A 57671-nucleotide genomic window follows, 5' to 3' on the forward strand; every position below is an offset into this window, starting at 1 on the left:
CTTATTCCAAATCAAATAATTACATTTCTTGCTTAAGTACATCGTTCAACGTATTTATACTATAATAAACCAAAACCTATAGCAAAATTTAAATACATCCTATGTATATATTTATATATAAAAAATAAAAGTAATTTATAAGATAAAACTGCTTAATTACTGCTTTTATAGGTATTTTAATATAGATAAAATACGTCAAACAAAAGAACCCTGTTTATTAAGGTTCTTTTTTGCATTATGAAGGATGTCTATAATTAACCTATTGGGAACCCGTTATATTTAATATTCTATAAATGTTAAAAAACCCCTTTAAATGATTAAAAATAAGCAGCCCGATTAAGAACTGCTTTAAAATTATTCATTTTATTTTATCTGTATCCATTGAGGATTTATTTTATTAACTAAGTACCAACCTTTATATTCTCCATAAACATTTAATTGTCTATTTTCTGGGATAACTCCATTTTTATTATTTTTATTTCCTGTTGGGAAGCTGTAACATATTGTTCCTTTCGGAGCAACACATTGTTTTATTGGATTGCTTGAAGCAGAAGGTAATTGTGGCATATAACTTATTCTAATATCATTTTTATTTACCCATTGGATGTTTTTTGATATATTAACTAAATAGTATCCACTATATTCATCATAAATTTCAACTTCTGCATCCATGCCCCTACTTCCTGTAGATTTTTCATTCATATATGGATTATCTAAAAACAATAATTTATTAGTAATAGATTTTCCTTTTGCTAGTATAGGTAATTGAGGCATAGATACTATACTATCTTTATGTATCCATTGATCATTTATTTTATTTACTAAATACCAGTCTCCACATTTACCATATATATTTACTTTATAGCCACTATAATTTATTGTTCCATTTTTATTTCCATCTGGTATATCATAAAAACTAGTGCCTGATTTTATTTCACAATTTTTTAAAAGTGGTAATGAAGAAGAATTAATTCGTTTTATAAAATCACTTTTAACAAATGAAGATATTATTCTTCTTCCTGCATAGAATTTATATACTGATGCTATTTTGACTACATCTCCTGGTTTTGGAGAATGTATCATTTGTCCATTTCCAACATATATACCTACATGACCGGTATGTGGGAAAACTAAATCTCCTGGCTGTAGATTACTTTGTGATACTGCAGTACCTACATTAATTTGATCATATGTTGTTCTTGGTAAGTTTATTCCTGCTGCACTTCTGTATACATATTGAACGAATCCTGAACAATCAAATCCTGATGAAGTAGTTCCACCAGAAACATATGGTGTTCCTATAAATTTTTTGGCATAGTTTACTATATCTTGTCCATTTGCTGCAGCTTTAACATTGCCTACATTTAGTGCTAAAGCCATAAAAACAGCTAAAAAGATACTTAATATAGTTGTTTTCTTTTTCATCTTTATTCCCCCTATTGATATTTTTATTTTGTTTTAATACCCTATAATTACAACATTCCTTACAATTAATTGAATTCCTTCTTTTTTTATCCTACATATTTTTACTTTTTTATAAATTCTCATACAGCCTTAAATTAAAATTAAATAATTATTTTAAATCTTTATTAATAAATTACAATTTTGTTTAAAGAATTTATCAAAAAATAAAAAATAATAGCTATAGCATAAGCTACAACTACTATTTTTAATAATACATCTCATGTTAATGTTCAACCATAGTAAAATAGCTATTCTTTATTTCTAAGAATAGCATATACAAGTAGTACATAACAAACACCCATATACTTATAGAATTTCAGTAAAAAATAAAAAACTAGATTGGATATAAATCCACTCTAGTTTTTTGAAAAGGTTCATTTAAATATTTTTAGCTACTTCATATGCACTCCAAATAGCATACATAATATTTTGAACTTTATTAGCATCTCCAATCAGCCTTGCATTTGGAATATCAAATCTAACTTCACTATATAAGTCTTTTTCAGATAAATATCCAATAGCTACAACGGCACTATCAGCATTAATAATTGATTCTTGTCCATCTGTATTTAAAACAAAACCTTTATCTGTCTTCTTGGTGATATAGGAACTTGTCTTAACATCAATCTTATTAAATTTAATTAAATCATTAAGCATATCATGGTTTGCATGGCATAAAGGTCCACCTACTTGCAGGATATCATTTTGCATCTCTACAATTGTAACCTCTTTACCTTGTTGTTTTAACCAAAGAGCTGTTTCACATCCAACAAGTCCTCCACCAATTACGATAACCTTTTCACCAACATTTTTTCTTTCCATTAATACATCTTCTGCTGAATAAACCTTATCAGCTCCTTCAATAGTCAATGTTCTTGGACTAGAACCTGTTGCTAAAAGCACTTCATCAGCTCCAAATTCTTTGATATTATCCTTTGATGCATCCACATTTAATTTTATTTCAACACCTAAATCTTTCAATATGCCTTCATACCACTTAACAAGTGCACGATCGTCATCTTTGAAATCTGGAACTCCTCCTGGTACAATATTTCCGCCAAGATAACCATTCTTTTCAATCAATGTTACTTTGTGTCCACGAACAGCTGCAACTCTTGCGGCTTCCATTCCTGCAACACCACCACCTACAACAAGAACTTTTTTAATCTGTTCTGCTTTTTTTAGTCCATACTCTTTTTCACGTCCACAGGCAGGGTTTACTGCACAGGATACTGTTGCAAAATTCTGTAATCTTCCCATACACCCTTCTTGACAAGATAAACAAGGTCTAACTTTATCATATTTATCTTCAAAGATTTTATTTGGAATTTCTGCATCTGCAAGAAGTGGTCTTCCTAAAGCAATCATATCTGTTTTTCCTGACAAAATTGCATCACTTGATAGTTCAGGATCTTCCATTCTTCCTGCGGTAATAATAGGTACATCTACTGCATTTTTAAGGATCTCATTGTATGGAAGGTATAATCCCTTCTTTTGATACATTGGTGGATGACTCCAATACCATGAATCATAAGATCCAACGTCTCCATTTAACGCATCATATCCTGCTGCAACAAGCATTTTTGCAGCTTCAATTCCTTCTGGAATATCTCTTCCTTTTTCTTCAAATTCTTCACCTGGTAAACCGCCTTTACACCAATCTTTAATGAAGCTTTTTATACTGTATCTAAGAGAAACTGGGAAGTCTTGTCCACAACGTTTCTTAATTTCTTGTACAACTTCACAGGCAAATCTTAAACGATTTTCTAATGATCCACCATATTCATCAGTACGATGGTTAAAGAAAGAAATAGCAAATTGATCTAATAAATATCCTTCATGTACTGCGTGAATTTCTACACCATCAAATCCGGCTTTTTTTGCAATTTCTGCTGACTCACCAAAGGCTTTTACATATTCTTTTACTTCTTCTGTAGTTAACTCACGACAGGTTACTCCTGGTAAAAATCTATGTGGAATTTTAGAAGGTGCTACTGCCACTTTTCCTACAATAGATGGTATACTTACTCGGCCAAAGCCTGCTGATAATTGTAAAAAGATTTTTGCTCCATATGCATGGACTCTTTCTGTCATTTCATTACCTGTTGTAATAAAGTTTAAAGGGTTAATTGTTGGACATGGCATGGATGGCAATGCACATTTTTCAATGCTATTTTCCACCATTGTTACGCCTGTCATAATTAATCCAGTTCCGCCTTTTGCACGTTCTACATAAAACTCAATTCCTCTTTCATTAAAACTACCATCGGCGTTACACATTCCTCCTGGTCCCATTGGAGCAAGAACATATCTATTTTTAATCTCCAATTTTCCAATTTTAATTGGGTCATAAAGTACCTTATACTTATCCTTCATTTTCTTTCTCCTTTCTGAATTCACATTTGTATTTTTTTATTTTCTTGTTACCTTCAGTATAGAGCATAAAGTAGCTTTACTTTCAAGAGGATATTGTTATATTTTTATCGAAATCCATAATTCTATATATGGATGCAATTTAGCTCCCTTTTCAACCTCAACTAATAATATCTTTCCCCAGGCTATTTCACCTATTTCAAGACCTTTTTTTATTGCAAATTCAGAAGCCTTTTTAAAAACTTTCTGAGGATGTTGTGTAAAATCCTCATCTGCCATTACAATTGTATGTATACAAGAGGTGCTTTTTAATTGTTTTGTGTGTAAACCTAATGGAAGCTCTAATTCTTCTAGCTTTTTGGTGTTTACCAAATATCCAAAGTTACTCATTCCCATTCTTGAATCAAATACCCCCAGCTGAACTGTTGGCATTGCTTTTACCCATTCATGAATTATCCTTTGGGAACTACGCTTTTTTGAAAGCCATCCACACTCATCATCACATATAATCGTTACTTCAGGTGACTTTGCAAATTCATATTTATTCAATAGTTCTTCAATTCTTCTTACGCTAACAAGATGTTCCCCAATAGCATCTGCTAAATTCATGTAATATTGGGCCCTTTTTAAGGCTTCTAATTGATACATTGCTTCTCTTTCTTCTATTAATTTATAATTATTTTCTTCCCCACCAAATTGTGCAATAATAGTTTTCATAGGTATTTCCATAGAACGATACTTTGTATAAGAAAGCAATCGAAATACATCTACAACATTATAGTAGCGATGACCATTTTTCCCTTTTTCCACTTTAATCAAATGTTCTTTTTCAAAATAGTGAATAGCACTTGTGGTGCATCCAAGAATTTCTGCTAAATCTGTAATACTATATCTCATAATTCTCTCCTTTCTGCCTAAAGTCACTTTAGGTATTTGTTAAAAGATTATCCTTCTGCTTTATTAAAATAATTTACTATTCCTTTAATTAGTAACAATAAATTTAAAACAGGGGTCATATATACTAAAAACATAAAGAAGTATCCTATTGATGGATTCGACATACTAGCATTTATTAATCCATTAACAAAGTTAGTTACCTTTTCATTGTCTATCTCTTCCAAATTCTCTTCTATATCATTGAAGGCTTCAAAGGGATCTATATCTTGAGACATGTTGTTTATCTTATTTATTATAAAAGCCATTGCTCCTATTAAAATATTTAAAGTAAAAAAACTCATATTTCCCACCTCTTTAAGTGTATCTTTTAGTATTTATTATATATCGAAATCCATCTAAATGATTATATATGATGTGTGTTTTACAACATATTGAATAAAAGCTTTAGATTCTTCTAAGACTTTTAATAATTGTGGTGTTTGAGTAAATTGTTCGTTTTTTCATATGCCATATTCTTATTCTCCTAAGAATTTATTAATGCTATTATTTATTGTTACCTCCGAAAATGCTATAATAGTTTCTGTTATTGCATATGAAGATATATCATTTATAAATTCTTCTATATCATTTAAAGATTTAACTAATAATTTAACTAAAAAGCATCCATCACCAGCAATTCTATAACACCATTCACTTCGTTTATACTCCTTAATGAATATCTTGAATTTTTCATACTGTCCATTTTTCATAGTTACCTTGACTATACAATCAATAGACAATCCAAGTTTCTTTTTATTTATTTTAATTGTATACCCTTCAATAACCCCATCATCTTCGAGTCTTCTTACTCTTTCAGTAACAGATGGTGGTGAAAGATTTATACGTTTAGATAATTCTCTTATAGATAGCCTACTATCTTTTTGTAACTCTTGTAAAATTAATACGTCTATTTCATCTAATTTCATTTGTAACTTCCTCTCTCAAATTATTATTTCAAATGATATATTTATTATTATATTATATATCAATTACAATACAATATTAACATTATAATTTGTATAATATTAATTGTTAATAAAATATATTTATAGAGGAGAGATACCATGGCAAGAATAACTTTTTCACAAGAAGGACTCACACCATTTCAACAATTATTAGGTCATAATAAATATATAATGGAAAAATGGACTTCTTTAGAAGAATGCTTTTTTAATAGTAATACATTTACACATGAATTAAAAGAAGAAGTAAGACGTACCCTTGCTTTTAATAACGGATGTCAATATTGTATGTCTAAAGGTAAGCCATCTAATGAAATAACTGATTCAAAAATTTTAATTGCTACTAAAATCGCAGATATTATTTCTAAAAATCAACTTATTGATAATGAATATTTTAATAGACTAAAAAATGAATTTAGTGATAATGAAGTTTCTGAACTTTTAGCCTTAATATGCTTTATAACAGCTTCTCAAAAATTCGGAGCATTACTTGATTTACAGCCAAGTTGCTCAATTTAACTTATCAACAATAACTTAATAACATCTAAAATTAATATTAATATCTATAAAATAGGAGATTATATGTCAGTAACCTCCTATTTTATCTGATTTTATAAGCAATATTGCCTATATCAAATCATTAACTAAAAAACCTATCAATATTAAGAAAATCTGATATACGATAAACTTTTGAATTGTGTAATTAACCTTCTTTAAATGTTATATAAAAATCTTTATCTTTTAATTTATTGAGTATTTCTATATCTTCTTCAGTCCAACCATTTTATTCTAATAATTCTGCGTTTAATAAATTTTCTACAACTTCTTTAATTAATTCTACTTCTTTTTTCACTAAACTCACTCCTCTACAATAATTTAAAATTGCTTATTATCTTTGTATTACGACGTAAAAAAACCGCATATCCATCTTTGAATGATACGGTATTTAGGACTGCTATTCGATTTTTATTGCTGGCTCATACAACTTTTTTATTATATATAGTTTCAATCAATTTTCTTAGTGGCTATCACTTTGCTCCAAACATTATACCATTATTTGTTTCTACAAAATCACTTATAGCATTTGCAATCCTATCTATTTGTTCATAATCTAAAGTGTCTGGAGTATCTGTAGGCTTATGAATCAATTCCTTTATATTTTCCTGTACAAAGAAAAAATTAGGAATTTTTTCATTTTCAAAACTCATGTGGTCACTTGCACCCCTTATAGTTGTATCTGCAAATTCAATATTATTCTTTTTTAAAGTAGTTTTCACAGAAGCATATAGTTTGTTAGATACTTTACTTTTATTCTTTAAAGCCAGCTTTCCTCCATTTTTAGAACCTATAGAATCTATATTAATATTATATAAGTTCTCATACAATGATTTAGATATAATCTCATCAACAAATGCTCGACTTCCTGCTAATCCCTCTTCTTCTCCATTAAAGGCACATATAACTATATCCATATCAAAAGGTTTTTCCTTTGACTTTTCCTTTAAATTATTAGCTACTTTTATTAAAGCTGACATACCAGAAGCATTATCTAATGCTCCTCTAATAATCTTTCCATCTTGATATCCTATATGATCAAAATGTGCTGATATTACCACTGCTTTTTTACTGTTTTTACCTTTTATAACACCTACAACATTATTAATTGTTCCCATTTTGCTGTCTTCACCACCTCCGTAAACTTTTATAATATCCTGAGAATACTTTTCATAATAACTGTTCCCGAACAAAGGAGCTAGTCCTATATCTTTAAAAATCTTATTAACATATTCTCCAGCCTTATCATTTCCTTTTGAACCAATTAATCTACCTTCAAATTCATCAGAACATAATGTATTTACGATTTCTTTAGTAGTTGGAATTTTTACATGAGTTTCAACCTGTGTTGATTTGGATGATTGTTCATCGGTAACTGTCTTACCATTACTTTCTGTAGATTTTATACTAGTTGTATTAGAACCACAAGCCGTAAGAGTTATAACTATAGTAAAAATAGCACATAATTTTCTTAAATTTTTAATAATAATTCCCTCCTAATAATTTATTTTAACAATTATCCCCATACATTGAATTTATATTTAATTTTTAATATGTTATTCATCTTAGTAATAGATTCATAATATCTTACCATCATGAAATAATGTGGTGTTCAAGTAAATTATTAAGTTGTTGCATTAAATAAAAAGAATATAACAGAACTTTGCTCTTAATTGCCAAAGATAATACTCTTCAATATCATTTTATATAAAAAAGTAAACTTGTATAATTTTCAAATCTGTTTTTATTAATGACTAAAATTTTCTGCAAATTGCTTCATAACTGTTTGTACTTCCTCAATCTTATCCTCTTCTACTCTTTCTAAAATAAAGCCTAAAAATTTTTCTTGCCCTTGGTTCATCACTGTACCTACTATAAATTATTTATGTTAAATATTATATCAAAATACACCGTGCAATAAACAAAATTATTTATATAATTTATGTCATGTGTTTTCACTATTTTGTATCAGTTAACATTAATTACATGATATACCGCATTATTCAATTTTTGAAGAACCTTATTAGCAATTTTATTTTCAAGGGCTACTTCGCTTTAATTTCAGATTATGTACAAATTTAAATACATCCTATGTTAATGTTCAACTTGTGGGGTATGGTACCTTTTAAAAATGAATTAGGATTTAAATACATCCTATGTTAATGTTCAACTTGGAAAAAGCTAGACAAAAGCAATATAAAAGTAGAGATTTAAATACATCCTATGTTAATGTTCAACCATAATAAAATAGCCATTCTTTAATTTCAAGGATATCATACAACCATTGATTTTACAAGATTTTACAGAAATTTTTCCAAGTAGTTTTGCTTTTTACAAATATAAAATAAAAACTTACCATAAACCTTATGTGTCAACGCTCTAAATAGGTTTTAAAATTTATTTTGGCTGGAAAAATTCAGTTAACTTTACAATATATTTGAATTGCGCAATAAAAAATCGCAAATTCAATTTCTTGAATAATGCGATTTTTTACGTTTATTATTATAGTAAAATAGTTCCCTTTGCCAAAATAGCTACCTCTCCAGACACTAATATTTCTTTTTCAGAAATGCTCATAGAAACCTTAATTTTACTAGGTCTGCCGACAAATCTTCCTTGATTTATTATAATCTCATGACCTACATTAAAAATATTATGCTTATATAAATATGCACCTAATGGTCCAGCTGCACTTCCTGTTGCAACATCCTCAACGTTTCCTTGATTATCCCAGGTCCGTCCTTCTATATAATTCACATCAAATATATAAGCAAATTTAGCACCTACTTCTTTTAACATTTCTTCAAATTTAGAACTAATTATTTTTGCATTCTCTATTCCTGAAGTTAATGGTACTAATAAGTATGGTAATCCTGTTGATACAACTTCCATAGGAAATTCTTCGCTTAAATTCTCTTCTGACAAGTTCAATGCATGTACATATTTATTTCTCTTCTCTTTTGAAACTTCACAGAGGAATTCCGCTTTTCCTTGATTCATTTGTACTTCATAATACTCCTCTATCTTTTTTGAATTAACTATAATTGTTTTTTGATTTAATTGAAATGCAATTGCTATATCTTCTTCATTTCTAAAAATATGACTATGAATAGTAGCAGCTGCTCCCAAAATAGGATGCCCCGCAAAATCCAATTCTTCATCTACTGTAAAAATTCTTGCATTAAATATACTATTATCTATTCTTCTCACAAAAATTGTTTCAAATTGCTTAAACTCTTGTGTTAATTTCAACATAAGATTATCCTCTAATTCCTCATTACAAAAAACAACAGTTAATCCATTGCCAGATAATATTTCATTGCTAAAAACATCAACATGAAAATATTCCATTTTAATTCCTCCTTATATAAAAAATATAATTAACATTTATTTTACCTAAAATCATAACATATAGTGTAAATACCGCATCATTTAATTTTCAAAGAAGATCTTTATCATTTACTACGCAAAAATTTCAAATTGTTCATCAACTAAGAAAGGTAGAAATGTCTTTCTTAGTTGATAAAAACAAACACTATATACCATATTATATCAATTTTCTACTATACATCAGCAGTCCTTTAGCTACTCCTAGTATTACCCGATAATGGAATTTATATTTTTTACATGCGAAGCCTGAGCTATAAAGTCGGTAGCTCGATCAACCCGGCTCCAAATTTCACACAGGTTCCACCGATCTTGATTTCAGAAAAATTATTATACGTTTTGCTAACAGTAATATTAATAAAGCTCGGTCTTCCCATTTCAATTCCCTGCTCATTTATAATCATATATTTACCGTCATACCCGTGTGCCACCAGACCGTGTTCAACCAAATATGCTCCCAGCGGACCGCTTGCCCCGCCTGTAGCCGGATCTTCTGCAATGCCCATCGCCGGAGCGAACATCCTGCTGTGTATGGTTGATCCGGCATAGAGGGTTTCCCTAGTAAAAGCGAATATATGTTTCGTATCCTCGCTTGGCGAAAAGAACTTCTCCCATGTATCAAGCCTTAGCTTTATCTTGCTGATCGCATCCAGGCTTTTTAGTGGGATATACAAAAAAGGCACGCCGGTAGACACTGTCTGGATAGGGCTGGTTGTGTCAATATCGGCGATATCAAGGGAGAGTAGTTCGGCAGCTGTCCTTATATCTCCAAAGACCTGCCCGAATACCGGCATAGGCTGTTCCATTTCAATCGACCTGATTCTCCCGCTTTCCACGTGAATAGAAACAGCTATTTCTCCGACGCCTTCTTCAAAAATAAGCTTGTTTATTCCCTCGCGGGTTTCGACAGCCCCTTCATCAGCAAGAACAAAAGCCGTACCGATGGTTGGGTGGCCTGCCATAGGCAGCTCAGTTTTTGGTGTAAATATTCTGAGCTTTTTATGATTTGGCCCAATATCTGTAACAAAGGTTGTTTCGGAAAAATTAAGCTCTCTCGCAATACTCTGCATTTCTTCACTTGACAGCTTTTCCCCATCTTTGAATACGGCCAGCTGATTTCCGCCAAACACCTGATTTGTAAAAACATCTACTAAGGTATACTCAAATTTTCTCATAATCGAATTCCTCCCATTCATTGCTTCCTAATATTTCTTTTTGATATTATAGCAAATGAAGTTTATTTTGGATTTTTCAAAAAAATAATTTTCCTAAGGTTAATAAATATTTTTTCATTAAATAGCCCTCCAATACTTAAACATAATTTACTCCATAATTATAAATCAATTACGTATATAACAGTCAAACACAAAGTATAACAGTTAAATTTTAAACGCAATTATGATTTTGATAGCTTTCAAGCTTGAATCACGATATAATACAGATATATAATTTAACAATAATTATTATAACTGTATATAACACTTTAGGAGAGTTTGTTTATGAATATTAAAATTGATAAGAATAGTCTAATTACTATAACTCAACAACTAGTTCATTACTTTTCGGATAGAATTATGTCTGGATTTATAAAAGCTGGTCAAAAGCTACCTTCTATCAGAAGTCTAGCCAAGGAATTAGGTATTAGCCCAATGACTATAATTAAAGCGTATAATAATTTAGAGCAAAATGGTTTGGTAACTACAATCCAAGGTAAAGGTACCTATGTTAATGAAAGAAACAGCACGGTGAAATCTAATAATATTACTGAAAAAGATAGTTTTCAGTGGCAAATGTCTGTGCCAGACTATTTATCTCGGTCTCAATTTAGATATAATCCTAATTTATCCTACTCCAATGATTACTATAATTTGTCCGTAGCCTCATTAAATCACAAACTGTTACCTACAAAAACTATATTAAAGGATTCTTTAGGCTTAATTCAAAATGATATAAAGCTTCTTTCTCAATATCCTCCTGCTCAAGGTGATTATGAGTTTAGAAATATCATGTCTCAATACTTGAGATCAAAAGAAATAGCTACTTCACCGGAAAATATTTTAGTAACTAGTGGTTCACAACAAGGAATAAGTCTTATAGCCAGCACCTTTATTGGACCTGGAGATATTGTAGTTATGGAAACTCCTACATATCCAGGGGCTATAGATTTATTTAAATGCAGAGGAGCAGTAATTTTAACTGTTCCTGTTGACAGCGAAGGTATGCGAACTGATATTTTAATGAAGCTATGTGATAAACACTCGCCAAAGCTTATCTATACTATTCCAAATTTTCACAATCCAACTGGATATAGTATGAGTTCAAAACGGAAAGCAGAGCTTTTAGATATAGCTAGATATAACGATATTCTTATAGTTGAAGATGATCCTTGGAATGAAATTTCATATAAAAGAGAAAAGATTAAAACAATAAAATCCATGGATACTGATGGACATGTAGTTTATATAAAAAGTCTTAGCAAGATCCTAGGTCCTTCCTACCGGCTAGCTGTCATTATATCAGAGAGTTCTATACTCTCACGACTTATAGCAGCTAAAGCTAATCATGATCTTGGAACATCTGTACTAATCCAAAAGACTATTATAAACTTTATCCAGTCCAATAAAATCACATATTATATTGAAAGTTTAAATAAACAGCTGGTAAAAAGACGTGATAAGGTAATTAGTTTATTGAAGAGCCATGCACCTTCTGGTATGAAGTGGGCGATACCTGAAGGTGGAATAAATATTTGGGTTACACTTCCTAAAAATTTTAATGTTGAAAAGCTATTATCTTACTCTATTACAACAAAGAATATTTCTTTTTTACCTGGAACCATATGTTATCCTAATGAAGTAGAATTTAATAATCTTAGAATATGCTTCACATATTTAGATGAAGAATTCATAGAAGATACTATAATTGAGCTTTGTAACCTCATAAAGCTTCTATATACAACTAAAAACATTACTGACTATAGGCCTATTATTTAATAAAAATCAGTACCTACTTTATCATTGTAAGTCATGATTTTTATTAAATTGTATCAATCATTTGTTAAGTTATAGTGAAAATTAATATTTTCCGTATAATCTCATGCAATAAAAAATCTAAGACTTCCCTATTAAGTTTATAATGAAATTTCTCACAATTAAATCTGAATGAATCATATTAATACAATAGTCTTAAAATAAATATAAACATATATTTTTATAATTTACTTAGGTTATGATACAACTTAGGACACTATTATATTTCTTAAATCCAGCCATATGAACAGTTTTAAATAAAAGCTTCGTTATTTGTAATACAATTCACCGTATCAATAGCAAGTGCTGTATCTATTACTTGTTCTTCCACATGTGTTTAATGAATCTTCTTATGGTGTAGCTTTAGACTACAAGTCAATAACCCCAAAATAATTGCATCTAAAAGGAACTTAAATGTAGTAAATTATAGATTATGTTATAACTATTCAAATTAACATACTGTAATATCTTATTCTTTATTTTTGGAAAATAATTTATCCTTATAGTAAGATTCAGCTTGATTAATTTCCTATACCTTTGGGTCAACTTTACTTTTTATACCGTATTATTCAATTTTCAAAGAACATTGTTTGTGCTTTAAATTTTAAGATTTACGTCGCTTTTATTTCAAATTGCTTATTATGTTTGTATTGCGACATAAAAACACCTCAAAATTCAATTCATGAATAATGCGGTGTTTGAGTAAACTGTTCGTTTTTTTATTTGTGACGTTAAATAAGAACATTACGAAATATCTTAACTACATGTTTTATTCATTTTGAGAATTTATATGATCATAACTTTCTTCTAAAATAAACATAACTATTTCTTCAATGCTCAAATTATTTGTATCAATTTTTATACCTCTAATGTCTTTTTCAAATGAAATTAAACATCTATCTATTTGCTGGGAAGCCCATGAATTATCTGCTTCACCTCTTTCTAACAATCTGCTTAATATAATAGATTTTGAACCTTCCAAGATATAATGATGAATAAGAATCCCATCAGTAATCAATCTATCAATAATTTGACTATAATACTCTTTATTTACCAATGTCATTGGAACTATGATTGTTCCAGAATAATTTTCATGTAAATATTTTAACATCTGATAGTTAAAATCACGCCACAATGGTATATCTTGAAAGTCTCCTTTTCTGCTAATACAATCGGGAGAATTATTCCAAATAAATTCTCCTGCCATTTCAGGGTCATATATAAAAGAATTTATTATTTTTTTATTTAACTCATTTGATATTGTTGTTTTTCCAATTCCAAAAGAGCCATTTATCCATATTATCATCATTTTCGCTCCTAAAAAATAAATAATTTTGTTCAGAATAATTTACAACTATGACTTAGCTCATAAGAAAAGTTTATCATATTTGCCACTTTTTTGTACTAATTTTCAATATACTTGAGATAACTTTTATTTTTTAATACCGTATTATTCAGTTTTCAAAGAACATTGTTCGTAGTCTGAAATTAAAACTTACGTCGCATTTATTTCATAATGTAAATTAACTTCACTTAACTTTTCCTTTATACTCATTTTTATTATCTCAATCTAACTTTTGACTGCATTTCCTGCAATTTCCCACGTCATAAAGAAACATTTTGCAACTTGAACAAAAGTATGCAATCACAAGTTCTTTATCATACTTCCAAAGAACACTTTCCGCCATTCTTTCTTACTCCTTGTTACCCCTAATATTTGAAACGTGTCTAATAGTTTTTAGTGAAGAATTCAATTCTATTATTTGTGTCAAATGTATGGTAAAATTAAACATGCGCGATATTTAATTCAAATATCTCTGGAGCCGTGAAAATCGTATATTGCACACTACAATTAACTAGTTAAATGCAATTACTATGATTGGGAGGATGATTGTTAGATGACGAGAATATCGAATCAACAAATTATAATTGACATAGAGCCGCTAAGAGCAGCTGACCGTAACCGTTGGAACATTTTGGCTCGAAGTTACAAAACCTTTTACGATACTGAGCTCTCCGACTCCGAATACGATGAAGTTTGGAACCACTTGCTGAACTCCGATGAAATCTTCGGTTTTGGCGCATATCTTCAAGGAAACTTGATTGGTATCACTCACTACCTGTTCCATCGCACTATCTGGATGGGAAAAGTCTGTTACCTACAAGACCTCTTTGTCGATGAAGTTGCCCGTGGGCGTGGGGTAGCTCGCGCACTCATTGAGCAAGTAGCTCAAGCTGCACGCGAACATAATGCCTCTAAACTCTATTGGCAAACTCACCAAGACAATGCCAACGCTCGTGTTCTCTATGACAAGATTGCGCATCACAAAGGCTTCATTCGCTATGACTATTCGCTTGAATAAAGTAAGCATGACCGTCATATCATCACATCCGGCTTCCAAGGAAGCCGGATTAGGCATGTACTCCAACGTAAATACAACCCCTACATGCTCCACTCTTTCCCTTGTGTTCTAAAACTATATATTGTTCCATATTTATTTTTGATTGCGACTACTCTCATAGTTATTTTTCATATAAAAATTTATTTCTTTCTTAGCTTTTTCAGCATATTTCTTGGAAACATCATCACCAAACTTTACAAAATCACCCTGTTCATTAAATATCATTTCAACCACAGTTCCATCATTACATTTCCAAAGTCCAATATGATTTCCTCCTTAAATTCAGACCTATCTATGTCGTATTTTAATCAGATTGTGCACAAATTTAAATACATCTCATGTTATTGTTCAACTTTACAATATAATTGTATTACGACGTAAAAACACTGTAAAATTCAAATTTGAATAATACAGTGTTTTGATAACTCGTTCGTTTTTTCAATCATTTCATTAAACAAGAAGAATGTGAATCTATTGATTTCTTTTCTTCCTATACTTTGTACTTCATTAGTGACTTTTAGATTAGATGTTATATTTCAACCTCTATTTCAGACAAATTTAATGCTTTTCCACCAACCTTAACTTCAATAACTTCTTTGCCTTCAGTTATCAAGGAAACAATTATTTCTGAAGGCTTTTCCATTGAATAACCTTGCTCTATAACTATATGATTAGTATTGTCAGATTTAATTTTACCATATTTAAATAGATAACATGCAAGGGCACCATTGGATGTACCAGTTGCAGATTCTTCAGGAATTCCATAGAGGGGTGCCAAATTCCTACAGTAGGCATTTGAGCCGTTAAGTGATTCAAGTGTGAAAATATGATAACCAATTGTATTATATTTACTGCTAATTCTTGATACCTTTTCAAAATTTGGTTTTATAGCATTTACCATATCTATATTTTTAATAGGTATAAGTATATCCCTAAGGCCTGTAGATACGATTTGTATTGGTAGCTCCTCACTCATTTCAGCTGTAGTAATGTTCAGCGAATCTGCAATTTCTTGTTTACATATTGTTTCATAGTAGCTTGGAGTATTTTGATTCATCATAATTGATAAATCTTCCTTTAATTCCACACTTAAAACTCCGGCCTTGGTTTCTTGAAAGTATTTACCTGGTTCAATGCGTCCTTGGCTTAAGAGTGTACTGAAGGTTGCTATCGTGGCATGACCACAAATATCAACTTCTTCATTAGGTGTAAAAAATCTCACCTTGAAGTCTGCCAAGTCTGAATTCATGACAAAAGCAGTCTCACTAAAACCAATTATACCTGCAACCTTTTTCATGTTATCTTCTGATAGATCGTCTGCATTAATCACAACTCCAGCAGGATTTCCTCCCTCTATGCATTTTGCAAATGAATTTAATGTATAAGCTTTTACCTTCATAAAACATTTCTCCTTAAAATTTCTGCATGGATTTTTTATTTGTACTAAATTACTAATGTATCACATTTAGTTACTATTTTAAATTAATTAATAGTAATTATATCATATTTGCATAGTTTTATATGGTTAATTTTACAATAACTATAGAACATCTTTGATTTTTTAACGCTGTATTATTCAAGTTTCAAAGAACATCGTTCGCATTTTTACTTTCAATGCTTGTGTCGCAAATTAATCAGATTGTGTACAAATTTAAATGCATCCCTTGTTATTGTTCAACCAAGTATGGGTGAATTTAAGCAAGGTTAAAAAAAGATTTAAATACATCTCATGTTAATGTTCAACATCTAAATATTAGTAATGTTTGCTAATGTTTTCTATATTTAAATACATCTCATGTTAATGTTCAACCATAGTAAAATAGCCATTCCTTAATTTGAAGAATATCATAGAACCATTGATTTTACAAGGTTATAAATAAAATTTTCCAACCGATTAGGATATTTTCAAATTTACATAAAAAACCTAACCTAAGCCCTTATATATCAATGGCTTCGATAAATTTTCAACTTGAAGTCGGTTGGAAAAATTTTTGTTCTTTTCTTTTATTTATTTCAATATTCTCGCTAATGATATTATAATAGATTTTATAGATACCTAAATGACAACTTCCTTAACCTAATCATATAATAATCCTATGAGAAATATTGTACGGGAAGGGATTAAATGAGCAAATTGAACCCTGAAAAACTTTCAGTGGAATTTAAAGATGGAGTAACTAGCACAGAACCTATTCTAGGAAGACGCTACACCCTTACTCATTCTGACATAACCGCAGAACTTTTTTTAACTATTGGATTAACCTATGCCTATGATAAAATTGATGCCATGCGGGATGAGGTTCTTGGTGAATGGATTGAAAAAGAAAAAAACTACTTATTTCATGTGTATCTACATGTAGATGGAAATAATCCAATTGTTACAGGTGTACGAAATCATATCTTTAGGCGTGAATTACCTCTTGCTTTAGAGGCTATTAGATATGGTGATAGAAAATTTTTTAGTTTTCACCCCAAACTAGATAATTCTCCAATAATAGTGCACTTTATCTCATCTTATCCTAGCTTTAATAGAATAGAAAAATGGGGTACTTTTTCAGATTATTTTTTGAAAAAGTGATAAAACATAATATGATCATAAAAAGCATTTATAAAAAGCCCTCACAATGTGAGAGCTTTTCTCTATAAAGTATGCTCATTTTATTTGGTTTTCTTTTTTTCCATTTTATATTTTTGGTATAAAATATCTTTTAAAACCAAAACAGTATCTGTATCGTTAAATCCGAAATCATTTTTAAAACTATCATAAAGCTCAGATATCTTTTCACTATAAGTATTTATTCCTTTTATACCTGTATATGAAGCTAAAATGGGGTACTTTTTACTCCATGCACCTGTCCAGTCAATTTCATCAACTATCATTTCAATACCAGTAACATCGCCACTAATATAATTTTCACTAATAAGGTAGTCATAACTTACATTGTAAAGTTCACTTAGTAATTTTGCTTTATTAAGTTCAGGAACCGTTTGATCTGTTTCCCATTTACTTACTGTTTGCCTGGATACACTTAATTTTTCAGCAACATCTTCCTGTGATAAACCTGCCTTTTTACGCAAATATAATAATTTTTCTCCTAATGACATAATTCTCACCAGCCTTTACTCTATTTCAAGTTAACTTTTAACTATAGTATACTAGACATTAAAAATCTTTTCTATCAAGTAAAGATGGCAATTTGTCAACTAAACTTAACTTTTATCTCTGCAACATCCTTTATAATAAACTTTGTAATAAAATAATTATATTAAGTTTATTTTTGAAACTCTTTTTGTATATATAAAGAAATTTGATTTAATGCTTCGTCTGCTTTATTTGTAATCTTATCCATTGTAATAAATCCATGAGTAATACCTTTATATCTAGTAACCTCTGCTTTAACCCCAGATTCTTTTAGTTTATTAGCATAAGCTTCCCCTTCATCTCTAAGGGGATCAATTTCTGCTGTCACTACGAGTGTATCAGGTAATTTTCTAAGATCCTTAGATAAAAGTGGGGATGCATAAGGGTTTTTTCTATCTTCTTTTTTTAGTGCATAAATTGAAATATACTTTTCCATATCCTCTGTTGAAACATTAAAGCTATTAGAAAAATAAGACCAAGATTTACTGTTCAGTTCAGATATATTTGTAGATGGATATATTAATACCTGACATGTTATAGGAGGTCCATTTTTATCCCGTGACATTGATGAAACTGCAGCAGAAAGATTTCCACCTGCACTGTCTCCTACAACTGCTATATGTTTTTCATCTCCATTTATGCTTTTTCCATTTTTATAAGTCCACTGAAGCACATTATATACATCATTAAGACCAGCGGGGAAAGGATTTTCTGGAGCAAGCCTATAGTTTACAGATATTACAATTGCTTTTGTATTCTGTGAAAGCTTTCTACAAACTCCATCAATAGTATCAACATTTCCTCCAATCCAGAAACCACCATGTGAATAAATGATTATAGGGAAATTACTACCCTTTTCAGGTGTATATATTCGTACTGGTATTTTTTCATTGTTCATTTTTATATGAAGGTTTTTAATATTGGAAAATGGTATAGGTTTATTTGACCACCTAGTTGATTGCTTATTTAAAGCTCCTCTAGTTTCTTCAATTGATTTACTATTGAGTGATTTAGGATTAAGAATTTTATATAACTGCAAGTTTGCAGCAACATACATATTAAGCTTACCATCCTTGGTCTCAGTTAAATTCTTAATAATAAAAAATCCTGCTATTACAAGTATAACTAGAATAACTGATACTACTTTAATTACTTTTTTCACTTCATTTACCTCCATCCACTATAAAAATTCTGCAATAAAAATAACTAAATTTACTTATATATTTTTTCCCTTACGTATCTTAATATACTTAAAATCTTTGAACATTAATTTCTAGTTTAGAATATGGAACTTTAGGTTCCTTATATAAAAAACATTTACAAAAAGAATAAACTATACCTATGTTAATCAATATATAAATTTTATCAAAAAATATTAGAATCATCCTTAAACTATAATTATCTGCTTAAAGATGATTCTTTCTATTTTTAAAAACGTTTTAGTAAGACAATACCTGCTTTTTTAACTAAAGCTGTTGCTTTTTCCTGTGCTTCTCTAATAATATCCTCTTCATCTATAGTTAATAATACTTTATTCTTCATTAACCACTTACCATTACACATAGAAGATTCTACATCACTAGAGTGCATTGAATATACTATATTTCCAATTGGATCATGCATCGGAAGGCTGCCAATGGATTTAGGGTTAATGATTATTAAATCTGCTTTTTTTCCTACCTCCAAAGAACCTATTTCATCCTCCCAAAGGGCACATTTAGCACCATTCATTGTAGCCATTTCTAATACTTCATCAGCAGGAACAACCTTTGGATTCAATCTTCTACCTTTATGTATTAATGAGGTTAAATGCATTTCATCAAACATATCCATTCTATTATTAGAAGGAGCGCCATCAGTTCCGATTGAAACATTGATTCCCTTTTCAAGCATTTCTGGAATATGTGCAAAACCTAAAACAACTTTCATTGCAGCACCAGGATTATGGGATACTTTTACATTATGAAGCTTAAATAAATCAATTTCTTGTTCTGTAAGCCATACTGTATGTACAGCTAAAAAGTTTTTATCTAATACCCCTAATTTAGCTAAATGCTGAACAGTGGTTTCACCACGAGTTGCTTCTGCATATCTAACTTCCTCTTCTATTTCAGCAACATGCATATGAATACCTACTTTATATTTATCTGCTAGTTCTTTAGTTTTAGTTATTAATTTATCTGTAGTATTAAAAATAGTTCTTAAGCCAAACCAATACTTAATGCGTCCATCTCCTTTACCATTCCACCTTTCAAGTAACTCTACTTGTTTTTCTAAAGATTCCTCTGTGGTTTCTTGCCATTTTAATGGTAAACCATCACCACAATCCATAGTAGAGCGACAAAGAATACCTCTAAGTCCTGCTTCTTCTACGGCTTTTCCCATGCCATCTACTTCTTGTCCACCAGCTTCACAAAAAGTAGTAACACCTGAACGTATTAGTTCTGTACAACAGGCCAGTGAAGAAATATAAGAATCCTCTAAATCCATATTGCTTTCGTAAGGCCATATACGTTTGCGAAGCCAAGTTAAAAGATCTACATCGTCAGCTAAGCCTCTAGCTAATTGTTGAGATAAATGCACATGAGTATTTACTAAACCAGGCATTATGATTTTTCCATTAGCATCTATAATTTCAACATTAGATTTAATTAATTCAGATTCCACATTACCTATAGCAATAATTTTAGAATCCTCAACTAAAATATCACCTTCCTCAAATATTCTCTTTGAACAATCCATTGTAATAATATAACCATTTTTTATTAAAATTTGATTCATAATATATTCTCCTTTATCTATCTCTATTTATATATATAATTCAATGAAACTTAGTAAAACTTAAATATAAACATAGTTCTAAGCTTCAGGGGGAGTTTTTTACGCCCACTGAAGCTTAGAACTCATTATCCAGGGACGTAGCCGCTCTTTACTCCCACTTTGAAGAAAAGCAGAGAGTCCAAATCTTCGATTTGGTACGAATCGCTTTCACAGAGTGCGATGAAAGTATTAGAAGGGTTTGTCATCGGATAAAAATTCTACACGGCCTCTTCATATTCTTGTGATTTAGATACTTCTACGGGTGCCTTAGGTAAAAGTATATTTAATATTACTGCAGCCAAAGCTCCTACTGTAATTCCAGAGGAAAAAATATAATTTGCAAGACTTGGCAAACTATTTAAGATATCTTTAGGTAAAACAGTAGTTCCAAGTGCTAAAAGAATAGGTAGTCCAATTAATAACATATTTCTTTCATCAAATTCTTCATGTTGAATTGACTTAAAGCCATTCATAGCAATAATTACACAAACTACTGCAAAAACTCCACTAACAACTGCGCTAGGTATACAAGCAATTACATTCATTAATTTAGGTAACATACCAAGGGCAACTAATATGATTCCTCCAGCAATAATAGCCATTCTACTACCCACACCTGTTACCGCAATAATGCCTGCATTTGTGGAATAGCCTGTCATTGGAGTACCACCAAACAATGCACCTACAAAACAGCCAATTCCCTCGCCCACAGCACCTCTATTTAAACCTTCATCTGTTAATTCGCTTCCTGTAACAGCAGAAACTGCAAACCAAGTTCCTGAGGTTTCAACTAAAATAACTGCATAAATAAATAACATAGTTAAAATTGCTTTTAAATCAAATACTGGTTTTCCGAAGGGTAATAATTTAGGGAATGAAAACCAAGCTGCCTTTGTAACAGGTGTAAAATCTACGACTCCTAATAATGAAGCTGCTATAGTACCACCAATTAATGAAATCATTACAGATGTAAGTCGAACAGCTTTGCCAAACTTATTGGATTTACGTCCTATCATCATACAGCTGACTAATAAAGCTGATGAAATAAGAGCAAGGATACAATTTATTTTTAAATTACCCGGTGCAGTAAAAATATTAGTCATAGCCACAGGCATTAAAGATATTCCCACTATTACAATAACAGTACCTCCAACAATATGTGGAATAAATTTAGAAATTATTTTTGAGAGAAAACGTAATGGATAACCAAGTATCATTAAAAATAGCGAACCCGGAATTAAACTACCAACCATAGCTTGTAATCCTAACTTACTTCCGATGGCAGCTAAGGCACCTATAGGAATATAGGAAGGTCCCTGCATAATAGGTAACCGCATGCATAAACCAGTTTGTATTAGTGTAGCAATTCCAGCGGCTATAAAACTCATTTGTATAAAATAGGCTGTATTTTGGGCATCAAGAGATAAAATACCTGCCAATATTATAGGAACTATGTATAAATCCATAGCAAAAACATGTTGTAAACCTAGAAAAAAGGCGTATCTTAAGCTAATTTTTTCATCAATTCCAACAATTAAATTAGTATCTTTAGTGTTTTTCATTGTAAAGTCCTCCTAGTAAAATTCATGCTCATAATAATAAAAAAAGCCATAAGGTATTCACACTATAAATGAAAACCTTATCGCTCATTATTTTAGATAATAAAAATATATACTTAAAAATAATAATTAAGTAGGATTCCACTCATAGTCAGACAATTTACGGTTATCTGGTAGAAACTTCCCTCCATATTCAGGAATTATATGAGCAAATTATTTAATTATGTCTTTATATATAAATAAGTCTCTCGACCTTTTAAATAAAACAATATATTATTTAATAGAATTTGTAACTTGATATTAGCAGAATTAACCTTTTAAGTCAATGATTTTTACGAATATTAACATATAAAATTGTAAAAACGTTAACAATTATAGCGAATACTATAATTAAATTTTGTGATAAAATGATTATATCAATTATATTTTAGAGGTGACCTATGAGTAATAAACGTAATTTGCAAAGTATAAGATCTTTCTACCTATGTATATTAATTTTCAATATAGTTTACAGTTCAATATTTCATTTAAATAATAAAGGCTTCAATATAAAACTCTTCGGAGATTTAACTATGAGATCAGTAGTTCTTTTCACTCTCAACTCCATATTATTCCTTTGTGTAGTCATTGCTGTTGAGAAAAAAATTAATATTGATGAAGAAATAAAGACACAAGTAAGTATGAGAATTAAGCCTTTATATTTAGTTAATATGTTTTTTATAACGTATATTTTAGTATGTATTTTTCTTTTAAAAAACCTAGATCTAATCCTATCATCCTTTGTAATGGAAATAATATATATTGGAATTCTTATATTAACTAAAAAAATAATGGCTCTAGAATTAACAGATAGACAATTACAATGGCAAAAGGCTTGCGGATATATTGATGAAAGCTGTGAAAAAAGTAGTTTCCTATGGAGATTTAAAATTTGGTATTCCCCTCACATAAATGTACCTTTTAAAAATAGATGGAAAGGGCCTTCACGATTACTATATGACCTTGCTCTTGTGTACGGTATATTTATTTCAAAAGGCAACTTGTTTTCATTCCCCCTTTTAATTTTACTTTTTCCAGATGTATTATCTTGGCTAGAAGGACTTTTGGGACTACAGACTTCTCTAACTGGAATGTGTACTGGTATAACTGAACATCATAATAAAAACAGTCATGTTATATATTATAAAGTTTATGTAACAGATTATAAAAACAAAAGAGAAATAACCTTTTATGTAGATGGACCACTTTTCATACATGAAAATTCAAATATGACTGTAGTTCATGGAACCTTCTCTAAAAGAGTTTTATATGTAAAAGGATTAAATTTAGATATAAGATAATTATTGTATAATAGCTATTTGCTTTTGAAAAACTGTATAAGGATTTCTAAGTTTAAGAGGGAATAAAACCTTACTCTTAAGCTTAAAAATTCGTTTGTTAATTTCCACAATATTAATAATATTCCTTTATAAAGCCCAAAATCAAAAAATCATTGACGAAAATTATAGAACTCTATATAATAAAACTCAATTCCTAATTAACTTTACTATTGTATCATAGTAAAATTTATCAAATTCTCTTCACAGAATAGATACATTTCATTGATTTAGTCTGAACTACTTCATATAGTTATTAAGTTTTTTAATTATTAGGAAATACTAAAGAAAAGGAGAGGTGTGTATGTTAGAAAAGAAATATGGGCTTTGGACAACAGTTTCCATGGTTATTGGTATAGTAATCGGATCTGGTGTATTTTTTAAAGCTGATAATATTCTTATAGCTTCAGGTGGAAATGTAAAAACAGCCTTACTTGCATGGTTAGTAGGAGCAATTTCTATGATTTTTGGAGCCTTAGTTTTTGCAGAGTGTGCTAATAGATTTGAAAGATCTAACGGGATAGTTGATTATGCCGAGGGTATGCTTTCAGAAAAATTTGCTTATTTAATAGGATGGTTTAATGGAATTATTTATTATCCAGCAATAGCTGCGGTACTAGCTTGGGCAGCTGGTAATTATACTGCTATTTTATTTAATAAAGATGGTAATTTTGTATGGATTATGGCCGCAATATATATGATAGGCATATATATTTTGAACTATATTTCACCTATACTATCAGGGAAATTCCAAATTGCTTCAACAGCAATCAAACTAGTTCCTTTAATGCTCATCGCTATATTGGGTACATTTCAAGGACTCAATAATGGAATTTTAATTGAAAATTTTTCTAAAGTATCTACTATAGGTGACAGTGGAAGTGGTTTTGCAGCTGCTGTATTAGGAGCAGCCTTTGCATATGAAGGATGGATTATTGCAACAACAATTAATGGTGAAATTAAAGATGCCAAAAATACTCTTCCTAAAGCTCTTGTATTTGGCTCATTAGTAATAGTTATTATATATATTTTATATTTTCTGGGTATTGTAGGAATGATACCTACTGAAACTATTTTAAAACAAGGAGACAATACTGTAAATGTGGCTGCTAGGACTGTATTTGGAAACTTTGGAGCATCTATTCTTACAATATTTATAATAGTATCCTGTTTAGGTACTCTTAATGGTCTTATACTTGGAGGATCTCGCTCCTTTTATTCTTTGGCTATCCGTGGTCAAGGTATTAAACCAGAGGCTTTTTCTAAATTAGATAGTAAAACTAATATACCTACTAATTCTACTATAGCAAACTTTATTTTAATTTGCATTTATTTAGTGGTTTGGTATATGAATTTTAAAGGACTATTTCCTAATAAGATGTTTGTAGATATTTCAGAATTACCAATAGCTTTAATATATGGGATTTATATTATTATTTATATTGCATATATGATGAAAATGAAGGACTTATCATTTATAAAAAGATTTGTTATTCCTTCCCTTGCCCTCATGGGAGCTTTAATTGTTGTATACGGTGGACTTTCTAAACCTTCTGTAATAATTGATTTAGGTATTTCTGTTTTTGTATTTCTTTCCGGTTTACTATTTTATAATAAGAAGAAATAAATTAAATAGAGTGTGTCAAAATAGACTTAATTTTATTTTGACACACAACCTTACTTTAAACTGCATCTTACTTATTATAATTACTTTTTAATAATAAGAAATCTCTTTCTACTTCTTCTATATTTTTATATTTTTTCTCAATCCCTAATAATCTTTTTAAAAAATTCATTTCTTCACTAAATAAATCCAATTCCTCATACCAAGGCTTTCCCTTAAAAGTTTTACATTGAAAGGATGTATAATATAAATGTAATAAGAAATCTCCTAAATATGAAAAGTCTACATTCTCAGTGTATCTCTTATTATTAATCCATCTAGCTAATCCAAAATCTACTAGATTAACCTTTTTCTTATAATATATTGTATTTGGAATTCTTATATCTCTATGTACTATTCCACTCTTATGCAAATACTTTAAAATTTCAATAATTTGAATGCATATGTGATAGATTTCTTCTCTTTTAAAAACATATTCATCTTCACAAATAATCTCTTCAAAAGTTTTGCCTTCTTTGTATTCTAAAACATATCCAAAAAATTTTTCAAATTGTAATGTTTTTATAAATTTCGGAATACAGTTATGATTAATATTCTTTAATATTTCTTGTTCATAAATAACTTTACTTCCTATCTTTTTTAACATTTTTGTTTTTAATTGTTTTAATATATACTGTTTATTATTACTTTGGACTAAGTAACAAATTCCAAACCTACCTTCTCCAAGTATTTTTAGAACAGTATATCCATGAATTTTTTGCTCTGGTAAATATTTAGTGTCTCTTTTAAAAAATTTTATGACCATGAACTATATTTTTTTCGGCGGTTATGCCTTTTATATGAATGTGAATAAGATCTGCTCTTTGAAGAAAATACAGACATCATAGACCCCAAAAATCCTGATTTTGATCTATGGTGTTTTTTATAATAACTACTTCCTCTATGTTTATTCTTATGGTATCCATTACTAGATGAATTAACTAAATTAAAAATTTTAGATAATATACTCATATAGTTCCTCCTCATGTTTATTAAACTTTAACACTTTTAGCCTTTGCAATAATTTTTCATTGTTTTTAATTTATTTATATTATATCCTAAAAAGCTCTTATTTTTAACTATCTTTACAAAATATTATTTCCCATTTTAGGGAAGTGAATTGTATTCATATTTTACTTACATCTTAGAAAATAATATTTTAAAAGTCTCTGTAAAAACATATTTAATTTTAATGCAGCAAAGATAAAAAGTACATAAAATGAACTAGTTTATGAATGTACTTTTTATCTTTGCCCTCTCAATTAAATCTATTTTGTTTCCTCAAAAGCATATATAGCTGCGCCTAATGCTCCAGTTAATTGTGCTAATTCTGGTACTTTTATATCATGGCCTAGTTCCTTTTCCATAGCTTTAACTATTCCTTTATTTCTAGCTACTCCACCTACCATAACTACTTGATCTTCAATACCTACTCTCATGGCAAGAGTTGATACACGTCTTACTACAGAGGTATGAATTCCTGCTACAATATCTTCTTTTTTTGCATTTGCTGATAGATGAGAAATTACCTCTGATTCAGCAAACACAGTACAGGTACTACTAATTGAAACTTCCTTTGTAGATTTTTCTGATATTTCTCCTAATTTAGAAACATCCGTTTCAAGAACTCCTGCCATAACATCTAAAAATCTTCCTGTACCAGCGGCACACTTATCATTCATTATAAAATTTATAAGTTTACCCTTATTATTCAACTTCATAGCCTTAGCATCTTGTCCACCAATATCTATTATAGTCCTTGCACCTGGTATTAAAAATGCCACCCCTTTAGCATGGCAACTTAATTCACTTATTTGTTTGTCAGCATCTTTATATTGGATTCTACCATAGCCTGTAACTACGGTTTTTTCTATGTCCTTTTCTGTTAAATTAGATTTTTCTTTTAATTCTTTTATTAATTTTAGAGGTCCACTGGTTCCAGTTCCAACAGGTACTAAAACACTAGCAACTATTTCCTCTCCATCCTTTATAATAACACCCTTAGAGGTAGTAGAACCTATATCCAATCCCATTGTATACATATGTGTATCCCCCTTTTTAAGATATTTTAGTATAATAATTGTTATTCAGACTCTACAGTTGATATACCATCTTTTTTTATATATTATCTTGATCTTCTACTGATATATTGTCCTCATCTTCCTTTGATGCATCGTCATCTGTACTTTTTTCCTTTTCTATTGATATACTCTCTTTATCTCCTTTTTGCATATCATCCTGACCTTCTACTGCCACGTTTTCCTTATCTTCATTTAACGTATCATCTTCACCTTCTGATACACTGTCCTGTTCTTCCTTTAATATATCATCCTGATCTTCTATTGACACACTTTCCTTATCTTCCTCCAATGTATCATCTGCATCTTCTGGTACACTGTCCTGTTCTCCCTTTAGCACATCAACTTGATCTTCTACTGATATACTTTCCTTATTTTCCTTTAATGTATTATCTGGACCTTCTGCTGGCACGTTTTCCTCATCTTCCTCCGATATATCATCTTGGTCTTCTATTAACTCACTGTCTTCTTCCTTTAACACATCATCTTTGTCTTCCTTTGATGCAATGTCTTTATCTTTTTTGGATATATTATCTTGCTCTTCTTTTAACGCACTATCTTTTTCTTTTAACATGTCACTTTTATCTTCTACTGATGCACTGTTTTGATATTCATTTGATATATCATTTTGCTCTTCTAATAATATACTTTCCTTCTCTTTTTTAAATCTGTTGTTTTTTATTCTTCCTACAACTATACACGGAATAACTACAGCGAATATACCGATTATTCCCACATATCCATAGCCTACAACAACAATTTTAGTTAATCCAAACAGGGAAATTGCCATAGATAACACCATACAAACAAGAGAAATTAATCCTCTTCTTTTTTTAATATTTTCTGGTTTCTTAAAAACATGTTCAAATCTAGCCACTGCTCCAAAGACACATCCTATACCTGTGGATACAAAGGCTAAAAATAATACTACTGAATAAGAAAATAATAAAAACCCACTATTTAAACGTTTACATATATATAAAATCGGTATAGTTTCCTTTTGAGCTCCCGGCATCCATGCCAGTAACATTATGCAGGATAATGTTATCATCACACCGTTTAAAATAATACCTAAAGTCATTGACTTATTAATAGCTTTATCAGATTTTAAAGTGTCACTAGCACTTAGTACAATAGCAACGACGAAGGCCTGATAACCAGCATATCGAAGTCCGCTATACAAAACTGTTCCAAAGGATGAAGGTGAATATTTTGTAGAAACAAGATGTGATAAATTCCCTGAATTATTAACTATACCTACAATTACTATGATTGTTAAAAATATTAATATTAGAACGGTTATAATAGTTGAAGCTTTTCTTATTAATTCAGATCCATATATAGTTAATATATAAAAAATGCCGCCTGTGATTAATACCCCTACTAAATAATTAACACCATAATTCTCCATTAAAGAAGCGGAACCTGCTATAGATCCTCCTGTACCTAATAATACTATCATTAAATATCCTATTTCAAAAATAACAGAAAAGACTTTGTCATAGGGTTCATACATCTTTTTTGACCAACTTTTATAGTCATAGGTTCCATAGTTTTTTGCTAATATTAATGATTCTCTATAAGTTAAACCTATAATTATAACTATAACTGCAGGTAACCATATAGAATGCCAACCATATTTAACAAAAAAATTCATTGTTTGGTTACCTGTTGCAAATCCCCCTCCCACATGAGCTCCAAACCATACTGCTGCTACCTGGAAAGCAGTTAAGAATCCTACCTTAGATTTTGAATTTTCACTCATATTATTCTCCCCCATACATATTAAATTGGGCATAATTTTTATATTCTGTCCCCCTCTTAAGACAATCCTTAAATATTGAAATTTGTTTTATTTTAAAACTATCACAGCTAATAATCTCATAAGATGTGATATATCTTTAAATACTACCTTTCTAATTTTCAATTGATTTTAAAATTCCACCTGAAGATTAGAATTATCTTTATAATAACCCCCCTGATTCTAATATTTCTATATTAGAATAGGGAGGTTTATAATAAATACTATAAAATAAATAGTATGGAATACTTAATTTTATGAAATAATTTTATTTTAAACTATTTTGCTTTGTTCAAATAGCTTAGTAATACGATCATCATCATCTAATAATTCTAATAACTTAGGTACTACATCATATAGGTCTCCCACTATTCCGTAGTCTGCTACCTCAAATATTGGAGCTGATTCATTTTTATTTATAGCAACTATAATATCTGACTCTTGCATACCAGCTAAATGTTGTATAGCTCCTGAAATACCGCAAGCTATATAAACTGTTGGTTTTACAGTTGTTCCTGTTTGCCCTACTTGATGTGAATTTTCAATCCAGCCAGCATCTACAGCTGCACGGGAAGATCCAACCACTCCCCCTAATCTATCAGCTAATTGTTTCAATAATTTAAATCCATCAGGATTTCCAAGGCCAAGTCCCCCAGATACAATAAAGTTTGCATCTGTTAATGATACTAACTCTTTTTTAGATTTAACTATTTCAACTACTTCTGTTCTTATATCATCCTTAATTAAATCTGCACTTAATTTTAAGATTTCACCCTTTCTATTTTCATCCTTTACAGCTTTATCCATAACTCCTGGTCTTACTGTAGACATTTGAGGTCTATTATCAGGGCATATTATTGTAGCCATGATATTTCCCCCAAAGGCTGGACGAGTTTGTTTAAGTTTTTTATCTTCTGGATCTACTTCTAACTTAGTGCAGTCAGCTGTTAACCCAGTATCCAAATTTGATGCTATTCTAGGAGCTAAATCTCTTCCTATATGAGTTGCACCAATTAGCACAATTTCTGGTTTAATATCATTTACCGCATCAACTATAACCTTTGCATATCCGTCAGTAGTATATTTCTCTAATAATGGATCATTTGCATAATAAACTTTGTCTGCTCCAAACTTTATTAATTCATCTGCTAAATTATCAACATTATATCCAAGTAAAACTGCGCACAATTCTACTCCAATATCATTAGCTATTTTTCTACCTTCTCCTAATAACTCTATAACTACAGGAGTTATTTTTCCCTGTCTTTGTTCTGCAATTACCCAGACATTTTTATAACTACTTAAATCTTTTTTTATATCCATATTACCCTCCGATCATTTTTATATAATATGCTTTTGTTTCAAACTTACAACCAATTTTTCAACCATCTCTTCTGTTGATCCTTCTAGCATAACACCCTTACCTTTAGGTGCTGGAGTAAAGGATCTAAACACTTTAGTTGGAGAAGCCTTAAGACCTACTCCTTCTTTATCTATATCTAAATCATCTATAGTTAAAACTTTTATTTCCTTTTTATAGGCATCAAATATTTTGTCCACAGCCATATATCTAGGCTCATTAAGGGAACTTACAGCTGTTAAAAGAGCAGGTTTTTTGACCCTAATTATTTCATATCCATCCTCTAGCTGTCTTTGTACTGTTATTTTGTCCTCTTCTATTTTAAAGTCTTGTACATAAGTAACCTGTGGAATACCTAATTTTTCTGAAATTTGTGGTCCAACCTGTGCTGTATCTCCATCTATAGCTTGTCTTCCCGCGAATATAATATCATAGTTTCCGATCTTTCTAATTGCTGATGCAATAACCTTTGAAGTAGCCCAGGTATCAGAACCTGCAAAGGCTCTATCACTTACTAAATAAGCCTCATCTGCTCCCATTGCAAGGCATTCTCTTAACATAACATCTGCTTGAGGTGGCCCCATTGAAACCACTGACACAGTTACATTTTCATCTTTGTCTTTCATTTTTAAAGCTTCCTCAAGTGCATTTGCATCATCTGGATTTAATATACTTGGAACACCTTCTCTTATTAATGTTCCTGTTTTAGGATCTATCTTTACTTCTGTTGTATCTGGAACTTGCTTAACGCATACTACTATCCTCAAATTCTTAACCTCCAATTTTGTTTATTTCTCAATATATAACTATTTAAGAGCTTTTGCAGCAATAACCATTTGCTGAACTTGAGATGTACCTTCATATATAGATGTAATTCTAGCATCTCTATACATTCTTTCTATTGGATAATCTTTCATAAATCCATATCCACCATGTAATTGTAATGCTTTGTAAGCTACTTCATTTGCAATTTCTGCTGCATAATATTTAGCCATTGCAGATTCAACCCCTGGATTTATACCATTGTCTTTCTTTTCTGCGGCATCATACACAAGCCATCTTGCAGCTTGAACCTTTGTCTCCATATCTGCAATTGTAAATTGAGTATTTTGGAATTTTGCTAAAGGTCTACCAAATTGAACTCTTTCCTTAACATATTTTACAGCTTCGTCTAAAGCCCCTTGAGCTATTCCAAGAGCTTGAGCTGCTACTCCAATTCTACCCACATCAAGAGTATTTAAAGCTATCTTAAATCCTTTGCCTTCTTTTCCAATAAGATTTTCTTTAGGAACTTTTACATTTTCAAATATTAAATCCGCTGTTTCAGTTCCTCTAATTCCCATTTTATTTTCATGAGCACCTGTTGAAAATCCGTCCCACTTACTTTCAACTATAAAGGCTGAAATTCCCCTTGACCCTTTACCTTTTTCTGTCATTGCTGTTACTATAGCGAAGTCACAAATAGGTGCATTTGTAATAAATGTTTTTCTTCCATTTAAAATATAATGATCTCCCTCTAAAACTGCTGTAGTTTGGCCAGCACCAGCATCAGATCCTGCTCCTGGTTCTGTAAGTCCAAAAGATCCAATATATTCACCTTTAGCAAGAGGCTTTAAATATTTTTCTTTTTGCTCATCTGTTCCAAAATTAAGTAAAGGTAATGCTACCAATGATGCTCCTGCTGTTATAAAAGTTCCAGTAGATGCGCATCTTTTACTGATTTCTTCCATTATTATGCAGTATGATACATAGTCTGCTCCAGCTCCACCATATTCCTTAGGTATTACTGGACTTATGAATTTATATTGTGCAAGTTTTTGTAATAACTCTTTAGGTAATTTCCCTTCAGTATCAACTTCTTCTGGAATATCTTTTAATTCCCTATCTACAAAATCCCTTACGGATTTTCTTAAAAGTTCATGCTCTTTTTTAAATAACATACTTTCCTCCTTTTAAATTTAAACCTTCAATAAAATGTAGTGATTTTTCATTTTAATCTTGTAAAATATTTATTTATAAACCCATATACTGTTTTAAAAATTTCATATTAATTCTTCTAATATGTCTTTTCTTTTAGCTAATCTATAATAAAAGAACTTCACATATTAAAACTTTTAGTGAAAAATCACTACATAATTTATAAAAGGAAATTTAATTATTTTTATATAAAATATTTTTATCTTATAATCTATAAGCCTAATACTCCCCATAAAGTTATCCATATGCCTAAATAAGCATTTATCCCATGACTGCCTGCTCTAATACTTTCTTCTTTTTTAAAGTGGGAATAAAGAGTAGTTACGTCCCTGGATAACCATTTCCTAAGCTTTAGTAGGAGTAAAAACTCCCTCTTAAGCTTAGAAATCAGCTTATTAAATCTAAATAAATAATAATTTTCTAGCCTTTATCAAAATTTAAAATTCTAACTTAGTATGAAATTATGTCTATAATATTTCTGAGAAGGTTTGAATTCTTGTTCTTATTTGTTCAACACTCTTGTTTTGTTGGTCTACTTCTATCATAGTTGTAGGGATGTCTTCTTTTTCAATATCCTTTTTAACAATTGGATAGTCATATTCTTCTGGGTCACAGAATTTCATCATTGCAAATACTACACCATCTATTTCTTTAGCTTTAGCTTCCTTTGCAATCATTGAACCTCTAATCTTTTTAGGATCATATGCCAAAGAACATCCTTCAATATTTGACCATTGTCTTGCTAATCTATCTAATGCATTTTTTCCTTCTGGTACGTCTGTTCTAAACTGTCTACTTTCCTGAGCTAAATCATCTGCTACTATTCTTAATTTATTTTCTTCAAAAACATCAAGCATTTCTTTTGAATCTAGAAGTATTCCAGTGACTAATACCTTTTTACCATCATATTTTTCTTCTGGCAGCATAGCTAATAGCTCATTTAATTCTTTTACTATTTTTGTATGTTCATCTTTTCTCATAAAAAATCCACTTTTAATAACAAAATTTCTTTGGTAGTTATTTATTGTATTAGGATGTTTAGCCGCTTCATCTACAAAAGATCTCATCACTTTTCTATGTTCATTGTATATCTCTATACTATTTTGCATTTCTTCTTCAGTTATTTCTTTTCCTCTTATTTCCTCTATTTTTGCTTTTACATGTTTATATTCTTCAACTAAATACTCTACGCCAGCTTCTAATTTTCTATTTTGAGGATGAACTAATGCAATATATGGAATATCTTTAATAGCAAATTTCCAATTTTGTCCCATACAGTTTAATGTATCGCACATTCCGGGAATAATAACAGCTGATAATCCCTCATATATCCCTTTTAAGCCAAATTCCATACAGGATTGCATTATGGAACAACAAAATGCTGGATAATATTGTTTAGCTAAATTAGCTTCAACATCGCCTCCCCAGATACCTATTGGAAGCATATCTGCTGCATATACTATTTCCTCTGGAGTATATACTGGGAAACATCCTATTACTTTATTCCCTGTTCTTTCTTTATAATCTGAAACAACTTTTTTAGGGTTCTTAACAATTCCCTCTAATTTAGATAAAATATTTTTTATATTATCCATTATTTGTTTCCTCCTTTCTTTCTTTCTTCCATAACTTCTACTAGGCCTTGAAGTCTTGTTTCAAACTGAGCCTTACTGAAGTTTCTTGGATCTGCTTGGTCTCCATCGAAGCCTGCATATGGTATACCTGTTTCTTCAAAAACTTTTCTTTCCATTTCATATTGAATGAAGCTCATTAATTTACAGCTTCTATTCATGTGATAGAATGCTCCATCACAATTTCCATCTATTAAGGAATCTATTCTGTATTTACACATTGTTTCTAAGTTAACATTGTTAAACATAGTACTGTAAGCTTTAGCCATTCCGTCTAAATCGTTTACTTCATACTGCAGAGCCCAAGCATGAGGGTAAACACTTCCAGTCATGTTAACACCATAACCTGCTAAAGTTCTCATCTTATAGCCTATATATGGCCAGCATGGAATTCCTTCCATCATAATTCTATATTTTTCTTCTCCTCTAAAGGAAGTTGCTTTATTTTTAATATTATCTTCTAATTCAGAAATCAATAATTTGAAAGCTTCTGTAGTTTCTTTTTTGCCTCTATAACATACGATAACAGCCATATAAGTAAATAAGTCAAATCCATTCATTGGTGATGGGAAAGATCCTGATGGTAAACTCATAGAATATTTCCAAAGCTTACCGTTTTCAGCGGAGATTTTCATAACTTCTTCAAACTTCTTAGGATCAAATTTCTTTCCAGAAATTTTTTCAAGTTGTTTTATAGCCTCTTCAAATTGAGCTCTAAGGTATTTAATTCTATTTTCTGTTACCTCATCTTCATTATTAAATGTAGTATCAATCATTATTAGTGGTATATCTAATTCCTTTGCAATGTTTTCATACCATTTAATAACTTGATTACAAATATTATTACAGCAGCATATAAAGTCAGGCTTTGGCATGTTTAAGTTTTCTGATCCACCTTTTTCTAGAAGTCCAAAATTTGTTCTTGCATATGCACATAAATCAATTGAATATCCAGCACTTTCTGCAGCCTCACAAAGTGATAAGGACTCTTTCTTAGCTGCAACCCCAGCGGCTTGGTTTTCTGGATATAATACGTCTAAACCAAAAGTTTCTACTAATTCCTGTGGGAATACAGAAGTTGACCAACCAACCGGTTTTCCCTCTTCTTTTGCCTTCCAAGCATCCGCATAAGATTTAGCTAATATACCATTAATCATTTTTGCTGCATTCTTTTTGACCTCTTTCTTATCAGCCATTTATATTCCTCCCCTTTCTCGATCTAAGTTTTTATACCCTCCATCTAAAAACTTACATTAATTTATTTTATTGCATTCTCTTTTCTCATTTCTTCTATTTCTTCTTTACTGTATCCTAATGATGTCAAAATTGCCTCAGTATCTTCACCAATCTTTGGTGCAGCTTTATATGGTCTCATTCCAGCTTCGCTAAATTTAACAGGAGAATTAACTAATACACCAGTATTTCCACTGTCATATGTGGTCTTGAATAAATAGTCGTTTGCCCATGCTTGCTCGTCTTCTAATATATCTTCACAATATTGTAATTTTTCATATGGTAAGTCAGCCTTATCTAATAAATCTGCCCATTCCTTTAAATCTTTTTTAATAAATTCTCCTTCTAATACTCCAACAAAAGTTTCAACATGTTTTACTACTTCAGATTGTTTGTTAAATCTTGAGTCTTCTATTAGGTCAGGTCTATTTATTACTTCCTTACAGAATTTAGGGAACCATGCATCATATTTAAGCAATGCTAATTGTATCCATCTATCATCTTTGCATCTATAAGTTGTTGCTAATGGATTATTTGGAGTTCTTCTTGATAATGGCATTTTATTTCCGTATTGAGCTGTAGTAATCATTAATCCCATACCAAATATAGCTGTGTGATATAAACTTACTGTAACTCTGTCACCTTTTCCAGTTAATGTCTTTCTGTGAAGTGCTGCTAATATACCAGCTGCTAAACTCATGCCTGCATAATGATCACCAAAACCTGCATTGGTATTAGCTGGTGATGTTCCTTTTTCCATTAAAGATGTGCTTACAGCTCCTCTTGCAAAATATGCAGTATAGTCAAATCCAGGCTTATCCTTAAGTGGCCCTTTTTCTCCATATCCTAATATATGTGCATGTATTAATGAAGGATATTTATCCTTTAATTGATCATAGGATAATCCACTTCTTTGTAATGCCTTTTCTCTTACATTTGTAACAAAAACATCTGCATCTTTAAGTAATTTTCCTAATACCTCTTTACCTTTTTCACTTCTAGTATTTATTGCAACGCCTCTTTTATTTCCGTTTTCAAGTTCAAACATAGGATTTTCATCATCTCTTGCTGGTGAATTATATACTCCACCTACAACTCTTATATTATCTCCTTGAATTGGTTCTATTTTAATTACATCAGCTCCCCAATCAGCTAATAATTTTGAACAACTTGGAGCTGCTACAAAGCTTGATAATTCAACTACTTTTACACCTTCTAAAGCTAATCCCTCTTTTGTCATTTTAACATTCCTCCTTAAATATTAAACTTTACTATATTGAAATGGCTAAGTTTGCCTTACTTTTAAAAGGTAAACTTGTACCAAATTCAGCTAAATAATAAACTTGTACCAAAATTCATTAAATATAAGGCAAATTTAATTAAATAATTTAAAAGTAAACTTGTACTAAATCCAATTAAATAACTAAGGTTAAAATGATTTATTCTGTTGATTAAATAAAATCTTTTCTGTTAATGTTGAAAAAATAGTTAAAAAATTAACAATTTTACTCATTATTTTTTCATTTTTGATACTGATTTCTATTAAATCAGCCTACTTTATAAGGGTTAAAATTGATTTTTTATATATTTTAAATTTTATTTGTACCTACTATACTATTATTCAAGTATTTTCAAATTATGCTTATTTATGATTGTTAAAAAAAGTACAATTTTTCTTAAAAATTTTTATATATAGTAATTTATATTTATTAAAATTTCTTTTAGTACCATTCTTAAGAAATTTATTATATTCTTATTAAAAAAATCTATATAGTTTTATACTTCTTTTATATAGTGTCTAAATATCTAAAAAATGATTATTATAAATCTATATATTTTTGATCTTTTATTAATCTATATCCTAGCTATAACCTCCAATCTTTCAAGCCTTAAGGCTATAGCTAAGATTTAGCTTCCTTACATTTAGATATATATGTGAGAAGTATTTTAAAAATTACATTAAATAAATAATTCTGGTTCTTTCCTATATTTAAAATTATTTTCTAGTTCCTGTTTATGTTTTAAGTAGCCACTATCATCAAAATATTTTGCCTTAACAGGACATTTTTTAATACAGGCACAACATTTTATACAAATCCCATTTAATTTAGTTACATCTTCAAAATCAATAGATCCCATAGGGCAAAGATTCACACAAAGCTTGCAATTTATACAATTATTATTTGTTTTCGGTTTAACTTTTCTTATATCAATAGGATTTTCCTTTTCATCCCTTGGCATATAATATTTTCTATAAGGCATATTTCCCTTTACAAATACATTTTCCATTTGCTTTTCATCTATAATCTTTTTATATACTTCATCAGCAAAGAACCTTACTACATCCATATCTTTTTCATCTGGTCTATTTTTAGCAAGGCTATTAGAAAAAGAATGTTCCCCTATAAATGCAGCTCCTCCAATAACATTAAAGCCATCTGATTCTAGTATGTCCTTTAGTTCTATTAATGCATCATCATAATTCCTGTTTCCATATACCACTACCGCTATGGCCAGTGCACCATTACCAATAATAGTTTTTAAGTACTTTAAAAGTACATTAGGAACTCTTCCTGCATAAACGGGAACTCCTACTATAACAATATCCTCTTTTGAAAAAGGCACTACTTTTTCTCTTACCTTTGGTAATGTAAAATCAACATTATTTATCTTTTCTTTTACCTTAAAATCTTCTGAAAGTTTTTCTGCTATACCATATACTATTTTTTTAGTTGTATCCGTAGCACTAAAATACATTGTATTTATACTTTTATTCATCAAGTTTTTTCCCTCCTATAGGTGTATCCAAATATTTTATGTTATAAAAGGTATTACAAATATATTACATATGTATAATTATATATGAAATTGAATACAGCCTTATATATTTTTAGTAATATATTATTTATAAATTAGATAATATATTACTAAAATCTAAAAAACAACATACCTAAAAATAAAGTAGATTTAATTTTAATATAGCAAAGATAAAAAAATGCACGTAGTAAACTATATGAATAAGCTTTAGTAGTTCTTAATATGGAGAAGTTAAAAATTTTTGTAATTCCTCACAGGACGTGAGGAGCCAGTGGTGAAACCAAGGACGGTGCCTCCACTGGGTAGAAAATTTTTAACGAAGCCATATTTAGAACTTCTTAGCAAAATGAGTTGGTTTATGAGTGTATTTTTTATCTTTGCAGTGTTAACATTGGATCTATTTTCATAGGACTTCTTTTTAAATTTCAGTTATTTTTTGTATTATTTACATATTAATCATTTTGTGGCATATTATATATTGTAACATTTTAACTGTTTTAGATATATTTATAAATAAGGATTGGTGATGAAATGGATTTAATTAAGCACTATGGTTCAATTATAAAAAAGAACATAGATACTCCATCACGTACCCGTGCTCTTTTAAAAACAGGATATACTCTTAATTACAAATTTATGGACAAGTTTCCTAACCATCAATTCCCTTCATCCCTACAATATCTTGAAAAAATATGCATGAAATTTATATTAGAACCTCTTAAACATCCAGAACGGTCTGCAATGGTTAATTTATTTGCTCCTTGTGAATTTTTGCATGCTCTAGACATCTATCCCATGTTTGTTGAAGGGATTTCTTCTTATTTATCGGGAACAAAATGTGAAGATGGCTTTATAGATTACGCAGAAAAAATGAATATTCCAGAAACCCTTTGTAGTTATCACAAAACCTTTATAGGAGCTGTTGAATCAAAGCTACTTCCCAAACCACGGTTTGCAGTTACAACTACTATGGCCTGTGATGCTAATATAAATACCTTTAGACATGTTTCAAATTGTCTTGATATTGAATTGTACATCATTGACATTCCTTATGAATATTCAAAGGATGGAGAGGAATATGTAGCCTCTCAATTATATGAAATGGTGGAAATGATTCAGGATATAATGAATGTTAAATTAGATGAAAATAAATTAAAGACAGTAATTCATAATGAAAATCTTTCGAGAACATATCAGTTGAAATATATGAAAGAGCTTTCTTATAGGTACTTTCCAAACACATTAACCCTTGAAATGTATAAGCTTTTTACTTCCCACGTAGCTATGGGTAGAATAGAAACTTTACAATTTTATAAAAAAATCTATGAAGATATTCTTACTTATGATAAAGGTGAATGCAAAAAATTCTTGTGGGTTCATTTACTGCCTTTTTATCAAGAAACTCTAAAAAAATACTTTAACAATAATAAAGAAATTCAATTATTAGGCTGCGATTTATCCTTTGATTATTTAGCAGAGTTGGATATAAAAAATCCTTATAATTCAATAGCAAAAAAGCTCATACTAAATCATTTTAATGGGCCTCAGTTAAGAAGGGCTGAAAATATATTGAATGCAGCAAAAACTCTTAATGCAGATGCAGTAATAAATTTTTGTCACTGGGGTTGTAAGCAATCCAATGGAGGAGCCATGCTACTTAAAAAAGTTATGGAGAAAAATAATATTCCTTATCTATCTATAGATGGAGATGGGGTGGATAGGCGAAATTCTCAGGATGGTCAGCTTCGTACCAGATTGGAAGCATTTTTTGAAATTTTAGAAAATAATAAAGGAGGTATCTAACTATGATTGCATATACTTGTAAATATACCCCCCTTTCTATACTTGAAGCTTTTGATGAGGTTCCCATAAAAATAAATCCTATAGCATATACCTTTGATAGAGCTGATGTACTTATGCACCCAAATATGTGTACATATTGTAAGTCCTTACTTGAAAATCTTATTGATTATAATAGTGATCAGTTACTATTAATGAACTGCTGTGACAGTATGAGAAGATTATATGATGTTTTAAAATCTCAATCAAAGATGAAATATGTATATATGATGGACTTACCTCATAAAAACAACTGTTGTTCACGTATTTTGCTTAAAGAATCCTTTATGAAATTCATAGATAGTTATGAAAAGTTTAGTGGAAAAAACTTCAATGTTGAAAAATTTAAACTATCTATTCAAAAACATATTGTTACTGATGATACCTGTGAAAATAATTTTAATAGCAGGATTGCTCTTTTAGGTGGTAGATGTGATGAATCCCTTGTAAACATGATAGAAAGTTGTACTGAATCATCAGTATTAAACCTTACCTGTACAGGGGAAAATTTTATATGGGACAAAGTACCTAATTTATCTTCTATAGATGATCTTATTTTATGGTATGCTGGAGCTATTTTGTCTCAAACTCCTTGCATGAGAATGTCTGATATTTCCTACAGAAACAAACTTATTCTTTCTAATAATATATCAGGAATTATTTATAACACAGTAAAATTCTGTGATTATTATTCCTTTGAATATGCATCAATTAAGAAGAAACTTAATATTCCCATATTAAAGATTGAAACTGATTATACTAATCAAAGTAGGGGACAACTTACTACTAGAATAGAGGCCTTCATTGAAAGGTTGTTTAAAGGAAAAACAAACTGTGAAACCTTCTCCCGCTTAGAGGATAACTGCTATGTAGCAGGTATCGATAGTGGATCAACTTCTACAAATGTAGTGATTCTAGATAAGGATAAAAACATAATCAGCTACTCCATAGTAAGCACTGGTGCTAAAAGTATTCATGGTGCAAATGCTGCACTGGAGGTTGCCTTAGAAAAGGCTCATCTTTCAAGGGATGACATTAAATACATTGTTTCCACTGGTTATGGTAGAATAAATATTCCTTTTGCTAATGAAAATATTACTGAAATAACCTGTCACGGCATTGCAGCTCATCATTTAAATCCTAACATTAGAACAGTTATGGATATTGGTGGCCAAGACAGTAAAGTTATAAGATTAGACGAAAAAGGAAATATTAAAGACTTTGCAATGAACGACAAATGCGCTGCAGGTACAGGCCGATTTCTTGACATGATGGCTACAACTCTCCAAATAAGCATTGATGAAATGAGTAAGGAAGGACTTAATTGGAAGGAAAAACTTAAAATAACCAATATGTGTACTGTATTTGCAGAATCTGAAGTGGTGTCCCTTATAGCTGAAAACAAGGAAAAGTGTGATATAATTCATGGACTTAATGATTCCATAGCTTCAAAAATGCTATCATTATTAAATAGAGTAGGAAAAGAGGGCTCTTATATGATGACTGGAGGTGTAGCAAAAAATCTAGGAGTAGTAAAAGCCTTGGAAACAAAACTAAACAGCAAAATCTTTATATGTGAAGAGCCTCAAATATGTGGAGCTCTTGGGGCTGCCTTAATAGCCCTTAAAAAGTATGAAGAGGCTTTCTCAAAATAAAATATATTTAATTTTAAATATAGCAAAGATAAAAGATGAATTTAATAAACGGAACCAATCGGTTTATTAATATATTTTTTATCTTTGCTTTTTTAAAATTAAATCTCTTTGATACACCCCTTCTTACAATTTACTTTGAACTTAATTTCTCATTTTTTAGTTACATTCTATTATTTTTAAAGTAATTTTATAAAATTCTAATATTATATTGTTTTGTCTATACTTTTAAAATCATAAAGTATTTGGTAAAAATTTCACATTCCCATTTATAATAAGAATCCTATAGTTTCTGTGCAATAGTATTTAATTCTTCAGACATAGATGTTATTTCCTCTATACCTGCTGTAATTTGCTGTGAAGCTGCTGCCTGTTCTTGACTTGAAACTAATGAGCTTTGGCTTTTTTTACTTACGTCCTCTACCTTTATCTTAATGTTATCTGTTAACTCTTTAATTCTTGGTACTGTACTTTTAGATTGCTCAGACAACCTTCTTATTTCCTGTGCAACTACACCAAACCCTTTACCGGCCTCTCCAGCTCTAGCAGCTTCAATAGCTGCGTTTAATCCAAGCATCTTTGTTTCATCAGCTATTGCCTTTATGAAGGAAGATATTTCATTAATTTCCTCTGATACAGTTATTATTTTGTCTATCTCTTGATTTAAATCCTGTTCATTAGTATGTATTTGTGATGCAGATGCTGCTAACTGTTCAATAGTAGCAGAGAGCTCTGAAAGATTGTCTTCAAGATTATTAGACATAGTTCTCAATTTGTCTGCAACTTCCTGTGGCATAATTATGCAGAAAGAGCCTACAACTTTGTTTCCATTTTCCTCGTCAAATAATGGATATCCTGATAAAGTTACAGGAACTCCATATTCTAAAGTTTTTACTTGTTCTAACTGTGGTTTTCCTGTTTTTATTACTTTACTTGCTATAAAATCCTCCTTAAGCTTATCTCCAGATTGTATAGTTGGAACATCAAATTTTTCTGATGACTGTATATCTACAATTTTATTTAAATCCGTTGTAAATAAGAACGCCCCTTCTGGGAACATTTGCCCTAGCATTGGAGCAAAACTTCCAAAAGATTTACCGATAGGATGTAATTTTGGCACTGCCATAGCAAAGGCTCCAACCACATTATCTTCCTCATCTACAATTGGAATTGAAGTAATAGTTAATCTTATTCCATAAGCAGAACGGTCAATATTTTGAGATAAAACTTTTCTTTGACGCATTGCAACAAGAGTAGTACTATCACTACCCAATTTATTTCCTACACTAAGTAATTTAATATTAAGTGAATCAGAGGATTTTACCCATACTATAGTATCCTCTTCCATTATTCCAAATATAATTCCTCCTGGAACTGTATTTGCCTGCACTTCAGCTAATACCTTTAAACTTTCCAATTCATTTACTGAAATCATAATACGTCCTCCCTATATTAAAATGTTCATTACAAACACATAAAGTATTAAATAGCTTATTTTTCATTATATTTATATACTTTAATAATAAAAAATATCTTTCCCCAGTGATAATGATACTAATCTGTCACCTCTCTTTTTTTTATATTTTGTTTGTATATTTTACACAATTCTACATAACATTAGTTATTCCTTCCTAATATTAGAGTGCTATCTATATATTATAGGGATTAATAGGGACAATTTACGTCCTTTATTTACTTTTATTTACAAACCAAATAATATATTGCTTAATTACAAAAAAGAATGTCTCAAAATAAGATCAGCTTTAATTTTAAAACCGTAAATATAAATAAATACATTCATAAAGCAATTCATTTTGCTAAGCAGTTCTAAATTTGACTCCATTAAAAATTTTTTACCCAGTAGAGGCAACCTCCTCTGGCTTCACTACTGGCTCCTCACGTCCTGTGAGGAATTACAAAAATTTTTAATTCCGTCGAATTAAGAACTGCTAAAGCTTATTCATATGTTTATTACATGTATTATTTTTATTTACTATATTAAAATTAAAGCTATTTTGAGACACTCTCTTTTCATTTAAAATATTTATATACTTACCTTTGAGCTTAATCTATTGAGCTTAATCTATGTTTATCTTCCATTGGTTTATTATTATCTGAATCCCATTGCTTTGCCTACATAAGTGGTTTAATCCTTATTTTTTACAGATATAAATATACTTATTTTGGTTCCTATATTAACTCTACTTTTGATTTCTATTCTGCCTTTATGCTCTTTTATAATCCATTTTGCTATAGAAAGCCCTAAACCACTGCCTCCTTTATCTTTTGTTCTAGCCTTATCAACTCTATAAAATCTATCAAAAATATAAGGTATATCTTCCTTAGGGATTCCTGAACCTGTATCCTCAACTATAATAACAACTTTATTTTTATTTATATGTGATCCAATAGTTATTTGCCCATTTTCCGGTGTAAATTTCAAACTATTATCTATAAATATTCGTAAAGCTTGCTTTAACAATTTATAATCTGCAAAAACTAAAATATTATCATTACTTTCATTAATAATATTATGACTTGAATTTATTAACCTAGTTTCTCGTACAATTTCATCCAATAATTTATTTATATAAAACTCTTCTTTATGAATCTTCTGAGTTTTTTTATCAGCCCTTGCTAAGAATAATAATTTTTCAACTAGATCCTTCATATTTTCTGACTCATCTTTAATAGCGGTAACGGCTTCTTCTAAGACTTCTTTATCATCTTTACCCCATCTATAGAGCATATTTGCATATCCCTGAATAACTGCAATCGGGGTTCTAAGTTCATGGGAAGCATCTGATACAAAACGATTTTGATTTTCATAGGACTCCTCAATTCTATCAAACATATCATTAACGGTTTGCGTAAGTTCTCTTAATTCATCATGGAAACCTTTCACATTAAGACGAGTATCTAAATTTTGTACATTTATCTTTTTTATTGTATAATTCATTTCATTTATAGGATCAACAACTTTTTTACCTATACGAGAACCAAATTTTATAATTATAATTATAATGAAAATATCAAGAACCCCTAGAATGATAAAATATAAATGAAAATATTGATTTTCCTTTTGTAAATCACTTATAACTTGTATATAATATATTTCATTTTTTAATTCAAAACTTTTATTTAAAATTAATCTTTCTATATTATCATTTCCTGTTATAAGATATGGTAAATCCTTTTTAAAATTCCTATAATATTCTTTCATATTTTTATTGGTTGAGTAAATAATGCTTTTATCATTTTCCAAAATATTAATAGATACATTACCTTTTTTAGCAACACTATCTATTAATTCCTTTGGGACTTTTGGAACATCTTTTATATTATTTGATACTATTTCTGCATACATATTTAAGTTATTCTTAGCCTCTTTTATTAAAAAGGACCTAAAACCAAACAAAACTGTATATGTAAATAAAAATAGCAATATTGATATTATAAGTGTATACATAAAATTCAACTTAAAAGTAATAGAGAATCTTAATCTTATTTTAAATTTATTTAATAAAGCTTTAATAATTCTTGGAATTACTATTATTATTTTTTTTATAATTATATAAATATATTTAAAAATATCTCTAATAACCTTTATAAAACTCAGCTTCTTATTCATCTTTTAAAAGGTATCCCACTCCTCTAATTGTATATATAAATCTTTCACTATACTTATTATCAATTTTTGTTCTTAAATATCTTACATAAACATCCACCACATTAGTGTCCCCAAAATAGTCAAATCCCCATACTTTATCCAATATTTGTTCTCTATTTAAAGCAATGTTTTTATTTTCCATAAAGAATTTTAATAAATCGAACTCAGTCTTTGTAAGATCTATAATTTGTTGATTATAGGATACAATATGTTTATCTAAATCTAATTCTAATCCTTTTATAGAAATAGTATTAGAATGTTTTACTTCTAATTTTTTTCTCTTCAATGCTACTCTTATTCTAGCTAAGAGTTCTTCTATAGCAAAAGGTTTAGTAATATAATCATCAGCACCTGTATCTAATCCCATTACAATATCTGTGGTTTCGTCCTTAGCTGTTAACATTATTATTGGTATATCTGATATTTGACGTATCCTTCTACAAACTTCCATACCATTTAATTTAGGAAGCATTATATCTAATAATATTAGGTCACACTTTTCATTTAAAGCTTTATCTAATCCTTCTCTACCGTCATATGCTTGCTCTATTTCATACCCCTCATATTGTAATTCTAGCTGAAGGAAACGAGAAATTTTAACTTCATCTTCTACTATAAGAATTCTTTCCTTATCCTGTTTATCCATTTTAATTCCTCCAAAAATTATTCCACTTAATCTAAAAAACTATTTATATAAATTATACCTTAATGAATAGCTTTAAGTACTTGTTTTTAGCTAATATATTTTTATTATACAAAATATTCTTTAACTTGTATAAATATATATACAATAAAAAAAGCTACCTGAAAATATATTTAGTTTTAATATAGTAAATATATTTTTTCAGACAACTCTTTTTACTCTTATAGAATAATTCTTAAATTTAAACCACAGTTTATTTAAAATTTATTTAATTATACACTTCTTTTTCTTCTGATAAATCATCAACTATATCATTAACTTTAGTTGATACTTTATTTAAAATATCATTAACCTTTGAGTCTTCTCCTGAATTTTTTTCTATTCTAATAGTATGCTTTGTTACTAAAGCAATTATAGTAGCCGCTATTGTAACTGGAAATGCTAAAGCAGCACATAATATAACCACATTAACTGGTACTTTTAATACAGTTTCTTCTTTTTTTCTGACTACAACTTTAGTTTTATTGCCTTTTCTAATTAACATCTTAATTTTATTAAAAAATTTACTCTCACAGCAAAAATCCTCATTGACCTTTTTATTCTTTTCAAGATATACTAAAGCTTCTATAATATCACCATCAAATTTTTCTAATACCTCTTTTGCTTCTTCATAGCTTACATTTGCTCTCTTTCTTAATAAGTCTATTTGTTCTAAAGACACCTTCATTATAAAACCCCTCCATTTTTATTATATATGTTTAAGAAACTGCATCTAACTAATAATTTCTTATACTTTATGTTCTTATTATATATAGTGAAAATTAGAGGGACTTTAATAAAAGATTAGAATTTGATTAGAAAATATACCTATATATACATAAATTGCTTATCTTGTTCCTTACTCTAAAAACATTTTAAACGCTAATATACTTAAGCTCCCACAATATGAGAGCTTAAGTATATTATTATTTTAATTATTTAATTATTTTAATACGTTCTTCTAATGGATTATATTGTTTTTCATCTGGATTTACTACTGGTTTTCCAAAAGGCATTTGAGCTATAAGCTTCCAGTTGTTTGGTATATCCCATTCTTTTTTTACATCTTCTTCAATAAGTTCATTATAATGTTGCAATGAAGCTCCAAAACCTTCTATTTCTAATGATGTCCAGATAACAAATTGATGCATTGCACTAGATTGTTGAGACCATATTGGGAAATTATCTTTGTATAGAGCGAATTGTTTCTGAAGATCTTCTACTACACTCATATCTTCAAAATATAAAATTGTTCCATAACCACTAGCAAAAGAGTTTATTTTTTCTTCAGTGCTTCCAAATTTATCTTCAGGTACTATCTTTCTCAAAGCTTCTTTTGTAATACTCCATAGTTTATCATGTTTATCCCCTAATAATAGTACAATTCTTGCACTTTGAGAATTAAAAGCAGAAGGTGTATGCTTTACTGCATGCTCAATAACTTCCTTAATTCTATCATCTGAAACTACTGCTTCCTTACTAATTCCATAAAATGTACGTCTCTTTTCTATTGCTTCATAAAAATCTTTTTTCATTATTGATTCCTCCAATTTTATATATGATTTTGATTTCATCATTAAAAGGTAATTATATTTAATATGATATCTTATATTATAATATCCAAAACCGTTATTTATATTTTCTAATTTTATTATTTGTACAAAACTATGTACTCTATTCTTAAATTTAAGTTATAAATAATAATATACATTTCTTTATCAGTTGGTTACTATTTGTAATTAACTTTGATCATATTATTTCATATATTTTCTTATTAGTCAATAATTATTTTTAATTAATTATTATTATCCATCCTATCTTCAATTTCTTTTAATAAATAAAGTTACAATTTCCATACCAATTTTTCTTGCCATTGATTAGTAATTCCCCCTCCCAATTGACTACAAGGGCTTCTACTGCTAAATGCATGCTGGATACAATATAAAAGACTATCTCAAAATTTAAATTAAGATAGTCTTTTATATTATCAATTCATATTATTAATTGATTCTACTTTATTGATTGGGAACTCTTTCATAAGGGGAGCATTTAAATCTTCATTAAATAAATGAACAGCTGAAATTTGGCAATTTTCATAAGTATAATAATAATATGTAGCTGATTCACTACACATTGCAGAAGTATATAATGTATAATCACAAGCATTATCAGATTTTAAAACTGTTCCTTTAGGAATTTCACAATTAGACAATATATGAAATATACCATTTATTCCTTCAATCTCATTATCAATATCCACAATATTATTTTTTAAATAAACTGCCCTAACAAAGCGAGAGGGTGGAGTAAAATCTCCTGGTAATCCAAAAGTTCCAGACCCTTGGCTAAAAGCACATAACTCTAAACCATTCCATGTAACATTATCAAATTGTTTAGCTCTCACTCCAATATATTGACGTAAATTACTTAAATGCCATTCAAAATTAGGACTATTTGTCATAACACCAATTGGATTATCAAATACCTCTAATCCCCTATATGTTCTTTCTATCACTATACTTTTACCAGATTTATCAGATAAAATCCAATGCAAGGGTGGAGCAAAATTTAATATAGACAATACTTTATTAATAATTACTACATTTTTCAATGATTTTTTTACTTCCTCTAAATTTTTAAATTGAGATAGTGCCCATAATACAAAATCATAACAAGCTATATTTTCTTTATTTTCAATATTTTCCTCCTCATACTTTGCAAATCCAGGGAAATAAAGAGTAGCACAGGTTAAACCTTTTTCATTCACACCATCAGCAAAAACGGGATGGTTGTCTGTTACTACAGACATACCAATAAAAGCATATTTTGTACTTTTAACATTTTTATCTGTTACATTAGTCCATTTAAATTTTCTAGGAATTAAACGAACAGATTCATCAAACTTCACTGAGAAGTCCATTGTACGTCCAAACAAATTTTTACTATCCTTTGTTTTTAGAATTACACTAGTGCACATAAATTAAACACGTCCTTTTAATTCCAATGTATTACCAATACATTAGTTAATTTTTATAAAAAACAACATGCAATTATCCTCTTAAATATTATTTTTACAATAAACATAATATTTATTCTTGTAAAATATATTTATATATTGGTATTGTTAATATTAACTTATATCTATGTATTTTTTAATATATTGTAAAATTTATAAATTTATAAAAACAAAGTGTAAAAGATCTTATTCTAAGCTCTTTTACACTTTGTTTACATTTATTCTAGAACCATTTAAACCATTTTAACCATTCTATATAAATATTGTGAACAATACTTTTCCTTCTTTTCAAATTTATAATCTAATTTTTCATAGAATTTTCTTACATTTTTATCCTTAGCCAATAGTGAACAGCCCTTATATCCTTCTTCTTTAGCAATTTTTTCTGCTAGTTTCATTAACTCTTTTCCTATTCCAAGACCTCTAACTTCTTTAGTTGTGGCTAAGTTTGCTATATAAAGTTCTCTTTTTCCGCCCTCTTCTAAACTCATTCCCTTAATAAAATCTTTTATAAATTTTACCTTTCCTTTAATCCCTTTAATCATAAAAAGCAACTTTAAACTAGTTTTAGTATCTAGCTGTGCTATTTCTTCACTATTTAAAAGAATTATAGCTCCACAGATTTTATCATTTCGCTCTGCTACCTTTATATTTAAATAAGAATATCTAGATTCACCACTTAATACTAACAATTTAATCCTATTTAAAATTTCCTCTTTAGTCCCCTGGCCCCAAATATGCTCTGGAAGATCCTCCGTATCATATATAAGACCAGTGATAATGGGGGCGTCCTCCTCCACTGCATCTCTTAATGTCAAGTTTTTCATAATTATCCCTCTTTCATAGAATTTTCTTTTCAACATTATATATCTAATTATATAAGAATTTACTTAATTAATTAAGACCGTGGAAGCATAACATAGTAGTACCATTGTACTATTATTAGATTTTTACTAATTTATACAATTATTAGATTAGTACTTATTATGTAAATGTGGAAATAAAATAGATTTAACTTTCACATCGCAAATATAAAAAAATAAGAGCATTTTTTATAATGCCTATTAAATAAAAATTAAGCTGAAGTAAAAACTTCAGCTTAATTCATTTACATTTTATAGTATAAAACTTAATATAATTAGTTCTATTAAACCTACTGCCCAAGCTATAGTAGTAGTAACTGACCATACTTTTATTTGTTCTTTTGCGTCTTTTATTCCAAGAGAACGGTTAACTACCCAGAAATAACTATCATTGAAATATGAGAATAAAAGTGATCCCATACATGCTCCAAGTGCTGCTAATATTGGATTAACATTTGATGCTGCAACAATTGGTGCAGTTATAGAAGCTGCAGTTATCATGGCAACTGTTCCACTTCCTTGGATAAGTCTTACTAAAGAGGCTATTATAAAAGGTATTAATACAACTGGCATATGAGAACCTGCAATTGATTTTGCTATATAATCTCCTGTACCACTATCACGAAGTACCATACCTAAAGCTCCACCGCCACCGGTAACTAATATTATTATACCAGCAGATTTTATTCCTTTTTCCATTTCATTTATAACATCTTCTTTGCTTAGCTTACCTGCTAGTCCATATATAGCAATTACAAGACCAATTCCTACTGCAATTATTGGAGAACCTAAAAATTGAACCATATTAGTAAATCCACTAGGAGTTATTGATTTTTGTTTAATTAAAACATCTAATATAGTATTTATAAGTATAAATATTATAGGTGTTATTATTGGTGCAAAAGCCATAAAGGTAGATGGTAATTCTTTATTATCCTTTTCATCCTCAAAATCATATACTGGCTCTTGATATTCTGTTCTAATCCACTCATCTTCTTTATCCCCTGGAATTTGATATATTTTTTTTCCTATATACTTTCCATAAATCATTCCGGCTATCACCATAGGTATAGCTAAAGGAATTCCCCATAAAATAAAGTTTCCTACACTTACTCCAAATATCCCTGCAACTCCTACTGGGCCAGGTGTTGGTGGTACCAAACTATGTGTAATTACAAGTCCTAATCCTAAAGCTACTCCTAGAGAAACTACTGATTTTTTAGTTTTCTTGGAAATTGCTTTTGCAAGTGGTGCTAAAATTATAAATCCTGAATCACAAAATATAGGTATAGACACTATAAACCCTGTTATTGCTAATGCTAATTCTTCTCTTTTTTTACCTAAGAACTTTATAAAAGTTCTAGCCATTCTCTCCGCTGCACCAGATACTTCAAAAATCTGGCCCATCATTACCCCAAAACCTATGATTATACCAATGCTTCCTAATGTCCCCCCAAAACCCTTAGATATTGAATCAATTATTTTATTAGGTGGCATTCCTCCTACAAGTCCAGTAGTAGCTGCTGCAATAATTAGTGCTAAAAATGTATGAATTTTAGTTTTTAATATTAAAAATACGAGTATGCTGATTCCAACTACGAGTCCTAATATCATTTGATTTCCTGCTACTGTGTTTCCCATTATTCTTCCTCCTTTTGTTTTGTAAAGGTATTCATTTGTATTAAAAAAAACTAGTAAAAAATTTTATGTATACTTTATCTATGTAATAAATTTATGTAATATAAATTTCCCCTATGAAGTTAAAACTAAAATTTCAGCTTATCTATTATCCTAGCTGATTCTTATCTTCATCTTTCATTTAGTGAAGATAAGAATCCCCAGAAATTATCATAATTATTAATAAAATTTATTTTTTAAATTTAGGTGAATATTTAGCCGCTAAAATTATAGCTTCTACCATACTTACAGAGCTAGCTTGTCCAGTACCTGCTATATCAAAGGCAGTTCCATGATCTACTGAAGTTCTAAGTATTGGCATTCCATTTGTTACAGCAATAGTTCTTTCAAAATCTAATGTTTTTGTTGCTATATGCCCTTGATCATGATACAAAGATAATACTGAATTATATCTTCCCTTAAGAGCTAGATGGAATACTGAATCTGCTCCTATAGGACCTTCTACTTTATATCCCATTTTTTGAGCTTCTTCTATAGCTGGAACAACAGCTTTCATTTCTTCATCCCCAAATAAGCCATGTTCTCCACTGTGAGGATTTAACCCTGCAACAGCCATCTTCCCATCCTTTACTCCTAGTTTTTCTAAAGCCTCGGAGCATCTTATTATATAATCTAATACTCTTTCTTTAGTTACTAAGTCACAAGCTTTTCTTAAAGAAACATGTCTTGTTAAGAAGAATACTCTCATTCCTCTAACTTCAAACATAGTAAGAGGATCTTCTGTATCTGTTAAATCTGCTAAAATCTCAGTATGACCGATATAATTTACATTACCTTCTCTTAAGGACTCTTTATTTATTGGAGTTGTAGCTATAGCATCTAGCTCTCCCTCTTTAGCCATTTCTACAGATTTTTTTATATATTCAAAGGCTGCTTTTCCTGCTATACCTTGAACCTTACCTATTTTTAATTCATCAATATCTATATTATTTAAATCTATCAAATCTATAGTTCCTAAAGTAAACTTACCCTCATCTGCTTTTTTAATTGAATTTATATTTAAATTAACATTGCAGAATCCCATAGCTTGTTTAATTACCTTTGCATCTCCTATTAATATAGGATTACATTTTTCATAAACTTCTGCTTCAGTTAATGATTTTACTACTATTTCTGGTCCTACACCGGCTGGATCCCCTATAGGTATTCCTATTATTGGTTTATTATTAATCATATTTAGTCCTCCCTAGTCACAATTAATATTTTTAAATAAATAATCTACACATAACTCCATTCCATCTTCTTTTCCTACCATTCCCCCTTTGCTTACAATTTTCATGTCTGGGAATTCTCCCTCTATAAACTTGCCATAAGCGGCTAAAGGCATTACTTCATCTAAAAGTTCTAGTCCTGCTGAATTAAATTTTCTACAAATACTAACACTTATATCTCCTCCACTGCTAAATATACCCTTTATAGATTTTATTTCTTTCATTATTCTATAACTTATTTCCGCTACTGAAGTATTCATTATTTGAGATAAAAATTCTTTTGTAGTATTTTGTTTTTTTGCTTCCTCATCTAAATTAATCCTTACTTCTTCATATAAAGAATCTAGTACTACACAAAATACATCATATAAATCTTTATTTTCTATAACCTTATTTATTACTCTGTCTATTTCTTTGTGTTTTGTATTTATATCACCTAATATAGCTCTAGAATTTATATCTACCTTAAATATGTCTCTATCCTTTGAAATTCTTTCTAGCTGTGCTCTAGTAGTATCTGTTATACTTCCTATAGCCATAAGAACCTTATTATTAATCTCTCTATCTTTTTTAATTTCCTGCTTCTTTTTATTCTTCTTATCTAAAACAATATGTTGCTTTATTACCTCTGCAGTAAAAGGCCCTGGATCTACAGATATAAACTTAATATTTGTATTTATTAATGCTTTTGATATAATTTCTAAATCATTGTTATCTAAAGCATCAAATATTATTAATTTTTTACCCTCATCATAGAACTTTAATATTTTGTTTTGTAAATTTTCACATCCTTTTTTAATATCTTCAATATATATAGATGCGGCTTCATATTTACTTTGTTCTTTTACTAATTTTTCAATTATGGAAGAGTTTATAGGCTTTTTACCATCCTTTGCTGCATCTGAATCCTCCAAAGCCTTACCATTTACTAAAAGATATCCTCCTACAGCTTGTCTGTTAGCCTCTGGGAAAGACGGTGCTACCGCAGCTATAGTACCTTTTGGAAGGGCGTCTAACATTCCATCTATCTCTGATCCAATGTTTCCCCTTAAAGTACTATCTATTCTTTTTCCGTAAACTTTTACATTTGGGCTAAAGAAAAATTCTGTAGCTTGATAAACTCTTTCATAGGCATCTTCTTTTTCCACCCCTCTACTATCTGTTGAATAAAGAACTGTATCGTAGGATTTTTCTAAATCATCTTTTCTTAAAGAATTCATCAGTGTTACAGGTTTTAAGCCTAATTTTTTAATTAAAACTCCTGTAGCATTAGCTCCCGTCAAATCGTCAGCTATAATAACATAATTTAACATTTAATGTCCCCCTCGAACCAATCATTTACTAAACTTCATAGGATTCATTGAATAAAATTCCTATTTATACATTGATTATTTTTACATTTAATGATTCTAAATATTTATCTTCATCTTTATCAAATTTTTTATCTGTAATAATGCAATTTACTGATTCTATAGAAAATATATTTACAAAGGATTCCTTATTAAACTTACTACTATCTGTTAAAAGAACAGAATAAGATGCTGATTTTACTATACGCTTCTTTAAGTTTGCCTTTTCAAAGGTAGGAGTAGATAATCTAAAATCAGAATCTATTCCAGAGGTTCCTAAAAAAGCTACATTAACTTTTATATTAGATATAAATTCATCTGCAGTAGGGCCTATTATACATCCTGTTTCTTCTTGTATTTTCCCCCCCACTATATAAGCTTTCACATTGTTTTGATACAATTCTAAAGCTATTTTAAGATCGTTTGTTATAACTGTTATATCTTTTACTTTGTTAAGCACTTTAGCCAACTCAAAGGTTGTAGTACCTGCATCTAAAAATATACTATCTCCTTCTTTAATTATGCTCAAAGCTTTTTCTGCTATTTTTTCTTTTACGTATATATTGCTTATCTTCTTTAAATCATAGGCTTGTTCTGATAAATAAGTAGAACGTTTTACAGCTCCTCCATGACTCCTATATAAAATACCCTTATCCTGTAATCTATCAAAATCTCTTCTTATAGTCATTAAACTTACATCTAGTTCATTAGCAATATCTTCAACTTTCACAGTTCCTAAATCTTCTAACTTTTCAATTATGTATTGTTCTCTCTCTACTGGAAGCATCCTATCACCTCTTATTTTCAGTATAAAAAACAAATTAATCTATATTAATCTAATTTACTTATGAAACTTAATCTGTGTTTTTCTTTTCGTTTTATTTGTTCGTTTATGTTAATTAAATATTATACTGTATTTTATAATTTGTCAATATATTTTATAAACCTTTATATTTCAACATAAATTGATATTTTTATAACAAATATAATTTAGATATATCTGAGAAAATAATTCTCAACTTATATATCTAACAAAAACTAACACACTTACTTGTGACATTACTATTTTGTATATTAAGCACAAAAATTAATAAATGTTTTTCAAAACATTTATTAAACTTGATACTCTTCCAACGATGAAAAGCGCTCAAGCCTTGTATAAAGCATTAGGATTTTATGATATTGAACCATATGTATATAATCCAATTGAAGGAACAAAGTTTATGAAGTTGAGATTGAAAGACTAATTTCTTATATTGTTGAATAGAGTTAAGACGCAATTTTTTTAAATATTTATTTATGTATTAAGGAAAGTCTCAAAATGGCTTTCCTTAAAATTAAAGACTATTTTATATTAAAAATCTCTTTCTACATATATAAAAGCACCCAGCCGTTATAAGCTGAATGCTCTTTATAATCTCATTTATTATTTTTTAATATATTGTCTACTTCTTTATATTAAACAAACTAATAATTTACCTTTGCTTTTATAAATGGATTTTTTCATATGAATTTTTAATTTTATATAATAATATTATTATAGCTACAAATAAAACTATAGTACATGCAATTCCAGCTTCTGGCCCAAAGGAGCCTCCCGTAAATAAATCTGAACCAACTAATTTCAATTTCATTAAACTCCCAATATCTGTTTTTATACCACTTACTTCAAATCCAAAAATATTTCCCTGAAAAAAATTCCAAGCTGCATGAAGTCCGCAGGCTCCCCACAAATTCTTTGTTTTTATAACATACAATCCGAAAACTATTCCTGTTATAAATAAATTTAAAATTGCAACTAAACTTACATTAGGATTAAAAAAATGTAAGAGAGCAAATAGTAATGATGAAAATATTAACCCTATAGTAATATTATATTTTGCACCTAACACATTCATAAGCCATCCTCTTACTAATACCTCTTCCGTTGCACTTTGAATCATCCATCCTGGTAAAACTATTATTAATGGTAATATATTATTTAAATTTAATCCATTTACTAAATTTATATGACCTGTACCTATAAGAACTATAACTACTGATGAAAATAATATAACACCTACAATAAAACCCGAAATGTATTTTCCCAAAAATCCTTCTCTACAAAATCCTAGGCCAGCAATACTGCGTTTTTCTCGTTTTTTCACCCAAATAAATACAATTAAAGTAGAAAATAAAAACTCTGTTATTAGATAAATGGAAAAATTAATTGGTGTATTATTTGGAATCTTTAATATTGTTTTTATTATAAGAAATACAATTCCTCCTATTATTTGTCCTATAACCATAAATAAAAATACTAACAAATAGGCCACAATTATATTATATAATTGCTTAGATTCTTTAGCTTGTCTAACTAATTCTGTTTCTTTTAAAATCATAAATTGCCTCCCCAACATTATGCTTAATTAAATAAATAAATTTTAACAAAATATCTGGATTATTATATCATAAAATCCATAATTATACTAACTATTATGTTTATGCTAAAAAAATAATTCCAATTTTATAAAATTAAAATATTAAAATAACCTGTAAAAGGATTAATAGCCATTTATGTTCTTTTATTATAATTAATTTTCGATATAACTATTTTATAAAAACTCTTTTCTCCTTTAATAAAAATAAATTGTATTTATGGGTTTTTTATTCCAATTGGAGATTATTCCAGAAAAATATATAAAAAATATATAAAATTTGTATAAATGAATTGAAAAACCAGTCGAAAATGTTATATATTATATATGGTAACTAAAGTTTAGGAGGCATCTTTTTAATGAGTAAAGGAAGAACTAAAAGTAAAAATCATATTAGACCTAGTATTATAGGGTTATTAAGCATACTTATAATCTATGTATGTATGGTATTATACTTTAAAAATCATTTTTATTTTAGAACAACTATCAATGGCATTAAAGCTTCATGTAAAACTGTAGAAGAAGTTAATAAGGAAATGGAAAGTGAGGTAAAAAATTATACACTACAATTAGAAGGTAGAGATGGAGCTAAAGAAAGGGTTTCAGCAAAGGACTTTAATCTGAAATATAATACTAATACCGAAATTAAAAAGTTAAAAGATGCTGAAAATCCTTTCAATTTGTTCAAAGGTATTTTTACGAAAAAAGA

Annotated in this window: 46 protein-coding genes, 1 pseudogene and 1 riboswitch (1 of these 48 only partly in view); of the genes and pseudogenes, 9 read left to right on the plus strand and 38 right to left on the minus strand. The window is 29.5% G+C overall.

The annotated features are described in order from the left end of the window. Nucleotides 1-984: 984 nt before the first annotated feature. The 5 genes and pseudogenes from ACYUEW_RS10950 to ACYUEW_RS10970 all read right to left on the minus strand — a co-directional run. Nucleotides 985-1425 (minus strand): annotated as a pseudogene (locus tag ACYUEW_RS10950) (C40 family peptidase); the annotation flags it as partial. Between the two features lie 417 nt (nt 1426-1842). Beyond that, the gene (locus tag ACYUEW_RS10955) at nt 1843-3840 is read right to left on the minus strand and encodes an oxidoreductase (RefSeq protein WP_460276754.1); all 1998 of its coding nucleotides are present in this window, start codon (nt 3838-3840) and stop codon (nt 1843-1845) included. Nucleotides 3841-3936: 96 nt separating this feature from the next. Beyond that, nucleotides 3937-4734 (minus strand): MerR family transcriptional regulator, encoded by a 798-nt coding sequence (locus ACYUEW_RS10960; protein WP_061326547.1) that lies wholly within the window; start codon nt 4732-4734, stop codon nt 3937-3939. Between the two features lie 47 nt (nt 4735-4781). Further along, nucleotides 4782-5075, minus strand: coding sequence for a hypothetical protein (locus ACYUEW_RS10965; protein WP_163200821.1), 294 nt, complete (start codon nt 5073-5075; stop codon nt 4782-4784). A 174-nt stretch (nt 5076-5249) separates the two neighbouring features. Next, nucleotides 5250-5699, minus strand: a complete 450-nt coding sequence (locus tag ACYUEW_RS10970) for an Lrp/AsnC family transcriptional regulator (RefSeq protein WP_003493852.1) — start codon at nt 5697-5699, stop codon at nt 5250-5252. Nucleotides 5700-5837: 138 nt separating this feature from the next. On the opposite strand from ACYUEW_RS10970, the gene ACYUEW_RS10975 reads away from it, so the two are divergent. Continuing rightward, entirely contained in the window at nt 5838-6254 is a 417-nt protein-coding gene (locus ACYUEW_RS10975; RefSeq protein ID WP_033065066.1) for a carboxymuconolactone decarboxylase family protein, read from the plus strand. A 509-nt stretch (nt 6255-6763) separates the two neighbouring features. Here the strand turns inward: ACYUEW_RS10975 and ACYUEW_RS10980 are convergent. The 3 genes from ACYUEW_RS10980 to ACYUEW_RS10990 all read right to left on the minus strand — a co-directional run bounded on the left by ACYUEW_RS10980 (nt 6764) and on the right by ACYUEW_RS10990 (nt 10852). After that, the gene (locus tag ACYUEW_RS10980) at nt 6764-7483 is read right to left on the minus strand and encodes a M28 family metallopeptidase (RefSeq protein ID WP_242850954.1); all 720 of its coding nucleotides are present in this window, start codon (nt 7481-7483) and stop codon (nt 6764-6766) included. A gap of 1309 nt (nt 7484-8792) precedes the next feature. Beyond that, nucleotides 8793-9641: a PhzF family phenazine biosynthesis protein gene (locus tag ACYUEW_RS10985; protein WP_460276755.1), complete on the minus strand. Its 849-nt coding sequence runs from the start codon at nt 9639-9641 to the stop codon at nt 8793-8795. A gap of 290 nt (nt 9642-9931) precedes the next feature. Then, complete coding sequence (locus tag ACYUEW_RS10990) at nt 9932-10852, minus strand: PhzF family phenazine biosynthesis protein (RefSeq protein WP_460276756.1); 921 nt, start codon at nt 10850-10852, stop codon at nt 9932-9934. Between the two features lie 324 nt (nt 10853-11176). Here ACYUEW_RS10990 and pdxR point away from each other — a divergent pair, with 324 nt between their 5' ends. Continuing rightward, a complete protein-coding gene (gene pdxR, locus ACYUEW_RS10995; protein WP_460276757.1) occupies nt 11177-12670 on the plus strand; it encodes a MocR-like pyridoxine biosynthesis transcription factor PdxR in 1494 nt (497 codons plus the stop codon). Between the two features lie 805 nt (nt 12671-13475). Here the strand turns inward: pdxR and ACYUEW_RS11000 are convergent. After that, the gene (locus ACYUEW_RS11000; protein WP_025775921.1) at nt 13476-14012 is read right to left on the minus strand and encodes an adenylate kinase family protein; all 537 of its coding nucleotides are present in this window, start codon (nt 14010-14012) and stop codon (nt 13476-13478) included. A 259-nt stretch (nt 14013-14271) separates the two neighbouring features. Next, the gene (locus ACYUEW_RS11005; RefSeq protein ID WP_460276758.1) at nt 14272-14394 is read right to left on the minus strand and encodes a hypothetical protein; all 123 of its coding nucleotides are present in this window, start codon (nt 14392-14394) and stop codon (nt 14272-14274) included. Nucleotides 14395-14604: 210 nt separating this feature from the next. Here ACYUEW_RS11005 and ACYUEW_RS11010 point away from each other — a divergent pair, with 210 nt between their 5' ends. Beyond that, entirely contained in the window at nt 14605-15069 is a 465-nt protein-coding gene (locus ACYUEW_RS11010; RefSeq protein WP_460276759.1) for a GNAT family N-acetyltransferase, read from the plus strand. A 568-nt stretch (nt 15070-15637) separates the two neighbouring features. Here ACYUEW_RS11010 and ACYUEW_RS11015 read toward each other — a convergent pair. Further along, entirely contained in the window at nt 15638-16507 is an 870-nt protein-coding gene (locus ACYUEW_RS11015; protein ID WP_003399282.1) for a PhzF family phenazine biosynthesis protein, read from the minus strand. A 726-nt stretch (nt 16508-17233) separates the two neighbouring features. On the opposite strand from ACYUEW_RS11015, the gene ACYUEW_RS11020 reads away from it, so the two are divergent. Beyond that, nucleotides 17234-17686, plus strand: coding sequence for a staygreen family protein (locus ACYUEW_RS11020; RefSeq protein ID WP_460276760.1), 453 nt, complete (start codon nt 17234-17236; stop codon nt 17684-17686). Nucleotides 17687-17766: 80 nt separating this feature from the next. On the opposite strand, the gene ACYUEW_RS11025 is transcribed toward ACYUEW_RS11020, so the two are convergent. The 4 genes from ACYUEW_RS11025 to ACYUEW_RS11040 form a co-directional block, all read right to left on the minus strand. Then, entirely contained in the window at nt 17767-18213 is a 447-nt protein-coding gene (locus ACYUEW_RS11025; RefSeq protein ID WP_025775917.1) for a helix-turn-helix domain-containing protein, read from the minus strand. A 167-nt stretch (nt 18214-18380) separates the two neighbouring features. Further along, a complete protein-coding gene (locus ACYUEW_RS11030; RefSeq protein ID WP_460276761.1) occupies nt 18381-19412 on the minus strand; it encodes an alpha/beta hydrolase in 1032 nt (343 codons plus the stop codon). 266 nt (nt 19413-19678) lie between these two features. Next, entirely contained in the window at nt 19679-21031 is a 1353-nt protein-coding gene (locus ACYUEW_RS11035) for an amidohydrolase (protein WP_460276762.1), read from the minus strand. A 257-nt stretch (nt 21032-21288) separates the two neighbouring features. After that, entirely contained in the window at nt 21289-22632 is a 1344-nt protein-coding gene (locus ACYUEW_RS11040) for a nucleobase:cation symporter-2 family protein (protein ID WP_003493868.1), read from the minus strand. A gap of 125 nt (nt 22633-22757) precedes the next feature. After that, nucleotides 22758-22857, minus strand: a riboswitch (purine riboswitch). 212 nt (nt 22858-23069) lie between these two features. Here ACYUEW_RS11040 and ACYUEW_RS11045 point away from each other — a divergent pair. Together ACYUEW_RS11045 and ACYUEW_RS11050 are read left to right on the plus strand one after the other, a co-directional pair. Continuing rightward, nucleotides 23070-23969, plus strand: coding sequence for a hypothetical protein (locus ACYUEW_RS11045; protein WP_460276763.1), 900 nt, complete (start codon nt 23070-23072; stop codon nt 23967-23969). Between the two features lie 340 nt (nt 23970-24309). Continuing rightward, a complete protein-coding gene (locus ACYUEW_RS11050; RefSeq protein WP_106900593.1) occupies nt 24310-25632 on the plus strand; it encodes an APC family permease in 1323 nt (440 codons plus the stop codon). A 67-nt stretch (nt 25633-25699) separates the two neighbouring features. Here ACYUEW_RS11050 and ACYUEW_RS11055 read toward each other — a convergent pair whose 3' ends face one another. The 11 genes from ACYUEW_RS11055 to ACYUEW_RS11105 all read right to left on the minus strand — a co-directional run bounded on the left by ACYUEW_RS11055 (nt 25700) and on the right by ACYUEW_RS11105 (nt 38529). Continuing rightward, nucleotides 25700-26434: a protein kinase family protein gene (locus ACYUEW_RS11055; RefSeq protein ID WP_043032071.1), complete on the minus strand. Its 735-nt coding sequence runs from the start codon at nt 26432-26434 to the stop codon at nt 25700-25702. Further along, a complete protein-coding gene (locus tag ACYUEW_RS11060) occupies nt 26425-26640 on the minus strand; it encodes a hypothetical protein (RefSeq protein WP_021106870.1) in 216 nt (71 codons plus the stop codon). The genes ACYUEW_RS11055 and ACYUEW_RS11060 overlap by 10 nt, the downstream gene beginning before the upstream one ends. A 296-nt stretch (nt 26641-26936) precedes the next feature. Further along, complete coding sequence (gene hadI / locus ACYUEW_RS11065; RefSeq protein ID WP_003493879.1) at nt 26937-27710, minus strand: 2-hydroxyisocaproyl-CoA dehydratase activator HadI; 774 nt, start codon at nt 27708-27710, stop codon at nt 26937-26939. A gap of 76 nt (nt 27711-27786) precedes the next feature. Continuing rightward, entirely contained in the window at nt 27787-29511 is a 1725-nt protein-coding gene (locus ACYUEW_RS11070) for a YkvI family membrane protein (protein WP_460276764.1), read from the minus strand. 309 nt (nt 29512-29820) lie between these two features. After that, nucleotides 29821-30870, minus strand: coding sequence for an electron transfer flavoprotein subunit alpha/FixB family protein (locus ACYUEW_RS11075; protein ID WP_257412449.1), 1050 nt, complete (start codon nt 30868-30870; stop codon nt 29821-29823). An 18-nt stretch (nt 30871-30888) separates the two neighbouring features. Then, on the minus strand, nt 30889-31674 hold the full coding sequence (gene etfB, locus ACYUEW_RS11080) for an electron transfer flavoprotein subunit beta (protein ID WP_061326530.1): 786 nt from the start codon (nt 31672-31674) through the stop codon (nt 30889-30891). A gap of 39 nt (nt 31675-31713) precedes the next feature. Continuing rightward, nucleotides 31714-32847 carry a putative isocaproyl-CoA dehydrogenase AcdB gene (gene acdB, locus ACYUEW_RS11085; RefSeq protein WP_003485205.1) on the minus strand — a complete coding sequence of 378 codons (1134 nt, stop codon included), beginning with the start codon at nt 32845-32847 and terminating at the stop codon, nt 31714-31716. Nucleotides 32848-33351: 504 nt separating this feature from the next. After that, nucleotides 33352-34479 (minus strand): (R)-2-hydroxyisocaproyl-CoA dehydratase subunit beta, encoded by a 1128-nt coding sequence (hadC, locus tag ACYUEW_RS11090; RefSeq protein WP_460276765.1) that lies wholly within the window; start codon nt 34477-34479, stop codon nt 33352-33354. Continuing rightward, nucleotides 34479-35711 carry a (R)-2-hydroxyisocaproyl-CoA dehydratase subunit alpha gene (hadB, locus tag ACYUEW_RS11095; protein ID WP_003485202.1) on the minus strand — a complete coding sequence of 411 codons (1233 nt, stop codon included), beginning with the start codon at nt 35709-35711 and terminating at the stop codon, nt 34479-34481. Before hadB ends, hadC begins: the two co-directional genes overlap by 1 nt. Nucleotides 35712-35773: 62 nt before the next feature. Continuing rightward, nucleotides 35774-36988, minus strand: a complete 1215-nt coding sequence (locus tag ACYUEW_RS11100) for a CaiB/BaiF CoA transferase family protein (RefSeq protein ID WP_003485199.1) — start codon at nt 36986-36988, stop codon at nt 35774-35776. Nucleotides 36989-37707: 719 nt separating this feature from the next. Then, complete coding sequence (locus ACYUEW_RS11105; RefSeq protein ID WP_460276766.1) at nt 37708-38529, minus strand: EFR1 family ferrodoxin; 822 nt, start codon at nt 38527-38529, stop codon at nt 37708-37710. A gap of 567 nt (nt 38530-39096) precedes the next feature. Between ACYUEW_RS11105 and ACYUEW_RS11110 the strand changes: the two genes are divergently transcribed. After that, nucleotides 39097-40368, plus strand: a complete 1272-nt coding sequence (locus ACYUEW_RS11110) for a 2-hydroxyacyl-CoA dehydratase subunit D (RefSeq protein WP_061326526.1) — start codon at nt 39097-39099, stop codon at nt 40366-40368. Nucleotides 40369-40370: 2 nt separating this feature from the next. Next, nucleotides 40371-42059, plus strand: coding sequence for an acyl-CoA dehydratase activase (locus ACYUEW_RS11115; protein WP_460276767.1), 1689 nt, complete (start codon nt 40371-40373; stop codon nt 42057-42059). A gap of 280 nt (nt 42060-42339) precedes the next feature. Here the strand turns inward: ACYUEW_RS11115 and ACYUEW_RS11120 are convergent, their stop codons facing one another. The 12 genes from ACYUEW_RS11120 to ACYUEW_RS11175 all read right to left on the minus strand — a co-directional run bounded on the left by ACYUEW_RS11120 (nt 42340) and on the right by ACYUEW_RS11175 (nt 56926). Next, nucleotides 42340-43491 (minus strand): methyl-accepting chemotaxis protein, encoded by a 1152-nt coding sequence (locus ACYUEW_RS11120; protein WP_460276768.1) that lies wholly within the window; start codon nt 43489-43491, stop codon nt 42340-42342. A 711-nt stretch (nt 43492-44202) separates the two neighbouring features. After that, nucleotides 44203-45423, minus strand: coding sequence for a sensor histidine kinase (locus ACYUEW_RS11125; protein WP_460276769.1), 1221 nt, complete (start codon nt 45421-45423; stop codon nt 44203-44205). Nucleotides 45424-45679: 256 nt separating this feature from the next. Then, nucleotides 45680-46372 (minus strand): response regulator transcription factor, encoded by a 693-nt coding sequence (locus tag ACYUEW_RS11130; protein ID WP_265203465.1) that lies wholly within the window; start codon nt 46370-46372, stop codon nt 45680-45682. Nucleotides 46373-46637: 265 nt separating this feature from the next. Then, nucleotides 46638-47096: a DUF4342 domain-containing protein gene (locus ACYUEW_RS11135; RefSeq protein ID WP_460276770.1), complete on the minus strand. Its 459-nt coding sequence runs from the start codon at nt 47094-47096 to the stop codon at nt 46638-46640. 247 nt (nt 47097-47343) lie between these two features. Further along, complete coding sequence (locus ACYUEW_RS11140) at nt 47344-47943, minus strand: nitroreductase family protein (RefSeq protein ID WP_043032085.1); 600 nt, start codon at nt 47941-47943, stop codon at nt 47344-47346. Nucleotides 47944-48395: 452 nt separating this feature from the next. Beyond that, nucleotides 48396-49385 carry a choloylglycine hydrolase gene (gene bsh / locus ACYUEW_RS11145; RefSeq protein ID WP_265202387.1) on the minus strand — a complete coding sequence of 330 codons (990 nt, stop codon included), beginning with the start codon at nt 49383-49385 and terminating at the stop codon, nt 48396-48398. Nucleotides 49386-49657: 272 nt separating this feature from the next. After that, nucleotides 49658-50251 carry a GNAT family N-acetyltransferase gene (locus ACYUEW_RS11150; protein WP_163201146.1) on the minus strand — a complete coding sequence of 198 codons (594 nt, stop codon included), beginning with the start codon at nt 50249-50251 and terminating at the stop codon, nt 49658-49660. Nucleotides 50252-50539: 288 nt separating this feature from the next. Next, nucleotides 50540-51928: a GntP family permease gene (locus ACYUEW_RS11155; protein ID WP_460276771.1), complete on the minus strand. Its 1389-nt coding sequence runs from the start codon at nt 51926-51928 to the stop codon at nt 50540-50542. Between the two features lie 226 nt (nt 51929-52154). After that, nucleotides 52155-53159 carry a 4-hydroxythreonine-4-phosphate dehydrogenase PdxA gene (pdxA, locus tag ACYUEW_RS11160; protein WP_012047748.1) on the minus strand — a complete coding sequence of 335 codons (1005 nt, stop codon included), beginning with the start codon at nt 53157-53159 and terminating at the stop codon, nt 52155-52157. Between the two features lie 12 nt (nt 53160-53171). Next, nucleotides 53172-54509 carry a four-carbon acid sugar kinase family protein gene (locus ACYUEW_RS11165; protein ID WP_460276772.1) on the minus strand — a complete coding sequence of 446 codons (1338 nt, stop codon included), beginning with the start codon at nt 54507-54509 and terminating at the stop codon, nt 53172-53174. Nucleotides 54510-54573: 64 nt separating this feature from the next. Continuing rightward, nucleotides 54574-55332 carry a DeoR/GlpR family DNA-binding transcription regulator gene (locus ACYUEW_RS11170; protein ID WP_003485172.1) on the minus strand — a complete coding sequence of 253 codons (759 nt, stop codon included), beginning with the start codon at nt 55330-55332 and terminating at the stop codon, nt 54574-54576. A gap of 700 nt (nt 55333-56032) precedes the next feature. Beyond that, the gene (locus ACYUEW_RS11175) at nt 56033-56926 is read right to left on the minus strand and encodes a lysostaphin resistance A-like protein (RefSeq protein ID WP_460276773.1); all 894 of its coding nucleotides are present in this window, start codon (nt 56924-56926) and stop codon (nt 56033-56035) included. Between the two features lie 395 nt (nt 56927-57321). Between ACYUEW_RS11175 and ACYUEW_RS11180 the strand changes: the two genes are divergently transcribed. Further along, on the plus strand, nt 57322-57671 hold the start of the coding sequence (locus ACYUEW_RS11180; RefSeq protein ID WP_460276774.1) for a L,D-transpeptidase family protein. Its footprint extends 1036 nt past the window's final position; 350 of the gene's 1386 nt are visible here — the first part of the coding sequence; the start codon lies at nt 57322-57324; its stop codon lies off the right edge, out of view.

Source organism: Clostridium sp. CTA-1 (genome assembly GCF_054768215.1).

Bases quoted from the DNA above. Each gene is read 5' to 3' on its own strand.
- ACYUEW_RS10955 (WP_460276754.1), bottom strand. From the start codon at position 3,840: ATGAAGGATAAGTATAAGGTACTTTATGACCCAATTAAAATTGGAAAA.
- ACYUEW_RS10960 (WP_061326547.1), bottom strand. From the start codon at position 4,734: ATGAGATATAGTATTACAGATTTAGCAGAAATTCTTGGATGCACCACA.
- ACYUEW_RS10965 (WP_163200821.1), bottom strand. From the start codon at position 5,075: ATGAGTTTTTTTACTTTAAATATTTTAATAGGAGCAATGGCTTTTATA.
- ACYUEW_RS10970 (WP_003493852.1), bottom strand. From the start codon at position 5,699: ATGAAATTAGATGAAATAGACGTATTAATTTTACAAGAGTTACAAAAA.
- ACYUEW_RS10975 (WP_033065066.1), top strand. From the start codon at position 5,838: ATGGCAAGAATAACTTTTTCACAAGAAGGACTCACACCATTTCAACAA.
- ACYUEW_RS10985 (WP_460276755.1), bottom strand. From the start codon at position 9,641: ATGGAATATTTTCATGTTGATGTTTTTAGCAATGAAATATTATCTGGC.
- ACYUEW_RS10990 (WP_460276756.1), bottom strand. From the start codon at position 10,852: ATGAGAAAATTTGAGTATACCTTAGTAGATGTTTTTACAAATCAGGTG.
- pdxR (WP_460276757.1), top strand. From the start codon at position 11,177: ATGAATATTAAAATTGATAAGAATAGTCTAATTACTATAACTCAACAA.
- ACYUEW_RS11000 (WP_025775921.1), bottom strand. From the start codon at position 14,012: ATGATAATATGGATAAATGGCTCTTTTGGAATTGGAAAAACAACAATA.
- ACYUEW_RS11005 (WP_460276758.1), bottom strand. From the start codon at position 14,394: ATGGCGGAAAGTGTTCTTTGGAAGTATGATAAAGAACTTGTGATTGCA.
- ACYUEW_RS11010 (WP_460276759.1), top strand. From the start codon at position 14,605: ATGACGAGAATATCGAATCAACAAATTATAATTGACATAGAGCCGCTA.
- ACYUEW_RS11015 (WP_003399282.1), bottom strand. From the start codon at position 16,507: ATGAAGGTAAAAGCTTATACATTAAATTCATTTGCAAAATGCATAGAG.
- ACYUEW_RS11020 (WP_460276760.1), top strand. From the start codon at position 17,234: ATGAGCAAATTGAACCCTGAAAAACTTTCAGTGGAATTTAAAGATGGA.
- ACYUEW_RS11025 (WP_025775917.1), bottom strand. From the start codon at position 18,213: ATGTCATTAGGAGAAAAATTATTATATTTGCGTAAAAAGGCAGGTTTA.
- ACYUEW_RS11035 (WP_460276762.1), bottom strand. From the start codon at position 21,031: ATGAATCAAATTTTAATAAAAAATGGTTATATTATTACAATGGATTGT.
- ACYUEW_RS11040 (WP_003493868.1), bottom strand. From the start codon at position 22,632: ATGAAAAACACTAAAGATACTAATTTAATTGTTGGAATTGATGAAAAA.
- ACYUEW_RS11045 (WP_460276763.1), top strand. From the start codon at position 23,070: ATGAGTAATAAACGTAATTTGCAAAGTATAAGATCTTTCTACCTATGT.
- ACYUEW_RS11050 (WP_106900593.1), top strand. From the start codon at position 24,310: ATGTTAGAAAAGAAATATGGGCTTTGGACAACAGTTTCCATGGTTATT.
- ACYUEW_RS11055 (WP_043032071.1), bottom strand. From the start codon at position 26,434: ATGGTCATAAAATTTTTTAAAAGAGACACTAAATATTTACCAGAGCAA.
- ACYUEW_RS11060 (WP_021106870.1), bottom strand. From the start codon at position 26,640: ATGAGTATATTATCTAAAATTTTTAATTTAGTTAATTCATCTAGTAAT.
- hadI (WP_003493879.1), bottom strand. From the start codon at position 27,710: ATGTATACAATGGGATTGGATATAGGTTCTACTACCTCTAAGGGTGTT.
- ACYUEW_RS11070 (WP_460276764.1), bottom strand. From the start codon at position 29,511: ATGAGTGAAAATTCAAAATCTAAGGTAGGATTCTTAACTGCTTTCCAG.
- ACYUEW_RS11075 (WP_257412449.1), bottom strand. From the start codon at position 30,870: ATGGATATAAAAAAAGATTTAAGTAGTTATAAAAATGTCTGGGTAATT.
- acdB (WP_003485205.1), bottom strand. From the start codon at position 32,847: ATGTTATTTAAAAAAGAGCATGAACTTTTAAGAAAATCCGTAAGGGAT.
- hadC (WP_460276765.1), bottom strand. From the start codon at position 34,479: ATGGATAATATAAAAAATATTTTATCTAAATTAGAGGGAATTGTTAAG.
- hadB (WP_003485202.1), bottom strand. From the start codon at position 35,711: ATGGCTGATAAGAAAGAGGTCAAAAAGAATGCAGCAAAAATGATTAAT.
- ACYUEW_RS11100 (WP_003485199.1), bottom strand. From the start codon at position 36,988: ATGACAAAAGAGGGATTAGCTTTAGAAGGTGTAAAAGTAGTTGAATTA.
- ACYUEW_RS11110 (WP_061326526.1), top strand. From the start codon at position 39,097: ATGGATTTAATTAAGCACTATGGTTCAATTATAAAAAAGAACATAGAT.
- ACYUEW_RS11115 (WP_460276767.1), top strand. From the start codon at position 40,371: ATGATTGCATATACTTGTAAATATACCCCCCTTTCTATACTTGAAGCT.
- ACYUEW_RS11120 (WP_460276768.1), bottom strand. From the start codon at position 43,491: ATGATTTCAGTAAATGAATTGGAAAGTTTAAAGGTATTAGCTGAAGTG.
- ACYUEW_RS11125 (WP_460276769.1), bottom strand. From the start codon at position 45,423: ATGTATGCAGAAATAGTATCAAATAATATAAAAGATGTTCCAAAAGTC.
- ACYUEW_RS11130 (WP_265203465.1), bottom strand. From the start codon at position 46,372: ATGGATAAACAGGATAAGGAAAGAATTCTTATAGTAGAAGATGAAGTT.
- ACYUEW_RS11135 (WP_460276770.1), bottom strand. From the start codon at position 47,096: ATGAAGGTGTCTTTAGAACAAATAGACTTATTAAGAAAGAGAGCAAAT.
- ACYUEW_RS11140 (WP_043032085.1), bottom strand. From the start codon at position 47,943: ATGAAAAAAGATTTTTATGAAGCAATAGAAAAGAGACGTACATTTTAT.
- bsh (WP_265202387.1), bottom strand. From the start codon at position 49,385: ATGTGCACTAGTGTAATTCTAAAAACAAAGGATAGTAAAAATTTGTTT.
- ACYUEW_RS11150 (WP_163201146.1), bottom strand. From the start codon at position 50,251: ATGAAAAACTTGACATTAAGAGATGCAGTGGAGGAGGACGCCCCCATT.
- ACYUEW_RS11155 (WP_460276771.1), bottom strand. From the start codon at position 51,928: ATGGGAAACACAGTAGCAGGAAATCAAATGATATTAGGACTCGTAGTT.
- pdxA (WP_012047748.1), bottom strand. From the start codon at position 53,159: ATGATTAATAATAAACCAATAATAGGAATACCTATAGGGGATCCAGCC.
- ACYUEW_RS11165 (WP_460276772.1), bottom strand. From the start codon at position 54,509: ATGTTAAATTATGTTATTATAGCTGACGATTTGACGGGAGCTAATGCT.
- ACYUEW_RS11170 (WP_003485172.1), bottom strand. From the start codon at position 55,332: ATGCTTCCAGTAGAGAGAGAACAATACATAATTGAAAAGTTAGAAGAT.
- ACYUEW_RS11175 (WP_460276773.1), bottom strand. From the start codon at position 56,926: ATGATTTTAAAAGAAACAGAATTAGTTAGACAAGCTAAAGAATCTAAG.